The organism is Mesorhizobium sp. ES1-4 (assembly GCF_020164745.1).
Lineage (GTDB): Bacteria > Pseudomonadota > Alphaproteobacteria > Rhizobiales > Rhizobiaceae > Mesorhizobium.
This window is the reverse complement of the sequence record NZ_JAIUGV010000003.1, coordinates 227016-284686: the sequence shown is the minus strand read 5'-3', so window position 1 is coordinate 284686 and position 57671 is coordinate 227016. Positions and strand designations below refer to the sequence as shown.

Below are 57671 nucleotides of genomic sequence, written 5' to 3'. Positions count from 1 at the left end.
GTCTCGTGAGAGATCAGGTAGCCGATTCGTGATCGTTTCCGGTAAGTGGTCGCGAAGCCAGTCGGAGCGTTCATTCGGTGTCGAGGTGACTAGCGCGCCGAAACCGGCCTTGAATTTTGGTGGCATGGCTCACCTGCGAGACGTGTGGGTCCAGAAATCGAGCCAGAAACTATCAGCCGGCGTCACACTTTCTACTGGGAGGAATCACAGGATGGATGGGCCAGAAAACCATTCGGGCCGATCTTCACGCCAGCGTATCGACCCCAGTCTGCTGCGCGGAAAATGAGTACTCGCTGGCAGGCTCGCGGAGTTTCCGAAGCTATATCGGGGATGAACCTTCTTGTGTTCGTTCGCTAATCGCTCAGGACGATACGCAGGAGGTCGACGGTGCTCCTAGCCCCGGTCTTCCTAATTAGATTTTCGCGGTGAAACTCGACGGTTCGGGGGGCGATGTTCAGGGCGCGGGCGATCTCCTTGCTTGAGTGCCCTTTGGCGATCTGGGCCAACACGATCCGTTCTCTTGCCGTCAGCGCATCATGGCCCGGAAAGGGATTCGGCAGAGTATCCGGCGCCCCGTTGGGCTTCCCGCCCTGCTGCTTTGATTGCCTGAGTTCAGGGGGCTCAAGAAACTCCCAATCATTGTTTTGCCTGATGATCGTGCCTTGATGGGCGCGCGCAACCTCGAGAAGGTCCACGATCCCGCTTGCTGCCATGGAGTAAGTGCACAAGACGAGCATTTTTTGGCCGGCTACCGACCGGTCCAGGTCACGCTCGTATTCGCAAAACTTCTCCCAATGGTCGGTGCCGAGCCAGAATGCGTTCCCGCTGATCCGTATTCCGTCATAGCCTTTCGCCAATGCCTTCCGGAGCCTTTCGTTCCAGCTTCCGATAATCCGTTTCAGCTCAAACTCACCTTTGGGCGTGTACCATTCGGCAGCCCGAACTACTTCGATCTGACCGGCGGACAAGCGCTTGTCGATATCGGGAATCGATGCTCGCAACGCGTCTGCGGCGCCTTCTGCAGTGATCGGATCGGAGATCGCCCATAGGCAGAACTCGTTGTTCTCCAAGCCCGCTTGAAAGTACGGGATGTTGGCATCCAACAGGTCTTGCGCGGTTTCGTAGAAAACGCACATGTGCATGCCCCAGGAAGTCTCGCCCAGAACGCTTATCCCTGACTTGCGCTGCGAGCCCGCCTCTTCGCCGCTATGCCATTCTGAAGAAAGGGAGTGCCTCTGCGTCATCGGAAAATCACCTGCGGTAAAGGCTTTGCAACTCCATAGCAGCAGATGGGGGGAAGCATGAGGCGCTGGTGGCGATGCGAGAACCCAAGATGGGTACGCCTTGCCTATCACTCAAATAGATTATATCGATGCCACTAAGCGGTTGAGTAGATTAATAGAGGCGCTTCTTTGGAAATTCGGCAGTTGCAGCATTTCGTCGCCGTGGCCGAGGAAAAGCACTTCACTCGAGCGGCGCAGCGCGTGAACATCGTGCAGTCGGCCCTTTCAAATTCGATCCGGTTGCTCGAGGAAGAACTCGACGCAAAGTTGTTTGTCCGCAGCACGCGTCAAGTCAGGCTGACTGACGCTGGACGGACGTTGCTTGCCAAGGCGAGGAGTGCGCTGGATTCCATCCGGGATGCGCGCGAGGCGGTGGCAGCTGTCCGCAATCTCGAACGAGGAACATTGAGCATCGGCACCGTCCAAAGTCTTCCGGCGTTTCTCGATCTGCCCTCGCTCATTGAAAAATTCCACACCTTGCATCCCGGCGTTGAGGTCAAACTGCGTCAAGGCAGCTCTTCGGAACTCATCGAAAGAATCAGAAACGGTCGTCTCGATCTGGCGTTTTTCCCGCTCAGCGAGTCACCAGCCGACATCAAGACTGATATGATTGCCTGCGAGCCCCTCGTCCTTGCATGTGCTGCAGCGCACCCCCTCGCGGGGGCGCAAGGGGTCTCTTTGGCCGCTCTGAAAGATGAGCCCTTTGTCGACTTCGAACCGGCTTGGGGGACACGAAGGCTGGTTGACCAGGCATTCTTCGGCGCCGGCATTGGCCGACACATTGCCTTCGAGGTCAGCGATCTTGAAACGCTCGTTGAGTTGGTAAGGCGAGGCATGGGCGTGGCTCTTCTGCCCGAAGCTGTCGCGGAAGCTCGCCGCGCCTCGCTGGGAATTGCTTGTCTCGCCGGCCCGGAGATTTGCTGGGAACTCGTGGTAGCCTATCAGACAGTCGAAGGCGACGATCAGCGACCCCCAGATCGAGCTGCGCGAGCCTTTCTGAATTTATTGGATATGCCATAGGATCGAAGGAAGATGTCGCATTTACCATCCGGCGGCACGCTGTCCGGCTGTCCTGCCCTGGAGACTGTCATCAGCATATCGAGGTGGAGCGACCGATGAGCTACTTGCGGGAATTCGGACGCCTTGGCGGACACGCCAAGCGCGGGGAGGCCGACGTTGGGAGAAGGCGAGCGATCACGCCCAGGCCTGGATCGTTCTTGCCGAGGCGTAAGCATGGCGGCTGACGACCCATTCGACCTGGCCCGCTTTCGTACCGCACAGGACCCGGTTTTCGAAGCAGCGGTGGCAGAGCTGCGCGCTGGCCACAAGCGTTCCCACTGGATGTGGTTCGTTTTCCCGCAGCTGCGCGGACTTGGGCACTCGCCGACCGCCCAGCTCTATGGTATCTCCTCCCAGGATGAGGCGCGGGCGTACCTCGCGGATGCCGTCCTTGGCCAACGCCTGCGTCATGCGACAGCGGCGGCTCTCAGTGTAAGCGGCCGCTCAGCACACGAGATCTTCGGCTCTCCAGACGATTTGAAGTTCCGCTCATCAATGACGCTATTTGGCGAAACCGCCGACCTTGACGGCTCCATCTTCCACCAGGCGCTAGACCGGTTCTTTGGAGGTGAGCGTGACCAGCACACGCTGGACCTGCTCTGAACAGCGCGACGCATGCGCCGCCCCCGGCAGGCAGCGTCATTGCCGTCCAAGAGATCTTGGGGCTGAAATTTTCGATGCCTGCCAGAAGCGTCTGATTTGCCAACAAGCGGAGCTCTGGCAGCTCTGCGCCTGACGTCAGTAGTTACCGTGGACTTCTCCATTCGCCGAAAGCGGACATTACCGGGAATACGCTTAGTTTGCGCAAGAAGCGGAGCATTGCATTTAAGAACCCGGCGGCGGGCATGTCGGTGCTGGAGTCACTCCCTCTGCATGCTGCCTCAACGCCAGAAGCGCTTCGTGTTGACAAAGGTGTCGTGCGCTTCCGCGGCCTCCTTGAGAAGCTTGGACTTGTCGTCGGCGCTGAAGAGGTCCTTCGCACCAGCCACGTCCGAAAGCTCCAGCGCTGCCAGCATATCGGGAGCCGTGGCGATATCGTTGAGGTTGCCGAGTTGATCCTGCAGGCCCTTCATCGCGTCGATGAACCGTCGATGGCGTTTGGCTTCCGCCTTGCTGTTGTAAAGCGGCTCGAAGAACTCCGCCGCGTAGCGCAGTTTCTTTGCGGCGATCCGCACCTTATGGCGGGTCTCGTCATCGGCATCGATCAGATTTTCGCCGCCCTTCTTTACCTTTTTCCAAAATTCATCGAACACGTCCGAGGCGAAATCCTTCGACGACCGCTGCAACATTTCGTCCGATTGGGTTCGCCAGTCTCTGATAGAAATCCACTCAATGAAATCCATCATCAGGGAACGCGCACGCACCGAGGAAAGCGATGCTTCGAGCGCCGTATAGGCGTCGTCGCGCGCATCTTGAAGATGGCTTGAAAGGGCCTCGCTCGAAGCGCGGTCGATCATCACGTCGATATTGCGCGCATCGCCAAATTCCGAGGTAAGCCATTTGAATTCTTCTCGCAGGTGATCGAAACGGCTGTCGTTGAACAGCGACTTGCAGATCGAAAATAGGGAGCGCAGCCGTCGCAGCGACACACGAGCCTGATGCAGGGCGTCCGAATCGCGAGACCAGCCCAGCGCCGTTTCGTTGAGACGAAACTGTTTGAGACAGGCTGCTGCGATGCGCGCGAACGCCGTTGCCGCGCTCATCTCGGACGTGAGCGGTGTCGAAGCTGCCTTCACAGCACCGGGTGCCGGGCCAAGCAGACGATAGCCTCGTTCAGCTTTGCTCAGCACCCCGAGATGCGCCGGCGCGATCAGGTCGACTTTCCGGGCGAGCGCAAACAGCGCTGTCGGCGAGCCCGCCTTCTTTTCCAACTCGATCTCGCAGAACGGCGCCTCGCGATCGGCTGCAACGACCTTGCCAAGATCCAAAGCGACTTCGACCGTGGCGCCGCTGTCCGTCACATTCCAACGATGCCGTTTGACATGAACCTCGAACAGGGGCGCGAGTTTGGGGCCAGCCCCTGCGAGCAGGTCTCGGATCTCCGGATCGTCAAGCATCGGTATATCGCCGGCGACTGGTTGCTCCCATTCCTCGCGTGCGAACGATCCGGCCGCGGCGTCATCGCTGGCTTTGACGGTTTGTATCCGTTCATTTCCCGATTGCCGAATGCGAAGCGACAGGCCGCGCTTGGACAGGTCCCATCGCGGGGTGTCGAAATAGATCGATCTTTGTTGGAGAATGGTAGGCGAGGCTCCGAACGGATTTTTCTTGAGGAGCGATCCCGCACCCGACCGCGAAAGCTCGAGCTTCAGTTCCGTTTCCTGCATAATGTCCTCGGCGCAGCCTCGCTTCGCATGGTGCGTCATAAACCTGTCACAAACAACTGGATCAACTGCGCCCGGATTCAAGCCGGCGAACGACAATGCGCCAACCGGAACCACACTTCTCAGTCTTCGTTCATCCGATGATGCAAGAGAAAGACACACGGAGATGGCTACCAAAGAAAAGAAGAATAAAGAGAGCCGCGTGGTGAAAGGGCAAGAGTTGGAGGTGGAGCACCTGACGGAAATTGCCGACGTCTCGCCGAAGCAAGCGCGCGCTTTATTGCGCAAGCATGGTGCTGACTGGACCAAGCTCAAAGACGAAGCCGAAGATTTGAAGGAGGAGTGAGACTCCGGGCGCGATTTCTTTCAGCCCGACACCGAATGTCCCGTTGCGACCCGGGCGACGCTTCATGCAATTCCCAGCCACGGTCTGCTTCGGGATATTGAGACCATCCTCGGGTGGAGTTGAGCAGCCGCTGTTACGATTATTCCTCCGAAAGAGGCCAGTCCGCTGTCGGCCCGATCAAGACATTCCTACACCGGGCAAAACGCGCGATCCCCTGACCGCGTGCGGTCGATCTGGAGCCAATCAGTCCCCGCCCGCCCCAGCACCCGCGCATAAACCTCGGCCACAATCCCGCGCCGAAATACCAGCACGCACACCATGAAGATCAGCCCGGTGGCGATGGTCATCGGGAAACTGATGTGGCCAGCGTGTTTTCCAGGCCGCCGACGACGAGGCTGGCACCCAAGCCGACGCCGGCGGTCGATGGGTGCTGGCGCTGGTGCGGCGGCTGGCGATGGAGCGGGGTGTTATGGGTGAGGGTGGCGAGCGACGGTGAGCCTTTGTGCGTCCGCTCTGCCCGACGATACGGAGCAGCGACCTTAAGAGCGTTGATAACGACTTTTGGGCCAACGCCGGAGCTTGGCTTTTGAAAATTACAAATGGCGGCTTTGCGCTCATCTCTGTCGCAGGGGCCAGCTTGGCCACACCCCAAAAAGCAGACATCGTCTGCGGCGGTCACAAGCAACTGCCGCGTGGATCGAATGTGATGCGTCTATCTCCGGTTCTTTGTCAGGTCTACACAACTTTCCTCGACTGCGGGCATTGCGATCTGGCGTAGTAATTTATCAGTAATATTGGCTTGTTATCGATGACGATCTTTCGACAGCGAATAATATTAGAATACGGTACATTACAATGGTCTTAATTACCGAAGTCTCCAATTATAGTACACCCAAAAAATGGTCGGTGAGGCTGGCACTTTACGTAGGCATCTATGTCCTCGTCGCATTCTACCTGGATCCGCAATCTTTCGGGGTCCTTGGTCAAGTTTACGCCGAAAAATTCGTCATCGCCATTCCGATATTGTTAGTTGGGGGCGTCGGCACCGGAGCGCTCATTTTCGGCCGTCAGGCTCCGACGCGATACGCCGTTCAACTACTTCGAACGCGCTGGCGGGGTTGCGTGCCCGTAATCCTGTTCTTCCTCGTCGGCATGACTGCGTTTTCCACCCACAAGAGCATGATTCCGAGGATCGTTCCGTTCTATGCCGACCCATGGCTTGCTGATCTGGACGAATGGATACATGGAGCGGCGCCATGGGAATTGGCGCATCGTCTCGACCACGACCTATGGGCGTTCTCTGTCTTCAAAAGTTACGAGGTGCTTTGGTACGCACAATGGTTTGGGACGATCCTCTTTGTCGGCATGTGGTCGGACCGGATCGCACGCATTCGCTATCTTTGGGCGGCGGCTTTGACCATCTCGATCGTTGGTACCTTGCTCGCACTCCTCTTGTCGTCCGCTGGTCCCATCTATTATGATTACTTCGTTGGCGGCGACCGCTTCGACGATCTGAAGGGCGCCATGTCTGCTCTGGAGTCCAGCAGTGTCGTCCGGGAGTATGCTGATTATCTCTTGACCCTGCACACGACAGGGAATGCAGGTTTTGGGGGCGGCATCTCGGCCATGCCCAGCCTGCATGTTGGCCTTGCCACGCTGAACGCCTATTTCCTTTCCTCTCTCAACCGCTGGCTTGGCGTTCTTGGCTGGATCTTCGCTGCCTTGATCATGTACGGGTCGGTGTACACCGGATGGCACTACGCGGTGGACGGCTACCTCTCTATCGTCGTGGTATCGCTGATCTGGTGGGGGACAGGACGTCTGGTGCGCGAGCAGGGCCACTGGGCGCCCCATCGACGGAACACTGCCGAGCTTGAACCGTCGCTCCCCTGCGCTCTTGAAGAATGACTGCATCAATCTGAACGCTTCGACGGGGTGCCTCAAGGAGCAATGTTCGTTTCCAGATTTGGCATCCCTTCGAATATCGCGATGTGATTTATAAACTTCGGACAAGGTGCATGCTTCATGGCTTCTTCTGAAAGCGCCCGTTACATTTTGCAAAAAAGTCGACTTTCGGCATGGATCGCTTACCTGAGGCGCGGAGACCTGGCTCTCTACGCTTTGATCTCTGCGTTCGTCTGTACAACCTTTCTCGTCGCAACAATTAGGGGCGATTCAATCCTTCCCAACATCCTTGAATATGCCGACCGGGTCGTGCGGGCCTGTCTGTTACTAAGCTCCGTCCTTGTGCTCTGGATCTGTTCAAGCGCGCTCGTTCAGGGTCGTCGCGGGTCACCAGTCAGCCTCGTGGCGGCTGACCTGCGAAGACTGATTATGTCGAGCATGTTGGCACGGTATCTCTACGCTTGCGCCATATTGGCCCTCTTCATGGCGGCCTTCCTCTACAACAAGATGATGATTCCGGTTGTGGCCCCCTTCCAATGGGACGAAACCTTCTCCCGCTGGGACGCAAGTCTTTTGGGTGGACACCAGGCATGGCAAGTCATCCAGCCGCTCGTTGGCGTACCCTGGATCACCCTGCTGCTCGACCTCGCCTATTCCCTATGGGTACCGATGGTCTTCCTGTTCTGGGGAGGGCTGTTCGCCAGTTCGCGCGTCCCGGAGCCGATACGTGTGCGCTATTGGGGGGCGACAGTCATTTCCTGGCTTCTGATAGGCGTGGTGATGGCAGCCATGTTCTCGTCCGCCGGGCCCTGTTACTTTTCGGAAATCGTCCCGGGCAAGCCCTCGCCATATCTTGATCTCATGCACTATCTTGATGAGGTCGCAGCCGCCTATCCGTTGTCATCATCCTTGACCAAGGAGCTTCTTTGGCAGGTGTATATTGGAAATGTAGACCTGTTCGGTGGTATTTCGGCCATGCCCAGCATGCACAACGCGCAGGCTGCTTTGTTTGCGGCGGTCGCGTACTCCATTAGTCGCAGGCTCGGTCATGTCATGCTGACCTATGCTGTATTGATCTTTCTCGGCTCAATTCATCTTGGGTGGCACTATGCTGTGGATGGCATTGTCGGTGTTGTCGCGGCGCTCGCCGTCTGGCTGGCTTGCGGAAGGCTTGGCCAGGAGCGAAGGACGGCACTCTCTTGAATGCTGTCCCAACACGAGAGCTATGGCAAAAGCAGTGATATCAAGAGAGGGCTGTCGCGCCGAGTGGCGGCAGCGGCCTTGGCGGCGCTTGGTGCTATCCGATCAACCGCGTCCGTCGATCTGGACCTGATCACCCCTTCCTCGCCCGCATGAAGCTCCCCACAATCCGCGCCGAGATACCAGCACGCAGACCAAAGATCAGCCCAGTGGCGATGGTCACCGGGAAACCTGATGTGGCCAGCGTGTTTCCAAGGCCGACGTGCTGGGCAGCGGGTCCACAGGGTCAAGGAGGAGCTAACGGTGGCTGTCGCTCCGATCTGTCGGCGTCGATCAGTTCGCATCGTTCAGCCAGCCGGGATTGGCAATAAGGACGTGACACGAAATGCCGGCAGGTCGCGGATCGAGCTGGACGCTGCCGAATTCCACAGGCAAGACGTCCAGGATCAGCCTTAGGCCGAAGCCCCGGTCAAGCTTTGAGGGAACGGGTGGCCCCCCGCTCTCGCGCCAGTACAGTTCTAGCCCGTTTGTTGTGATCTCCCACTGTATGGCGACCGTTCCAGAGGCTTTCAAAAGCGCACCGAACTTGGCTGCGTTCGAGCAGAGTTCATTGAAGACGAGTGCAAGGGGCACATTCAGCCGTGCTGGCAGCCTTATGTCGGGGCCTTGGAGTTCGAACCTGGTCGGGGACCAAAAGGGTTCGACAACGCCGACAATCAGGTCTGTCAGTCGAAACGGGTCCCCCTGCTGCGCAACAGTCAGATCGGTGGCCTTTGCCAAGGCAGCAAGTCTTCCGAGGAAGCTCTTCAGCGCGTCTGGATCGGCGGCACCACGGCCGAATGATTGAGTGGCCAGTGCCTGTATTACGCTGAGCGAATTCTTCACACGGTGATGGACCTCGCGCAGCAGCAAGTGCTTCTGTTCTTCAGCGCGCTTGCGCTCGTCGATATCCATCACGACGCCGATGATGTGCGTTGGCTCTCCGGTAGGAGCGATCTTTATCTCCGCCCGGAGCAGCCGCCAGCGCAATGATCCATCGGGAAACCTGCAACGGAATTCCGCTTCAAAGTGCGGATCGGCCGTGCTGGCCGCCTTACAGCGGATTTCCATGATCCTGTCTAGGTCGCCCGGACCCAAGAGCATCCGAAGTTCCGCGACGGTGGGACATGCATCGGCGGGCAAACCGAACATGCGATTGAGCTCGGGGCTGACCGTGAGACGATCCGTCGGGACATCGAGCTCCCATACGGCCAGTCTGGCGGCATCAATGGCCAGCCGCTGTCTCAGTTCAGCTTCTCGCAAAGCGTTTTCCGCCAGCTTGCGACCGGTGATATCCTGGATGGTGCCGAGGAAGCGCACCGGCTTCACGGTGTCGCCGACCCGTTGAAAAACCGCCTCCCCATGAGCCAGGACCCAGCGAACCTCGCGTGTATCCGCGCGCACGATCCTGTACTCGTAAGGGTCGTTGTTCCTGATGCTGGGATCCAACGCCATGCCGGCCAGTTTCCACGTGCGAGGTAAATCATCCGGGTGCGTGACGGCGCGAACCTTCTCGAGGGTGATCGGCTCGTCAGGAGAAAAGCCGGAGATCTTCCGAGCCCGAGGCGAGTAGTTCATCTCGTTCGTCTCGAGGTCCCAGTCCCAAATGCCTATGGGGGCGGCACGAAGCGCCAGCCTGAGCTTTAGATTGTCATCCCGAAACTTATCACTCGGACGACGCACGTTTCCTCCAAACGGGATACGAGTGCTGTGATGGAGGTCTTCTCACCAAACTCATTCGTTTGTCCCGCCGGCGCCATGGAGAGCCATCTGCAGCGCCCTGGCCAGCTTGTCCTCGGAATAGGGTTTGTCGATGATCGGAGCCCCTCTTGCGAACTCAGCCGCCCCTTGGCCGTAGCCGGTGGCGCACACCATCGGGATGCGACGAAGCCTTAAAGCTTCGGCGACGCGATGGCTCAACTCCCCGCGTATGTTCAGGTCCAGGACGGCCGCGTCGATGTCATTTGCGGATATCAGTTCCAATGCGGCGTTGATGGACGTGGCGGGACCGATGACCGTGATGCCCAGTTCGGTCAGAAAATCCTCCGCCATCATGGCAATCACGGATTCGTCCTCGACCAGGAGCACCCGCGTTCCAGACAGTGACGTCATTGTGCGAGCATCCCATCTGGCAGCGGCGCGTCGATCCTGCAAATCAACCCCTGAGGCTGGAACTCCAAGGCGACCTTTGCCTGCAGATCTGCTGCGAGGCCGCCAGTAATTAGACGCGAGCCAAACCCCCGCCGCGACGGAGACGAGACCGGCGGGCCGCCCAATTCGCTCCAGATGAGATTCAACCGCGGCTGTGGCAGGTCGGTGCGAGACCACTCGACCGAAACTCTGCCCGCCTCGTTGGAAAGGGCCCCATACTTCACGGCGTTTGTCAGCAGCTCATGGAAGGCAAGCGCTACGGAAAGCGCCTGGTTCGGATGCAAGAGAACCGCGGGTCCGCTCGCTGAGACCCGATTGGAAAACGTGCCTCTGATCTGAAGGCTGTCGGCAACGAGCTGGTCCAGGGATGCATGCTCCCAACTCGTTTGGGTCAGAATGTTGTGCGCGGCCGAAAGGGCCATGAGCCGGCCCTCAAAGGCGGCATGAGCTTCGGTGGCGGGGGTTCCCCTGAATGTCTGATGTGCAATGCCCTGGACCACCGCCAATGTATTCTTCACACGATGGTTGAGCTCAGCCATCAGCAGTTCCCGTTGTGCTTCGGATCGCTTCCGCTCGCTGATGTCCACGACCGAGGCGAGAACCATCAGCCCTTCGCTTGTCTCGATTGGGCTGAGCCCAATCTCGACGGGCACCTCGCTTCCGTCCTTGCGGCGTGCATTGAGGTCCCTGCCCGCGCCCATTGGGCGCGCCAGGGGACGACTGCCATAGGTGCCGCGAAGCACCGGGTGCGAGCTGCGAAAGCGGTCGGGGACCAGCATTTCAATGCCTTGGCCGATCATTTCCGCCCGCTGATAGCCAAAGACCGTTTCGGCGTGCAAGTTGACGAGAATGATACGGCCGCTCTCGTCCGTCATGACCATGCCGCTTGGGGCCGCCTCTACGGCTGATCGAAATCGCTCCTCGCTGTGGCGGAGCGCTGCTTCCACCTGTTCGCTTTCGGTCATGTCGACATTCACGCCAATCAGCCCGCGAAATTGTCCCTTGGCGGAAAAATGAGGGCGAGCGACCGTAAGAAGCGTGCGGTATTCACCCCTGCAGTTCTTGTAGCGTCCTTGAACCGAGACGGTGGATTGCGTCGCCAACGCATCCGTCATTCGGGCTCCGATATCTACAGCGTCGTCGGGGTGGATGGTCGGATACCAGCTGAAGTTCGGGATGTCCTCGCTCTCGATGCCCCAGAACTCCCGGAGCATTCCGTTCAGATTCGTGCACTTCCCCGAGGCGTCGCACGTCCAGATCATGACTGGAACGTCTTCCGACATCAGCCGGAATTGCTGTTCGGAGGCTCGCAACTCGTCTTCTGCAAGTTTTCGGGCTTCTTCCGCACGGGTGCGTTCGAGATAGAAGCCAATCTGTCGGGCAATCGTGGTGGCAAGGTCTATCTCGCGGATGCTGCAGGTGTGCTTCTGTTCGTAGTAGGTCATGAACTTGCCGACCACTTCGCCTTGCGCCACCAATGGGATGAACGCCAAGCCGACGATGCCTTCGCTGGCGATCCGGTCTTTTACGGCTGCGGGTTCATCGGTGTCCGCGATGTCCGATACGAATATTGGCTCGGCGTTGCGTTCCCCGACTTTCCAGGGCGAATGCCCAGCAAGGGCTTGCCGGTAGCCGTCGGATAGGCCCCGCCAGGCCACAAAGCGCATTACCCCTTCTTCGTCAAAGAGCAGCATGGAGGCCCGCCGGCACCCGAGACCATCGCGTATGGCATCAAGGCCGGCGTCAAATGCTTCGTGATTGGATTTTGCCCGATAGAGACGGTCCGTCAGCACGTACAAAGCGCTGAGTTCATCCGCCCGGTCCGTGAGCCTCTCGCTGCCCCCGTTTATCTTCACCGCACCCCTCCCTTGGCGAATGGTGAATTAGCACAACGCGATGTAACGCCGACGGGCCATCTTTGTTCCAGCCCCTTGGGATGCGCCGCTTCGGTCTGGAAGGTCCCGGCGATGGTGAGGCTGCGGCGTGTCCGCCGCCTTTCACCCCGTCCCCGCGCGCCCGATCACCCGCGCGTAAACCTCGCCCACAATCCCGCGCCGAAACACCAGCACGCAGACCATGAAGATCAGCCCGGTGGCGATGGTCACCGGGAAGCCGGATGTCGCCAGCGTGTTTTCCAGGCCGACGACGAGGCTGGCGCCGATGATCGGGCCGACCATGGTGCCGATGCCGCCCAGAAGCGTCATCAGGATCACCTCGCCCGACATCTGCCAAGTGACGTCGGTGAGGGTGGCGAACTGGAAGACGATCGCCTTGAGCGAGCCGGCGAGCCCGGCCAGCGCCGCCGACATGACGAAGGCGCCGAGCTTGTAGCTGGCTACGGAATAGCCCAGCGAAATGGCGCGGCTCTCGTTTTCGCGGATCGAGCGCAGGATCATGCCGAAGGGCGAATTGACGATGCGCCAGATGGCGAAGACGCCGACCAGGACCGCGACAAGCACGAAATAATACATGTTCATCGGGGCGTTGAGGTCGAGGATGCCGAACAGCATGCCGCGCGGCACGCCCTGGATGCCGTCCTCGCCCTGCGTGAACGGCGCTTGCACGCAGAAGAAGAAGAACATCTGCGACAGCGCCAGCGTGATCATGGCGAAATAGATGCCTTGCCGGCGAATGGCGAAGAAACCCATGACGAGGCCGAGCAATGCCGCGCCCGCCATGCCGAGCAGGACGCCGGCTTCCGGCGGCCAGCCCCACACCTTGACGGCGTGGGCGGTGAAATAGGCCGCCCCGCCGAAGAAGGTGGCGTGGCCGAAGGACAAGAGGCCGGTATAGCCGAGCAGGAGGTTGAAGGCGCAGGCAAACAGCGCGAAACACAGCATCTTCATCAGGAAGATCGGGTAGACGAAGAAGGGTGCGGCCAGCAGCGCCAGGATGCCGAGCCCGACCAGCGCCCATTCAAGCCTTGCCGAGGGTTTGGCCGACGTCTCGCGAAGGCTGAGATCGGCCATGCCAGTTCCTTCCGACATGTCAGGCATCCCTTCCGAACAGGCCGGCCGGCCGCACCAGGAGCACGATCGCCATGATGACGAAGACCACGAGGTTGGAGGCCTCGGGGTAGAAGACCTTGGTCAGGCCTTCGGCCAGGCCGAGCATGTAGCCGGTGACGATGGCGCCGAGGATCGACCCCATGCCGCCGATCACGACCACCGCGAAGACGACGATGATGAGATCCGACCCCATCAGCGGGCTGACCTGATAGACGGGCGCCGCCAGGATGCCGGCAAGCCCGGCCAGGGCGGAGCCGAGGCCGTAGGTGAGGGTCAACAGCAACGGCACGTTGACGCCGAAGGCCTGGACGAGACGGGGATTCTCGGTTGCCGCGCGCAGGTAGGACCCGAGCCTGGTCTTCTCGATCAGCGCCCAGGTTCCGAAGCAGACGATCAGCGAGGCGACCACGACCCAGCCGCGATAGTTGGGCAGGAACATGAAGCCGAGATTGGTGCCGCCGGCCAGCAGCGGCGGCACGGCGTAGGGGTTTCCCGAGACGCCGTAATAGTAGCGGAATATGCCTTCCAGCACAAGCGCGAGGCCGAAGGTGAAGAGCAGGCCGTAGAGCGGGTCGGTGTCGTAGAGCCTGGACAGCGCCAGGCGCTCGACGACGACGCCGAACAGGCCGACGATCAGCGGCGCCAGGACCAGCGCCGGCCAATAGCCGATGCCGAGATGCGTGAGCAGGAGATAGCCGACGAAGGCGCCCAGCATGTACTGGGCGCCATGGGCGAAATTGATGACGCGCAGCAGGCCGAAGATGACGGCCAGGCCCAGGCTCAGCATGGCGTAGAAGGAACCGTTGATCAGGCCGACCAGCAACTGGCCGAGCAATGCCTGGACGGGGATGCCGAAGATCATCGTCATGGCGTCATCATACACCCAGAATTTCGTGGAGCAGCGTCATGCGGTCCGCCAGTTCGCCGGTGGGGAACCCGGCCACGACCTTGCCGTGCTCCATCAGGTAGAAACGGTCGGCGACACGGCTGGCGAAGCGGAAATTCTGCTCAACCAGCAGGATCGTCATGCCGCGCTTCTTCAGCGTCACCAGCAGCTCGCCTATGCGCTGCACGATCACCGGGGCGAGGCCTTCGGTCGGTTCGTCGAGAAGCAGCATCTTGACGCCGGTCCGCAGCATGCGCGCGATCGCCAGCATCTGCTGTTCGCCGCCCGAGAGCCGCGTGCCCGGGCTGTTGCGCCGCTCCTTCAGATTGGGAAAGAGATCGAAGATTTCCTCGACGCTCATGCCGCCCCGGGCGACGACCGGCGGCAGCACCAGGTTCTCGTCGACGGTCAGCGTCGCGAAGATGCCGCGCTCCTCCGGCACGAAGCCGATGCCCTGGTGGGCTGTGCGGTGCAGCGGCAGCCGCATCAGGTCGGCGCCATCGAAAACGACTTCGCCCGTCCGCCGGCGGATCAGGCCCATGATGGCGCGCAGCGTCGTCGTCTTGCCGACGCCGTTGCGGCCAAGCAATGTCACGGTCTCGCCGGCAAACACCTCGAGGTCGACGCCGTGCAGCGCATGGCTCTCGCCATACCAGGCGTTGAGACCGCGGACGGCAAGCAGGGGCGCGGCGCTAGTCATCGGCGGTGCCCATATAGGCAACCTTGACGCGCTCGTCGCGGCTGACGGTGGCGTAGTCGCCGGCCGCAAGCACCTCGCCGCGCTGCATCACCGTTATCCAGTCGCACAGATCGGCCACGACGGTCAGATTGTGCTCGACCATCAATATGGCGCGGTCGCTCGCCACGGAGCGGATGATGGCGGAAACCGTGGCCACGTCCTCATGGCCCATGCCGGCCATCGGCTCGTCCAGCAGCAGCACTTTCGGATCCAGCGCCAGTGTCGTGGCGATCTCGAGCACGCGTTTCCTGCCGTAGGAAAGATCGCCGGCCGGCCTGTTGGCGGCATCGTCGAGGCCGACGGAGCGCAGCAGCTCCATTGCGCGCGGCGTCAGCCGATCGAGCGCCGCCAGCGAGCGCCAGAACTGGATGCCGAGCCCGGCCGGCCGCTGCAGCGCGACGCGCACATTGTCGAGCACGCTGAGGTGCGGAAAAGTCGCCGATATCTGGAACGAGCGCACCAGCCCCATCCGCGCCACCCTGGCCGGCGGCGTGCGGGTGATGTCGTGGCCGAGCAGCTCGATCCTGCCGCTGGTCGGCGCCAGGAATTTCGTCAGGAGGTTGAAAACGGTCGTCTTGCCGGCGCCGTTGGGTCCGATCAGGGCATGGATGTTGCCATGACGGACATCGAGGTCGACGTTCCTGACGGCGACGAAGCCGGCAAAGTCGCGCCTCAGGCCGCGGGCGGAAAGCACCACCCGCGGTTCACTTCTGTCGAGGTCGGGCGGCGCCATGGCCGCGACGGTCACTGGGCCGCCGTCGGGCAGCCGCTTTCCTTCTCGCTCAGGAATGCTTCGTTGCCGGGAATGGTGGCAAGGTATTTGTAATAGTCCCAATCCTTGGTGCTCTCGCTGGGCGCCTTGACCTGGTAGAGATACATGTCGTGCACCATGTTGCCGTCGGCCTGGACCTTGCCGTTGGCGGTAAAGACGTCGTTCACCGGCATCGAATGCAATTGCTTGGCGACGGCTTCGGTCTCGTCGGTGCCGGCCTTGTCGATGGCCTTCAGGTATTGCGTCACCGCCGAATAGGTCGCCGCCTGGATCATGTTCGGCATGCGGTTGGTGCGCTTGAAGAAGCGCTGCCCGAACTCGCGGCTCTTGTCGTCACGGTCCCAGTAGAAGCCCTCGGTCAGCACGACGCCTTGCGCCGCCTGCAGGCCGAGCCCATGCACCTCGGACAGCGTGAACAGCAGCGCCGCCAGGCGCTGGCCGCCTTGCACGATGCCGAATTCGGCCGCCTGCTTGATGGAGTTGGAGGTGTCGAGGCCGGCATTGGCCAGTCCGATGACCTTGGCGCCCGACGATTGCGCCTGCAGCAGGAAGGACGAATAGTCGGTCGAGCCCAGGGGATAACGCACCTCCCCCAGCACCTTGCCGCCATGGCTCTCGACGAATTTGGCGGTCTGCTCCTTCAATGAATAGCCGAAGGCATAGTCGACGGTGAGGAAGAACCAGCTGTCGCCGCCCTGCTGCACCAGCGAGCCGCCGGTTCCCACCGCCTGCGAATGGGTGTCATAGGCCCAGTGGAAGCCGTAGGGCGAGCACTGCTTTCCGGTCAGGTCGGTGGTCGCGGCACCGGTGACGATGTCGATCTTCTTCTTTTCCTTGGAAATGCCCTGCACGGCGAGTGCGACCGAAGAGGTCGTCAGCTCCATGATGGCGTCGACCTGTTCGGTGTCGTACCACTGGCGTGCGATGTTGGAGGCGATATCGGGCTTGTTCTGATGGTCGGCGCTGATGACCTCGACCGGCGCTCCCTGCACCTTGCCGCCGAAATCCTCGACCGCCATCTTGGCCGCCTCGACCGACCATTTGCCGCCGAAATCGGCGTAGACGCCGGATTGGTCGTTGAGGATGCCGATCTTGACTTTGCCGTCGGAAATCCCGGCCGCCGAGGCAGGAATCGCGGTGGCCGCGAGAAGCGCGGCGGAAACGAAATAGCATAGCTTCATGAGTTTACTTCCTCCCGTTCCGATGAATCCGGCCGCTCCCTACGATCGGTCATCATTTTCAAGCATCAGGGAACATGAGGAAAATGAGGCGGAACGGCAAGGGCCGATCACGGATTTATGCCCGAAGGCTCGTAGCGGCCTGCCGCGATACCGGCAGCAAGCCGGTTGGCCGGCCTCGACTGCGGCAGAGACACGAACATGTGAACCGCGACGCCGGCACGGCTATGGCGGCACGACCATGCCGGCGAGCGCCATGGTGGGTCGGCGGCGCCTGGCAGGGTCGGCAGGCCCCTTCAGCCTTCGGCGGCGACGAGATGGCCGTTGCCGACATCGCTCAGCGCCAGTTTCAGCGGCGCCTCGCCGATCCGGCGGGTGGCGCTGGGGATTTCCTGGTCGAGGCGGGCGAAACGGCTTCTGCGCCGCGCGGGATCCGGCACCGGCACGGCTTCGATCAGCCGTTTGGTATAGGGGTGGCGCGGGCTGGAGAAGACCTGGTCGCGTGTGCCCATCTCGACGATCTGGCCGAGATACATGACGGCGACACGATCGGAGATGTTCTCGACCACGGCCATGTCGTGCGAGATGAAGAGATAGGCCACGCCGAATTCGCGCTGCAATTCCTGCAGCAGATCGAGCACGCGCGCCTGCACCGAGACGTCGAGCGCGGACACGCTTTCATCGGCGATGATCAGTTTCGGCCGGAGCGCCAAGGCACGCGCGATGCAGACGCGCTGGCGCTGGCCGCCGGAAAACTCATGCGGATAGAGTTCCATCTGGCCGGCCGACAGGCCGACACGGTCGAACAAGGCGGCCACCCGCTCGCGGCGCTCTTCCTTAGAGGCGATGCCGTGGATGACCAGCGGTTCGGCCACGAGATCGCCGACGCGCATGCGCGGGTCGAGCGAGGCGTAGGGGTCCTGGAAAATCATCTGCACGTCGCGGCGCACCGCCTTGCGCTCGTCGCGGCCGAGGCCGGACAGGTTGCGGCCACCGACGACGATGTCGCCGCTGTACGGCACCAGCCCGGCCAGCGCCTTGGCGGTGGTCGACTTGCCGCAGCCGGATTCGCCGACCAACGCCAGCGTCTCGTTGGGCGCGATGGAAAAGCTGACACCCTCGACGGCGTGGACTCTGGCGTTGACCCGGCCGAATACGCCGCCGCGCAGGTCGAAGCGGACGTGTAGGTCGTTGACCACGGCGACCGGGACCGAATGCTCGGCGGAAGGCCCCCTCATCCGGCCCTGCGGGCCACCTTCTCCCCGTGGGGGAGAAGAGGAAGTTGATGCCACGGCCGAGGGGGCCAGCGCCGAGTCAGGATCCCGTCGCTTGCCTATGCGCGGCACGGCGGCGAGCAGTTCGCGCGTGTAGTCGGCTTGCGGTCGGGCGAAAATGTCCGATGTCGCGCCTTCCTCGACCATGCTTCCATGCCGCATGATGATGACGCGGTCGGCCATTTCGGCGACCACGCCCATGTCATGGGTGATCAGGATGACGCTGGTGCCATGCTTTTGCTGCAGATCGCGCAGCAGCTCCAGCACCTCGCCCTGCACCGTGACATCGAGCGCCGTCGTCGGCTCGTCGGCGATCAGAACGTCCGGTTCGAGCGCCAGCGCCATGGCGATCATCACCCGCTGGCGCATGCCGCCGGAGAGCTCGTGCGGGAACTGCCTTAGCCGGCTTTCGGCCCCCGGAATGCGCACCGCCGTCAGCGCCTCAACGGCGCGCTGGCGGGCCTCGGCCCGCGACAGGCCGGTATGCGCCTCGATGGATTCGGTCAGCTGCCGGCCGATCGAGAGCACCGGGTTGAGCGAAGTCATCGGCTCCTGGAAGATCATGGCGATGCGGTTGCCGCGAATATGGCGCATGCGGCGTTCGTCCAGGGTGGTCAGCTCGGTGCCGCCCAGATGGATAGCGCCGGACGATATGCGCGCCGCGGGCTGCGGCAGCAATCGCATGATCGCCAATGCGGTCATTGATTTGCCGGAGCCGGACTCGCCGGCAATGCAAAGCGTTTCGCCGCGCCCGAGCGTCAGGGATAGGTTCGAGACGACCTCGCGCTCGCTCTCCTCGCCGCGCACGCAGACGCAGAGATCGGCGATGGCAAGGACTGTTTCGCTGGCTGAGGTCATGCCACGCGTGACCTTGGGAGGGATTTACTCCCGGCAGGGCAGAGGGGGGTGCCTTGGCGCAAACGCAAAATCATTCAAACACGCAGCGTGGAAAATAGAACGAAACCACCCAGTTCGGCATGTCGACGATCTCGCTGATCCTGAGATCGCCGCAGACCGAGGCCAGCATGTAGGCTTCGACCGGGTCGATCTTGTAGCGGCCGGCGAGCAGGTCGACCATCTGGGCGACGGCCTCCCTGGCGCCCGTCATCAGGTCGGGGCCGATACCGGTCGTCACCTCGTAACCCTTGGCGTCGAGATGGCGCGTCACCGGGCCTGACGTGGTGAAGCGCGGCGTTTTCAGCCTGGCGTCCTTGACCAGGTCAAGCTTGAGCACGACATCCATAGGGCTTTCGATTGCGGTGCCACAGACCTCGCCGTCGCCTTGCGCGGCGTGGGTGTCGCCGACTGAAAACAGCGCACCCGAGACCTCGACCGGCAGGTAGAGCGTGGTGCCGGCGGCGAGATCGCGGATGTCGAGATTGCCGCCGACGCGGCGCGGCGGCACCACCGAATGGTGTCCCATCTCGGCCGGTGCGTTGCCGATGGTGCCGGCAAACGGCTTCAGCGGCACGCGGGCGTTTTTGCCGAACAATGCCGGTTCCAGCGACGACGCATCGTACTTCCAGATGTTGAGCGCCGGCTCCTTGAAGTCGTCGGCGAGCAGGCCGAAACCTGGAATGTTGGCCGTCCAGCCGAAGCCGGACGGTTTGAACATCTCGATCGTCACCTTCAGCGCATCGCCCGGCTCTGCGCCCTCGACGAAGATCGGCCCGGTGACCGGATTGATCCGGGCGAAGTCGAGCTTGGCGATGTCGGCGACGGTGCTGTCGGGCTGCAACTGGCCGCCCGAGGAATCGAGGCATTGGAACTCGATGGTCGAGCCGGGCGCCACCCGCTCGGCCGGGACGAACGAATTGTCCCAGCCGAAATGGTGATGGCGCCCGTGGATCGTGTAGTCGCAGTTATTGCACATCTTTTACATACACATTGTCGTAGTTGATCGGGATATGGACCGGGTCGACATAGAGGTTGTCGGCGCCGCCCATGCGCGCAGATTTCATGGTGAAGCGCTGCTCGTTGAAGACCGGCGCCCAGGGTGCGTCTTCCATCACCTTGTCGTAGATGGCGCTCCACATCTTGTCGCGCTCGGCGGCCTTGGCCGGATCGACCACCGAGTCGGCCTCGGCCGCCTTGGCGTCGAGATCCTTGTTGCAGTACCAGGACCAGTTCCAGCCGCCGGGAACCGCACCGGCGCAGCCCAGGATCGGCCCGTAAAAGTTCGAAGGATCGGGGAAGTCGGCGATCCAGGCCATGCCGCCCGACCAGATCATCGGCGCGCCGGCCTTGTCGCCGCCGGCGGCAATGACGTTGGCCTGGGCGAGCGACTGGATGCTGGCCTTGATTCCGATCGCCGCCAGATCCTGCTGGATCGCCTGGGCGATGCGCGGGTTGGGGTCGGTGTTCATGACGAACAATTGCGTCTCGAACCCATCGGGATGGCCGGCCTCGGCCAGCAGCGCCTTGGCCTTGGCGACGTCGTACGGATAGCCCTTGTAGTCCTTGTCGTAGCCGGGCATCGACGGCGGCAGCGGCTGATTGGCCGGCACGGCGCGGCCGTTGATGATCTGAATGATGCGCGCCTTGTTGAGCGCCATGTTGACGGCCTGGCGCACCTTCACATTGTCGAAGGGCGCCATGGTGGTGTTCATGGTGACATAGCCGGTGTGCAACTGGCCACCTTCGACGACGCGCGCCTTCTGCTCGGGATCGGCCATCACTTCCTGGAATTTTGCCGGCGGAATGCCGTCGCCAGGCACGTCGATCTCGCCCTTCTGCAGGCGCAGCAGCGCCACGATCGGCTCCTGGCCGATCTCGAAGGTGATCTTGTCGAGATGCGGCAGGCCCTTGTGCCAGTAGTCGGGGTTGCGCTCGAAGACGATGCGCTGGCCAAGCGTCCACTCGGCCAGCTTGAAGGCGCCGGTGCCGACCGGGTGCTTGCCGAAATCGGCGCCGTATTTTTCCACCTCTTCCTTCGGCACGACATGCGAGAAGTTGATGGCCATGACATGCAGGAAGGTGGCGTCGGGGCGCGTCAGCTCGAACTTGACCGTGTAGGGGTCGACGACGGTGACGCCCGACAGAACTTCGGCCTTGCCGGCGGCGACGTCGTCATAGCCCTTGATCGAACCGAAGAAGCCGGAGCCGGGGCTCTGCGTCTTCGGATTGGTGACGCGGTCGAGCGAGTACTTCACGTCGTCGGCGGTCATCTCGCGGCCATTGTGGAATTTCACCCCGTGGCGCAGCTTGAAGGTGAAGGTCTTGCCGTCGGGCGAAATCTCGTAGCTCTCGGCGAGGTCGGGCTTGAGGTTGGTGGTGCCGGGCTCGTAATCCATCAGCCCGTCGAACAGGCTCTTGATCATCGACCAGTTCTGCCAGTCGTAGCCGATCGCCGGGTCGAGGGTCGCGACATCGTCCTTGTAGGTGATGGTGATGGCGCCGCCCTGCTTGGCGTTCGGGTCGATCGTGTCCTCGGCCCGGGCGCTCGTCATGCCGAGCATCAGCGCCAGCGCCGATGCGGCTACGGTCGATGCGAGAAACTTCTTCATTGTCGTTCCCTTTCTCTGTTTGTTTTGTGGTTTCATCTCAGCTTGATGCGCGGGTCTATGAAGGGCGCGATGATGTCGGCGAGCAGGTTGCCGAGCACGATGGCGAAGGCCGACACCAGGGTGACGCCCATGATGATCGGAATGTCGACGCGCTGGATGGCTTGCCATGCCAGCTGACCGATCCCCGGCCAACCGAACACGCTTTCGACGACGACGATGCCACCCATGAAGATGCCGATATCGATGCCGATCATGGCGATGACCGGCAGGATGGCGTTGGGCAGAGCGTGACGGAAGAGGATGGCGCCACGGGCGAGACCCTTGGCGCGGGCGGTGCGGACATAATCCTGGCGCAGCACATCGATCATCGACGAGCGCATCATGCGTGCGTACCAGCCGGCGCCGAGGATGCCCATGGTGAGCGAGGGCAGCACGAGATGACGCCAGGTGCCGTAGCCACCGATCGGAAACCAGCTCAGCCGCACGGCAAAGACGTAGAGCAGCAACAGGCCGACGACGAATTGCGGCGCCGAAACGCCGACGAAGGACGCGACCATCAAGGTCTGGTCGGTCGCGGTGCCGCGCTTGACCGCGGCGATCAGGCCCATCGAGAGACCGATCAGCAGTTCGCACAGGATGGCGCCGGCCATCAGGAGCAGGCTCGCCGGCAGGCGCGAGACGATGAGCTCGGTCACCTCGGAGCGCTGGATGTAGGAGCGGCCGAGATCGCCGCTGACGAGCCTGGTCAGATAGTGCCAGTACTGGACGACGAAGGGCTGGTCTAGGCCGAGCTGCTGGCGGATGTTTTCCACCGTCTGCGGCGTGGCGCTGCGGCCGGCGATCTGGCGCACCGGATCGGCGGGCAGGAGATAAAGCAGCGCGAAGGTGATCAGCGAGACGCCGAGCAGGATGAGCAGCGACTGGATCAGGCGGCGGCCGAGATAGGCGATCATGCGCGGCCCCTTTGCGTAGGGTCGAGAATGTCGCGCAGCGCGTCGCCGACCAGATTGAAGGCGAGCGCCAGGGCCAGGATCGCGGCGCCGGGGAAGAACACCAGCCAGGGCGCGGCCTGAAAGTAGGTCTGGTTCTCGAAGATGATGTTGCCCCAGGATGCCGTCGGCGGCTGCACGCCTATGCCGAGGAAGGAGAGCGTGGCTTCGAGCAGCACCGTGGTCGAGATGCCGAGCGTGCCCCAGACGATGATGGTCGGCAGCAGATGCGGCAGGATGTGGCGAAACAGGATGCGCGGCGCGCTCGCCCCGATGGTGCGCTCGGCGTCGATGAACTCGCGCTCGGCGAGCGATGAGGTTTCGGTGTAGATGACGCGCGCGGTCTGCACCCAGTTCACCAGGGCAATGACCATGGCGACGATCCACAGGCTCGGCTGGAACACCGCCGCGAGACAGATTGCGAGCAGCAGCGCCGGAAAGGCCATCATCAGGTCGGTGAAGCGCATCAGCGCGCTGCCGATCCAGCCGCGGAAATAGCCTGCAGTGACGCCGACCAGCGTTCCGATCAGAAGCGCCACGCCATTGGCGACGATGCCGATGATAAGCGAGGTGCGAGCGCCGTAGAGAATGCGGGTCAGAAGATCCCGGCCGAGCAGGTCGGTGCCCAGCCAGAATTTCGCGCTCGGGGGCAGTGGCGAGCCCTCGATGGTCAGGCCGTCGAACATCTGCTCGTTGGGATCGTAGCCGGTCAGCCACGGCGCCATGATCGCGCCCGCGACGACGATGGCGACGATCACCAGGCCGAGCAGCGCCAGGCGGCGCCTGACCAGCCGGCGCCAGACACCGACGCGCGGCTTGGCCGGCATGCGCCCAGTTGCCGTGAGATCAGGCGCGATGGGACTGGTCATCGCCGCTCTCTTCCCCGGTCTTGGCTTCCCCCGTCTTGGTCTCCTCCGTCATCGCCACGATACGACGCGCGGCGTCCTCGACGCTGATCTGCCAGCTCATCGCCAGCGAGCGCAGCTGCGCATAGGCACGGCCGTCGTCGCTGCCTTTCGACAACGCCGAGACAGCCCGCACGATGGTCTGGCGTTCGGCGACACGCTGGCGCAGCGCGGAAATCTCGCCGGCTAAATGCTTTCGCGCCTCGAAACCCTGCCGCGCGATCAGCAACGCGCTGTAGACGCCGGCATTGCCGACCGGCTTCAGGATCTGGGCGTCGGCCTTGTGCGACAAAGCCCACTCGATGCGGCCCGGCGCCTCGGAACCGATCAACGCCACCAGCGGCATTGGCGCTTCGCCCGGCTTCCACGGGAATTGCTCGTCGAAACCAAGATCGACGTCGAAGAAGACGAAGTCCGCGGCCAGCGCCTCCGGCGCCAGTTCCGGCCAGCAGTCCACGGTGACAAGCCCGATGGCCGACAATTGCCTGGTGATCGCCTGCACCGTCGGGTGCGGACGATGCAGGACAAAGGCCCTGGCGCCGCCGAGATTGGGAATACGCGGGGTTCTGGTCACGACACCACCCGCAGGCGCGGCCGGCCGAATGTTTTTGCGGGGTCGTAGCGCGACAGATAGGGGTCCGGCGCGACTTCGTCCTCGCGGCTGACAACCTCGAAGTACCCGTCCGCGATCCGGCCGATGATCACCGGCAGCGTCGCATGCTGGGAATGGGCGTCGATGGCGACCGGGCCGAGCCGGGTGGAGAAGCGCCGCTCGGCGAACGCTTTTGAAAATTCGGCCGGGCCCGCGTCGGGGTCGTGAGACAGCACGTCCGCCATCACCTGCACCGAGGCATAGGCGGAGGCTTCGAAGGACGAGGCGAACGCTGCCGGCCGCGGTGCGAAATACGGTCCGACCGAAAGATGGCCCTTGCCGGTTTCGCCGATCGCCGGCAACTCGCCTTCGGTCAGGTTGCAGGAGATGACGGGGCAGTTTCCGGGGCTGAAGGCCGCGTCCTCGCCGGCCAGATCACGATAGGCCGCAAGGAAGGCGTAAGAAGATGTGCCGATCAGATTGTTGAGGATGAAATTCGGCCGTGTCGCCCGGATCTCGGCGATCAGCCGCGACACGTCGGTCTCGCCGATGCGCAGATAGCGCTCGCCCAGCACCTTGCCGCCGGCGTCGGCGATCAGGTCGCGCGCCACGCGGTTCATCTCCCAGCCCCAGATGTAGTTCGAGCCGAGCAGAAAGCCGTTTGCGCCGAAGCGCGGCACGACATGGGCCATCAGCGGCACCAGGTGCTGGTTGGGACAGGCGTGCATGTAGACGACATGCTCATTGGCCTCGAACCCTTCATAGGGGCAGGCGTACCAGAGCATGCCGCCGGCCTTCTCCAGGACCGGAATCGTCTCCTTGCGGCTCCAGGAGGTGACGCAACCGACGACGTGGCGGGCGCTGCTGGTCCTGAAAATGTCTTCGCACAGTGTCGCGTAGCGGTCGGCATTGCTTTGCGGGTCGCGCTCGACCGGCACCAGCTCGATGCCCGAGCTCCGGTCGGCATTGATGTCGGCGATGGCGCGCATGGCGCCGGTGCGGCACGCGTCGGAAATGAGCTGATAGCTCCCCGAGCGGGAATAGAGGATGCCGATCTCGATGCGCCGTTTCAAACAGAACCCCAGAAATGACAATGCCCCGCTGCCAGCGCCGGAAAGGGGCGAGGCATACGAGGCATTTTTGCCGCCCGGCGATCAGGGCCGGTATTTTGCCTTAGCGTATTCGGTCCGGCTGGCCAGTCAAGCCCTCAACGCCATCCGCGTCGAATCAGCGTAAGGATCAACGCCCCCGCAACTGCCTCCGCCGCCAGGCGGCGGCGCCTCACCTGTCCGTTCGCGGAAGAAGCGCGAGAAATAAGCCGGGTCGTCGAAGCCGATTTCGTATGCGATGTCTTCGACCGTGCGCACGGTGAAGAGCAGCAGCCAGGGGCCTCAGCTCTCGCCGTTGATCAGGCTCTCCAGCAGATCGGGCAGCTGCTCCAACCGCTCCTGGCCGAAGCGCTTTTTCCGGGCTAGGCGCGCAGCCTTGTCCCCTCCGGATCGAAGAACGGCATCGGCGCGACGACCGCGCGGGTCGGCTTGCCGTCGATGTCGATGCTGAGTTCGCTGCCGATCGCGGTGAAGGGCAACCGCAGATGCGCTGTCGCCAGCACCTTGCCCAGCGAATAGCCATGGTCGCTGTAGGTGACCACGCCGGCGTGCTCGCCATCGGCCAGAACCCTGGCATTTGTCGCGGCCGGCTTGTCGCCGTCGAGGATCAGGCCGGTCCAGCGTTCGTCGAGCCCCTTGTCGCGCACCTTGAGCAGCGCTTCGCGGCCGACGAAGTCGCCCTTGTCGAACTTGATCCAGCGGTCGAGGCCGACATGAAACGGCGTGCGGCTCTCGTCCATGTCGATGCCATGTGCCGGATAGGCCTTTTCCAGGCCAAGCGTGAACATCGCCAGCACGCCATAAGGCTTCAGGCGGAAATCGCTGCCGGCCTTCATCAGAGCGTCCCAGACCGAAACCGCCTCGTCGGCCGGCACGAACAGTTCGAAGCCGAGTTCGCCGGTCACGCCGGTGCGCGAGATCAGTACTTTCGTCTCGCCGACGCGCCCGGAGGTGAACGCCCAGCGCTTCAAGCCGTCGAGATCGGCGTCCGAAACCAGCGCCTTCAGGAGTTCGCGCGAGCGTGGGCCCTGGATGGTCGGGAAGGCGATGGCGGGGGTGATGTCGGTGACATAGGCTTTTCGCTCCTGCGCGTGATGCTGGAGCCAGGGCAGCATCTTCAGGCGGTTGACCGAGCCGGTCACCAGCATGAAATGCTCGGGCGCCAGCCGGAACACGGTGAGGTCATCCATGATGCCGCCGTCCTCGCGGCAGACCGTGGAGTAGCGCACATTGCCCGGCTTCATCGCCGCGGCATCGTTGACGATGACATGGTTGACCAGCGCCTCGGCTTGCGGACCCTTGATGTCCATCTTGCCCATGGTGCTGAGGTCCTGCACGCCGACATTGGCACGGGTGTTCAGGTGCTCGTCGGCGATGCCGGAATAGTATTTGGCGGAGATGAAATCGCCGCCGACACGACCCATGGTTGCGCCCAGCCCGACGATGCTGCTGTAGAAAGGGGATCGCCGCTCGGCCAAGACATTCTCCATCGCTTGACGATGGAAAATACGGGGTTTTGCATCGTCGGCGGAGACGGAAACGACATGCCTTGCGCCGATCACGGCGGACCGCACCGCGACCATGTACAGTCGATGATCAGCTGTCCCGCTTCCTGGCCGTCGCCGCTCCGTCGATGGTCAGCCCGTCCGCCGCGATCACGACGCCGAATCTCTCGGCCGCTTGCCGAGGCGTGTAGTACCCCAGCGCCACGTCTTTCAGCACCTGCTCCGCGTCGCGCTCGCGCGGGTCGCCATAGCCGCCGCCGCCCGGCGTGCCGACACGCACGCGGTCGCCGGCCTTCAGCGGGATGTCCTGCTCCTTGGAGAGGTGCGGCGGTATGTGTTCTCCGCCATCGCGGAAGACGGTCACGCTGTTGGGCTCGCCATCCTTGCCGCCAAGGGCGCCCTGCGGGCCGAAACGGCCATGATCCATGACGAAGGAAGCACGCGCGTCACCGCGCAGGATCTCGACCTCATAGGCGAGGCCGAAGCCGCCGCGATGCTTGCCGGCGCCGCCCGAGCCTTCGCGCAAGGCATAGTGGCGATAGAGCACCGGAAAGGCCTGCTCCATGATCTCGACCGGCGGCGATTTCGAAATGCCGATCGTCGAGCAGCCATTGGTCAGGCCGTCATGACCCGCATTGCCGCCATAACCGCCGCCGGAGATCTGGTACATGACGTAGTCGCGGCCGCGCGCGGGGTCATTGCCGCCGAGCGCGAAATTGCCGCTGGAGCCGGCCGGGGCCGCCGTCACCTTGTCGGGCAGCGCCTGCACCATGGCGGCGAACACCGCCTCGGCGATGCGCTGCGAGACTTCCGCCGCGCAACCGGAAACGGGCCGGGGATATTTCGCGTCGAGGAACGTGCCTTCCGGCCGTCTGACGATGAGCGGCTCGAAAGCGCCGGCGCTGATCGGCACGTCCGGGAATATGTGGCGCATGGCGAGATAGACCGAGGACAGGGTCGTCGCCAGTACGCTGTTCATCGGTCCGGCGCAGGGCTTCGACGAGCCGGCGAAATCGAAGGTCAGCGTGTCGCCCTTTTTCTCGACGGCGAGCGCGATGGTCAGCGGTTCGTTGACCACTCCGTCGGAATCGACAAAGGCCTCGGAACGGTATGTGCCATCCGGGATGGCCGCGATGTTGGCGCGCATCTGCTCGGCGGCGCGGCGGCGCAGTTCGGCGATCGCCTCGATAACCGTTTCATTTCCGTAACGATCAAGGATTCCATTGAGCCTGTCCTGGCCGATCAGCAGCGCGGCGGCCTGCGCCCTGATGTCTCCGATGCGTTGGTCGGCGACACGGATGTTGGAGCAGATGATGGCGTAGATCTCGGGATCGAGCGCGCCCTTCTTGAACAGTTTCACCGGTGGCAGCCGCAGGCCCTCCTGTTCGACCGCCGTCGCCGAAGCCGAGAAGCCGCCTGGCACCGAACCGCCAATATCGGGCCAATGGCCGGTGTTGGACAGCCAGCAGAAGATTTTTCCGGCGCGGTACACAGGCATGGCGAAACGCACATCCATCAGATGCGTGCCGCCTAGATAGGGGTCGTTGACGATGTAGATGTCGCCGGGTTCAGGCGGCAGGCAGCGGCCATCGGCGATCATCTCGATCACCGTCCTCGTCGAATACTGCATGACGCCGACGAAGACAGGCAGGCCCTGGCTGCCCTGCGCGATCAGCGAGCCGTCGACGGCGGAATAGATGCCGTCGGAGCGGTCGTTGGCCTCGGCGATCACTGGCGAGAAGGCGGCGCGCGAAAAGGTCAGGTCCATCTCGTCGCAAACCTGCTGCAAGGCGGCCTGAAGCACCGAAAGCGTGATGGCGTCGAGCTTTGCGCTATCAACTGACATGTCAGGCCTCGCCGATATCGATGATGATGTTGCCGTCGGCGTCCGAGCGGGCGCGATCGCCGGGCTCGAGCACCGTGGTGGCGTCCATCTGTTCCAGGATCGCCGGACCTTCGATGCTGGCCTCGAGCGGCAATTTCTCGCGCGCATAGACCGGCGTGTCGTGCCAGCGGCCCGCATACCAGACCGGCCTGATCTCGCGCCGCGCCTCGTCGAGCGTTTTGGCACGCCCGGCCGGGTCGATCAGGCGCGACAGGTCGATCGCCGGGCGCACGCCGGTGACCGACGTGTTGAGGTTGACGAGGTTGGCGCGGATTTCCGGCAGTTCCACCTTGAAGCGGGCGAAATAGGCTTTTTCGAACAGCGCCTGCAGTTCCAGACGGGTCACCGACGAGGACGGCAGCGGCACGTTGATGATGTGGGTCTGGCCGACGAACTGCATGTCGGCGGAATGCGTGACGCGGATCGTTTCCGGCTTCACTGCTTCCTTGCCGATCAGCGCCTCGCCTTCGTTTCGGTGCCGTTCCAATACGCTGTGAAGCTGGATTTCGTCGAGCACAGCCACGGGCTGGTTGATGGTGTTGACGAAGTCATGGCGCAAATCCGCGACGACGCAGCCGAGCGCATTGGTGATGCCGGGCCGCGCCGGCACCAGCACCTTGGGCAGGCCGAGTTCGCGGGCGAGCGCCGTCGCATGCAGCGGCCCGGCGCCGCCGAAGGCGAACAGCGCGAAGTCGCGCGGGTCATGGCCGCGCGACACCGAGACCATGCGGATGGCGCCGGCCATCTTCATATTGCCGAGCCTGAGCACCGCGCCCGCGGCCTCGACACCGGACAGGCCGGTCGCCTTGCCGATCCTGTCCTCGAAAATGCCGGTGACGCGCTCCGTGGTGACCGGATTGTCGACGGCGAGCAGCTTCTTCGGCGCCAGCCGGCCGAGCACCAGATTGGCGTCGGTGATCGTCGGTTCGGTTCCGCCACGTCCGTAGCAGATCGGGCCGGGATTGGCGCCGGCACTTTCCGGGCCGATCTGGATCAGCCCGGCCGCATCGACGCGAGCGATCGAACCGCCGCCGGCGCCGACCGTATGCACCGCCACCATCGGCACATGGATGGGCATGGCATACTCGATCTCGATCTCGTTCGAGACTGCCGGCTCGGCGTTGCGGATCAGCGCCACGTCGGTCGAGGTGCCGCCCATGTCGTAGGTGACGAGGTTTTCGAAGCCGGCGCGCTTGCCCGTATAGGCGGCGGCGATGACGCCGGAAGCCGGGCCCGACATCACCGTCTTGGCCGATTCGCGGGTGACGAAGCGCGCCGAGATCATGCCGCCATTGCCGTTCATGATCAGGAAGTCGCGGGCATAGCCCTTGTCGGCCAATTCCGTGCGCAGACGCTCGACGTAACGCTCGAGGATCGGCTGCACCGAGGCGTTGACCGAGGCCGTGACGCCACGCTCGAATTCGCGAGCCTCCGACAGCAGCGCATGGCCCGTCGTGATGTAGCCGTTTGGCCAAAGCTCGGCGGCGATCTCGGCGGCGCGCCGCTCATGCGAGGGGTTGGCGTAGGAATGCAGGAAATGGATGACGAGGGATTCGCAGCCGGCCGCGATGAGCGCCTGCACCGCCGCGCGCATCTCGCCCTCGTCGAGCCGCGTGCGGATGGCGCCCGATGCCTCGACGCGTTCGGACACTTCGAGGCGTAGATTGCGCGGGATGACCGGGACGAATGTGCCCGTCATGCCATAGGGCTGCGGCCGGGTGCGCCGGCCAAGCTCGATCACGTCGCGAAAACCGCGCGTGGTGATCATGCCGGTCTTGGCCAAACGGCGCTCCAGCACCGCATTGGTGGTGGTCGTCGTTCCATGCACGATGAGGTCGATGCCGTCGACCGGAAAACCGGTGGCGCCAAGTGCCGAAACCACGCCGAAAGCCTGGTTGTCGATCGTGGTCGGTGTCTTGGCCAGATACACCTTGCCACCGTCCCTGCCGTCGATCAGCAGCAGGTCGGTGAAGGTTCCGCCGACATCGATGCCGGCAACGACGCTGCCCAGGGAATCCGGCGGCTGCACCGAAAAATTCTCTTTCATTGTCGAAACCCGAAATGCTGGGACTACGGATATGCCGCAGTTTGGAAAGGTGTTTTACGCCGCCATCTTGACGCAAATATCGTTTGTATACTAATAAATTCCGGACACAAGAGCTTACCGCTTTGGAGTGTGCGAGCAGCACGCCGGGACCTGAACGGTCCGTGCGTGCAGGAAAAGGTTTGGCGCCCGCGTCCCCGGTTGGGCCAGAAAGTTGGTTTTGATGAACACCACCACCGCGTTCAACACCGCCGGCGCCCGCCCGCTGCAATTCCCGATTCCGGCCAATGTCTATGCCGAGACCGTCGTTTCTGTGAAGCATTACACCGACCGGCTGTTCTCGTTCCGCATCACCAGGCCGCAGTCGCTGCGCTTCCGCTCCGGCGAGTTCGTGATGATCGGCCTGCCCAACGCCGATAAGCCGGTGTACCGCGCCTATTCCGTCGCCAGCCCGGCCTGGGACGAAGAGCTGGAATTCTTTTCGATCAAGGTGCCGGATGGCCCGCTGACCTCGGAGCTGCAGAAGATCCAGGTCGGCGACACCGTCATCATGCGCCAGAAGTCGACCGGCACGCTGGTCATCGATGCGCTGACCCCGGCCAAGCGCCTGTTCATGATCTCGACCGGCACCGGCATCGCGCCCTTCGCCAGCCTGCTGCGCGACCCCGACACCTACGAGAAATTCGACCAGCTGATCCTCACCCACACCTGCCGCGACAATGCCGAGCTGATCTATGGCCAGGACCTGGTGGCGGCGCTGGAAAGCGACCCGCTGATCGGCGAACTGACCGCCGGCCGCGTCACCCTCTACAATTCGACGACGCGCGAAGAGTCGGCCTGTATGGGCCGCATCACCGCCCTGATCGGCTCCGGCAAGTTCTACAGCGATCTCGGCATCGAAAAACTCGATCCCGAGACCGACCGCATCATGATCTGCGGCTCGATGCACATGCTGAAGGACGTCAAGGAGCTGGCCGAAAGCCTCGGCTTCCAGGAAGGCTCGCTCAGCCATCCCTCAACCTTCGTCGTCGAACGCGCCTTCGTCGGCTGAGCACCGAGCCTCCCTTGATAAGCGAGTTTTGACCTTCCGGTCAAAAATCAGCTGCTTTCGCGGCCCTTTTCGGCTATCCGTTGCTTAGGGACTCGTGAAGCGTGGCTTCGCGGGCTATCTTCGTGCGTATCGCCCAAAACGACACGTACCAAGACAAGGGCGTACGTCGCTGAATGAAAGGGCAGGAGATGAGCAGCACAATCCGCGAAGCCGATCTCGGCGCGTCCAAGGTCACGCCGTTGCCGGCACGCGCCGCCGCCAACACGCCGGCGCTGCTGGACCATCACATCGCGCGCAATCCCGGCCTGAAACTCGACCTCGGTTTTCTGGAATCGGTGCGCAGCGTCAACCGCTCGGCGCTTGAGCGCCGCGTCGCCAGCCTGACCAAGCGGCGCTCGATCAAGGCCGACAACCAGGCCGCCTGGCTGCTGCGGGCGATCGCCTGCATGGATCTGACGACGCTGAACTCCAACGACACCGAGGAGCGTGTGCGCCGGCTCTGCGCCAAGGCGATCAACCCGCTGCGCCGCGACATCGTGGAGGGTCTCGGCATTTCGGGCGAGACCATTCGGCCGGCCGCTGTCTGCGTCTACCATCCCTTCGTCGCGACCGCCGTCGACGCGGTGCGGGGGACCGGCATCCATGTCGCCGCCGTCTCCACCGCTTTCCCGCATGGCCTGGCGCCGCTGTCGACCCGTCTGCAGGAGATCGAGGCCTCGGTAAAGGACGGCGCCGACGAGATCGACGTCGTCATTCCGCGCGGCCTGGTGTTCGGCGCCAAGTGGCGCGAGCTCTACAATGAGATCGTCTCGATGCGTGCAGCCTGCGGTGACGCGCATCTGAAGGTCATTTTGGGCACCGGCGACCTCGCCACGCTGCGCAATGTCATGCTGGCTTCGATGGTGGCGATGATGGCGGGCGCCGATTTCATCAAGACCTCGACCGGCAAGGAAAGCGTCAACGCCACGCTGCCCGTCGGCCTCGCCATGGTGCGCGCCATCAGGGCCTATTTCGAGGAAACCGGCTATCTCATCGGCTTCAAGCCGGCCGGCGGTATCTCCACCGCAAAGGTCTCACTCGACTGGCTGGTGCTGATGAAGGAAGAGCTCGGCCGGCCATGGCTGGAGCCGGAACTGTTCCGTTTTGGCGCTTCGAGCCTGCTGACCGACATCGAGCGTCAGCTCGAGCATCACCTCACCGGGCATTATTCGGCCAATCATCGCCACGCGATGGCGTGAGGCGAGGGGCGCGCGACGGAACGCTTTCCCTGACAATCATCTGGAGTGCCCCATGAACATCCTTGAACGCTATCACGCCATGGAATACGGCCCGGCGCCGGAGGCTCGCAACGAGGCGGACGCCTGGCTCGCGACGCGCGATTTCGGCAAGGCGTTGTTCATCGGCGGCGACTGGAGGGCCGCTTCCGGCGGCAGGACTTTCGACACCAGCGAACCGTCCTCCGGCAAGCTGCTGGCCAAGGTGTCGGACGCCAACGCCACCGACATCGACGCAGCGGTTGCCGCGGCCACCAAGGCGCTGCCGAAATGGAGCGCCAGTTCGGGCTACCAGCGCGCCAAGGTGCTCTATGCCATCGGCCGCGCCATGCAGCGCCACCAGCGGCTGTTCGCGGTGCTTGAGACAATCGACAATGGCAAGCCGATTCGGGAGAGCCGCGACATCGATGTGCCGCTCGCGATCCGCCATTTCATGCATCATGCCGGCTGGGCGCAGGCACTGGACAGGGATTTTCCCGGCCAAAAGGGCGTCGGCGTCGTCGGCCAGATCATCCCGTGGAATTTTCCGCTCTTGATGCTGGCCTGGAAGATCGCGCCGGCACTCGCCGCCGGATGCACCGTCGTGCTGAAGCCGGCCGAGTTCACGCCGCTCACCGCTATTCTGTTCGCCGAGATCTGCGAACGCGCAGGCGTGCCGAAGGGCGTCGTCAACATCGTCCAGGGCGGACCGGAGGCTGGCGCGGCCATCGTCAACCATCCCGGCATCCAGAAGATCGCCTTCACCGGCTCTTCCGAGGTCGGCAAGATCATCCGCAAGGCCACCGCCGGCTCGGGCAAGAAACTGTCGCTGGAGCTTGGCGGCAAATCGGCCTTCATCGTCTTCGAGGACGCCGATCTCGACAGCGCCGTCGAAGGGCTGGTCGACGGCATCTGGTTCAACCAGGGCCAGGTCTGCTGCGCCGGTTCGCGCCTGCTGGTGCAGGAAGGTATTGCCGATGCGTTGATCGCCAAGGTCAAGACGCGGATGAGCCGGCTGCGTGTCGGCAGCCCCCTCGACAAGAACACCGATATCGGGCCGCTGGTCGACCTGACCCAGCTCGACCGCGTCAAGGGCCTGATCGCCGAAGGTGCCCGGCAGGGCGCTATCTGCTGGCAGCCGGATGCGGCGCTGCCGTCTACCGGCTATTACCACCTGCCGACGCTGGCTACCGGTGTTTCGCCGGCTAATATCCTGGCGCAGGAAGAAGTTTTCGGGCCGGTGCTCGCCACCATGACCTTCCGCAACACCGAGGAGGCGATCGAGCTCGCCAACAACACCCGCTATGGCCTGGCGGCCTCGGTGTGGAGCGAGAATGTCAACCTTGCCCTCCATGTCGCGCCGCAATTGAAGGCTGGCGTCGTCTGGGTCAACGGCACCAACATGTTCGACGCCGCCTGCGGCTTCGGCGGCTATCGCGAGAGCGGGTTTGGCCGGGAGGGCGGGCGCGAGGGCATGTTCGAATATCTCGCGGCAAAACTGCCGCTCGGCCCCGTTATCAAACCGGCAACATCGTCGGTACAGCCCGTCGAGCAGGCCGATGGCGTGGGAATCGACCGCACGGCAAAGCTGTTCATCGGCGGCAAGCAGGTGCGCCCGGACGGCAATTATTCGCTGGCCATCGCGACCGCCAAGGGCAAGCTCGCCGGCGAGGTCGGGCTCGGCAATCGCAAGGATATCCGCGATGCGGTTTCCGCTGCCCGCGCCTGCAAGGCCTGGCCGGAAGCGACCGCCTATAACAGATCCCAGGTGCTCTATTATCTGGCCGAGAACCTTTCCGGTCGCGCGGATGAATTCGCTGCCCGGCTTGTCCAACTGACCGGCGTGCCCGCGAAGGCCGCGCGCGAGGAGGTCGACCAGTCGATCGAGCGTCTCTTCCTCTATGCCGGTCTTGCCGACAAGTTCGAGGGCCGCGTGCACCAGCCGCCGGCTCGCGCCGTCACGCTGGCGCTGCATGAGCCGGTCGGGGTGTTGGGCATCGTCGCCCCCGACGATCAGCCGCTGCTCGGTTTCATCTCGCTCATCGCTCCGGCGCTCGCCATGGGCAACACCGTGGTCGCCGTGCCTTCCGAGCGATATCCGCTGCTCGCCACCGATCTCTACCAGGTCATCGAATATTCCGACGTGCCGTCCGGCGCCATCAACATCGTCACCGGCCGCAGCGCCGAGCTTGCCGGCGTGCTGGCCAGGCATGACGATGTCGACGGACTCTGGCTGTTCACTGACGCCGACACCTGCGCCAAGGCGGAAGCCGAGTCCATCGGCAACCTGAAGCGCGTCTGGAGCGGCGGTGGCCGCAGCCTCGACTGGGGTTCGGAAGAAGCCGCCGGCGATGGCTTCCTGCGCCGCGCCATCGAGGTGAAGAACGTCTGGGTGCCTTACGGCGACTGACCGAGATTTCCATGCTGCCGCAATGGTGATCGTGTTCGGACTTGACGCTCGGGCGCATGTTCTTTACCGAGAAAAAACATCTTTATCAGTGAACTGGCGTAGGCCGCACAATCGCGCCTGACTGGCACATGACGCTTTCGTCGGCCGCCGATAAAGGCAAATCTACGCGAAGCAGGCGAGGAAAAAGGCATGGCGGATCTGGCAGGCAAGGTCGTTGTCATCACGGCGGCGGCGCAAGGCATCGGCAAGGCAAGCGCGCTGGCTTTCGCCAAGGCTGGCGCCACAGTCCATGCCACCGACATCAACGAGCCGCTGCTGGCGGAACTCGCCAAGACCGCGGGCATCAAGACCCGCAAGGTCGACGTGCTCAATGACGAGGCGGTCGACGCCGCCTTTGCCGAGATCGGCGCCGTCGACGTGCTGTTCAACTGCGCCGGCTTCGTCCATTCAGGCTCTATCCTGGAGATGAAGGACACCGACCTCGATTTCGCCTTCAATCTCAACGTGCGCGCCATGATCCGCACCATCCGGGCGGTGCTGCCCGGCATGCTGGAGCGCGGGGACGGATCGATCATCAACATGGCCTCGCTGGCCAGTTCGACCAAGGGCGTGCCGAACCGCTTCGCCTATGGCGTCACCAAGGCAGCGGTCATCGGCCTGACCAAGGCGGTCGCCGCCGATTATGTCGGCAAGGGCATACGCTGCAACGCCATCTGCCCCGGCACCGTCGAAAGCCCGTCGCTGCAGGACCGCATGCATGCGCAGGGCGACTACGACGCCGCCCGCGCCGCCTTCATCGCCCGCCAGCCGATGGGCCGGCTCGGCACGCCGGAAGAAATTGCCGATCTCGCGGTTTATCTAGCCGGCGCCACCTATACGTCCGGGCAGGCCTATAATATCGACGGTGGCTGGTCGATCTGAACCAATCTGACTGAGGAGAGAACTGATGAAACTGCTGCGCTATGGCGAGGTGGGTCGCGAACGTCCCGGCCTGCTCGATGCGGATGGAACGATCCGCGATCTCTCCGCCCATGTTTCGGACATTGCCGGCACGGTGCTCCATCCGGCCTCGCTGGACATGCTTTCGAAGCTCGATGTGAAGTCCCTGCCGGCGGTTTCCGGCAATCCGCGCCTTGGCGCCTGCGTTGCGGGCACCGGCAAGTTCATCTGCATCGGTCTCAATTATTCCGACCATGCAGCCGAGACCGGAGCCACCGTGCCATCGGAACCGATCATCTTCATGAAGGCAAGCTCGGCCATCGTCGGCCCTGACGATGACGTGCTGATCCCGCGCGGCTCCGAGAAGACCGACTGGGAGGTCGAACTCGGCGTGGTCATCGGCAAGACCGCCAAATATGTCAGCGAGGCCGATGCGCTCGACCACGTCGCCGGCTACTGCGTCTCCCACGACGTGTCCGAACGCGCTTTCCAGGCCGAGCGCCAGGGCCAGTGGACCAAGGGCAAGAGCTGCGACACGTTCGGCCCCACCGGCCCGTGGCTCGTGACCAAGGATGAGGTGGCCGATCCGCAGAACCTCAAAATGTGGCTGACCGTCAACGGCAAGACGATGCAGAACGGCTCGACCAAGACCATGGTCTATGGCGTCGCCTATCTCGTCTCCTACCTCAGTCAGTTCATGTCGCTGCACCCCGGCGACATTATTTCGACCGGCACCCCGCCCGGCGTCGGGCTCGGCATGAAGCCGCCGGTGTTCTTGAAGGCGGGCGACGTTGTTGAGCTTGGCATCGAGGGGCTTGGGCAGCAGAAGCAGACGTTCAAGGCTGACGTGTAGGCGCGAGATTGGGCGTCAGCACCGCCCCTCATTTACCTGCCGGGCCACGACTTCGGCCCGGAGATCAGCGCCTGACCGCCATGCGCGTCCTTGCCTTCACCGGCGTCGCGCACGCCGATGGTCCCGGATTGAAAGCGCGGCTTGCGTCGACCGAACCTGACTTTATAGTCGCTGACATGCTGCGATTGCCCGATCTGATTGCAGGCCTGGGAGCGAGAGTTAGAGCATCTTGACGAAACAGTTTGTCTGCGCGGTCGATGTCGGCACCGGGAGCGCCCGCGCGGGCATTCTCGACGCCAGTGGCGCCTTACTCGGCCGTGCCGAGCGGCCGATTGCCATGAATCAGCCGAAGCCGGATCATGCCGAGCATGATTCACGCGATATCTGGTCCGCTGTCTGCGCCGCCGTGCGTGCCGCGCGGGAAAAGGCCAGCGTCGCCGCCGAGGATATTGCCGGCATCTCGTTCGACGCCACCTGTTCACTGGTCGTGCGTGACAGGCATGGCGGCCAGCTCAGTGTGTCGACCACCGGCGACAAGCGCTGGGACACCATTGTCTGGCTCGATCATCGCGCCATTTCCGAGGCCGACGAATGCACGGCGAGCGGGCACGAAGTGCTCAACTATATCGGCGGCGTCATGTCGCCCGAAATGGCGACGCCGAAACTGATGTGGCTGAAGCGCAATCTGCGCGACACCTGGAATGAAGCCGGCTATCTATTCGATCTGACCGATTACCTGACCTGGCAGGCGACCGGCTCGCTGGCGCGCTCGCAATGCACGCTGACGGCCAAATGGACCTACCTGGCGCACCGGGAACCCGCATGGCAACGCGATTTCTTCGAAATTGTCGGGCTTGAAGATCTTTTTGACCACGGCAATCTGCCGGAGCGGGCCAGTCCGGTCGGCGCCCATATAGGTTTGTTGACGGCGCAGGCAGCGGCGGAACTCGGCCTGACTGAAAACTGCCGCGTCGGCGCTGGCGTCATCGATGCCTATGCCGGGGCGCTTGGCGTGCTCGGCGGTTTTGCCGGCGACGAAGAGGATATCGGCCGCCATCTGGCGCTGATCGCCGGTACGTCGAGTTGCGTCATGGCGATGTCGCCCAACCCGCAGCCTTTCGCCGGTGTCTGGGGCCCTTATTACGGCGCCGCGCTGCCGAAGCTGTGGCTGTCGGAAGGCGGCCAGTCGGCGACCGGGGCGCTGCTCGACCACATCATCCGCTGGCACGGCGCCGGCGGCGAGCCGAATGCCGCCATGCATGCCAGGATCGCCGGGCGCGTCGCCGAACTGCGCGCCGCCGAGGGCGAGAGCCTTGCCGGCCGGTTGCATGTGCTGCCTGATTTCCACGGGAACCGCTCGCCGCTCGCCGACCCTCATGCCGTGGGGGTGGTCAGCGGGCTGACGCTGGATGCCTCTTTCGACAGCCTGTGCAAGCTCTACTGGCGCACCGCCGTCGGCATAGCGCTCGGCGTGCGCCATGTGCTGGAGGCGTTGAACGAGAACGGCTATCTGATCGACACGCTGCACGTCACCGGCGGCCACACCAAGAACCCGCTCTTGATGGAGCTCTACGCCGACGCCACCGGCTGCACGGTGGTCGAGCCGCTCGCCGACGAAGCGGTGCTGCTCGGGACCGGCATGGTGGCGGCGACCGCCGCCGGGCTTTTCCCCGATCTCAACGCTGCCTGCCTTGCCATGCGGCAGGGCGGCAAGACACGCGCCGCCAATCCGGCCGCCGGCGCCCGTTTCGACCGCGACTACCGGATTTTCCTGGAAATGCACCGGCAGCGGCAGGTGCTCGACGCGATCCACTGAAAGCCCAAGTGCAGCGTCGCACGCTATTGCTTGCGCAGGGACGCGCCTGACATCGCATCGAACAGGTGGATCGCGTCCTCATCGAACGTATAGCGCACAGCGGCGTGCAGCACCGGGCATTCGCGCGCCGGAACCAGTGCGCTGATCTCCTTGCCGCCGGAGCCGAATGTCACCAGAGCGTCATTGCCGTGGAATTCGATGAGATCGGCGGTGCCTTGCAATATGCCGGTGGCCCCGGCCCCGGCCGTCTTCAAGTCGGGCGGACGAATGCCGAGCACCGCGCGCGATACGCCGCGCAGGCCGAAGCGGGAGCCGTCGATGGAGAACACCGTGCCGGCGCCGGTCAGGCTCCAGCGGTCATCCTTGCGTCCCACGGCCACGTCGACGAAATTCATGTTCGGCGTGCCGATGAATCCGGCGACGAACAGATTGGCCGGGTGCTCATAGATCACGGCCGGCGAGCCGATCTGCTCGATGATGCCGTCCTTGAGCAGCACGATGCGGTCGGCGAGCGTCATCGCCTCCAGCTGGTCATGGGTGACATAGACGGTAGTGGTCTTCAGCGACTGGTGCAGCCGCGCGATCTCGATGCGCATATGGTTGCGCAGTTTGGCGTCGAGATTGGACAATGGCTCGTCGAACAGGAACACCTTGGGCGTCTTGATCATGGCCCGGGCGATCGCCACGCGCTGCTGCTGGCCGCCGGAGAGCGCGGCCGGCTTGCGGCCGAGATAGGGTTCCAGCCCCAGCGTCCTGGACACCGCTTCAACCCGCTTGCGGATCTCGGGTGCCGGCACCTTCTGGCGCCGCAGGCCGAAGGCGATGTTGTCGAAGATCGTCATGTGCGGGTAGAGTGCGTAGTTCTGGAACACCATGGCGATACCGCGGTCGCCCGGGTCGAGGTCGTTGACCACCTTGCCGCCGATCGAGACCTCGCCGCCGCTGATGTCCTCCAACCCCGCCAGCATCCTGAGCAAGGTCGACTTGCCGCAGCCGGACGGGCCGAGGAACACGACGAATTCGTGCTCCTCGATGGAGAGATTGAGATCGCGAATCACCGTGGTGGCGCCATACGCCTTGTCGACATGGGAGCAAACGATCGCGGACATGGTCAGCCCCTTTCACCGGTAAGCAGGATCTGCAACTTGACGTCCCGCGGGTTGCCTTCGGCCGCCCGTTCGAATGCCTGGATGCTGTCGGCGAAATCATAGGTCCCGGTGATCAGCGGCTTGAGGTCGACCTTGCCGGAGGCGATCAGCTGCAGGGCGCGGTCGAAGATATTGGCATAGCGGAACACGGTTTCGATGCGGACTTCCTTCGAGATGGCTGCCGGCACGTTGACGGCCACCGGCTCCACCGGCAGCCCGACAAGCACGACCGCGCCGCCTGGCCGCACGACGTCGAACAGATCGGCGAAAGCCTTGGGGCTGCCGCTCGCCTCGAAGACGATGTCGGCGCCCCAATTGTCGGTCGCGGCCGCGACCGCATCGACCAGTGATTGCTGGCCGACATCGACCGGCACGATGCCGGCATATTGCGCGGCGATCTTCAGCTTGGGCGCGGAAAAATCTGAAATCAGCACTTTCGAACACCCGCCGGCAAGGGCTGCAAGCGCGATCATGATGCCAATCGGGCCGCAGCCGACGACGACGGCGACATCGCCCGGAACGATCCGGGCACGGCTGGCCGCCTGCATACCGATGGCGAAGGGCTCGACCATCGCGCCCTCGGCGAAGGAAACATTGTCCGGCAGCCGGTAGGTGAAGGCGGCCGGGTGCACGGCATAGGGGGCAAGAATGCCATGCACCGGCGGTGTCGCCCAGAAAGTGACGTCGGGGTCGACATTGTAGATGCCGAGCTTTGTCGCCCGCGACGACAGGTTCGGCACGCCCGGCTCCATGCAGACGCGGTCGCCGACCTTCAGGCTCGTGACATTGGCGCCAACCTCGACGATCATGCCCGCAGCCTCGTGGCCGAGCACCATCGGCGCCCGCACGACATAGCTGCCGATGGCGCCGTGCGTGTAGTAGTGAACGTCGCTGCCGCAGACTCCGACCGTGTGGATGGCGATCCTGACATCGTCGGGTCCTACATCGAGCGGCAACGCGATCTCGCGCAGCGACAGTTCGCCTTTTTTCTCAAGCACCAGTGCTCGCATCGCGGTAAGCCTCACTTCAATTCTTCTTTTGCCGGAAAACGGAATTCAGGAAGCCGCTGAGCACGCCGAGAAACAGCAGCGGCGGCAGCGACAGGAGCACGACCGAGGCGTTGAGGATGCCCCACGGCACGTTCATGCCTTGCTGGGAGAGTTCGGAGGCGACGATGGGCAAGGTCTTGGCGTTGGAACTCGATAGCATCAGCGCGATCAGGAACTCGTTCCAGACCAGCACGAAGCTGAAGGCGACGGCGCCGATCAGCGAGCGCGCCGCGACCGGCAGCGCGATCTTCCAAAACACGGCGTAGGCGCCATAGCCGTCGACGAAGGCGGCTTCCTCTATCTCCTTCGGCACGCCCTGGAAGGCGGGAATGGCAAGCCACATGATCACCGAGATGGTGAGCAGCGAGTAGGTGACGATCAGCGCCGGCAAAGTGTCGTAGAGGCCGAGCTGCAGCCAGATCACCATCAGCGGGATGGCCACGGCGACCGGCGGCAGGAAACGCAGCGACAACACGAAGAACTGAATGTCGCCGGCCCAGCGGTTGGGATAGCGCGCCACCGCGTAAGCCGCGGGCAGGCCAAGCACGACGCCGATCAGCACGGCTGTGCCGCAAGCGATGACCGAATTGTAGAGGCCGGTGATGACGCTGTCGCGGCCAAGGATGTAGCTGATGTTGGCAAGCGTCGGCGTGAACATCACGCGCGGCACACGGGTGATGATATCGACGCTGTTCTTCAGCGAATTGAGCGCCGTCCATACCAGCGGGAACACGGCGATGAAGCCGGCGAAGGCCAGGACGGCCTTGGCGACGATGCGGCCGGGTCTCATGCCTGCACCCGTTTCCATAACATGGTGAAGGTAATGACGGTGGCGATCATCATCAGCACGGCCATCGCCGAGGCGTAGGAGACCTTGCCGGATTCGATGAAGCCTTGCGAGAAGGCGTACATGTCGAGCGTTTCGGTCGCCACGCCCGGACCGCCGCGGGTCATCACATAGATCAGGTCGAAAGAGCGCAGCGACTCTATCATCTTGACGAACATCAGGCTGATCAGCGGCGCCTTGAGCATCGGCAAGGTCACATAGGCGTGGATCTGCCAGCGCTTGGCGTGGTCGAGCAGTGCCGCCTCGATAGGCTGCGGCGGCAAGGTCTCCAAGAGCTTCAGCACGATGACGGCGAAGAACAGGCCCCACTGCCAGACATCGACCGAAGCGACCGCGAACAGCGCCGTCGAGGGTTTGGAAAGCGGGTCGAAGATCAGCCCGCCGGTCAGCAACCGGTAGGGATAGGTGGCGATACCATAGAGCGGGTGATAGGCGAACTTCCACACGAAGGCGGCCGAAACGCGCGGCAGCAGCACCGGAACAATGAACAACAGGCAGTAGAGGTTGCGCAGGCGCGGCGCGGCGACCTCGAACATCAGCACGCCGAGCCCGATCGCGACGACCATCGTGGCGACGACGGTGACGACCTCCCACTTCACCGACACCCACACGGCGTTGACGAAGCGGCGGTCCGAGAACAGATCGACAAAATTCGAGAACCAGACCCAGGAATAGGCCGTTGAACTCAGCTCGCGGTTCTGCAAGGCGATCACGATCGCATAGAGCGTCGGTACCATCGACAGGATCAGCAGAATGACCAGCGTCGGCGCGACAAAGGCGACCGGTAGGGATGAACGTCGAGGCATTGTCTCAGGCCTTGCTGTGGTTCTGATGTCGGGGCATGACGGAACCCGTCGCGTGCTGGGGAAAGGCAAGCCCCTCCTGCGACGCACAGGTCCCGGCATTCCCAGGAACGCCGTGGACCGTGCGCCGCAAGAGGGAGGGCCTATTTCTTCACCAGCTCATTGGCATAGGCCTCGAGCTCGTTGAGGCTGCCCTTTACGTCGGTGCGTGTGCCGGCAATCAGTTCCTCGAGGATGATGCCCCAGCGGTCGCCGAGATCAGGCCAGCGCGGATCCTGCCAGAAGTTTACCGCCGTAACCTTGCCGGTCGCGGCAAGCGCCTGGCCGAGATCGGCCCCGTAGATATCGGCGAATTCCTTGCTGGACAGGATGCTCGTGCGGTTCAGCTCGCCGAACTGGTGGGCGTCGAGCCGGCGCTTCTCGTTTTCCTTCGATGTTGCCCAGGCGATGAACAGGCCGGCGCATTTCTTCGAAGCGTCGTCGGCATTGGCTTTCGCCGCGATGGCGAGGCCATGCCCGTAGCCGCCGCCGGGAAGCGGCGAGGGCGGCGGCAGAAAGCCGATCTTGCCGACCACTTGCGAGGTCTTCGGGTCGACCGCCATGCCCGAAAGCGGCGTCGATTCGACCAGGATGGCGACCTGGCCAGACAGGAAGGCGCCGGTCGATTCATCCCAGCTGCCGGTCTGCGTTCCCGGTGCGGAATCCTTGAACAGCTTGAGATAGGTCTCGGTTGCCTTGACCGCGGCGTCCGAGTTGAAGGCCGGCTTGTCGCCGTCGAACCACTGGCCGCCATAGGCCCTGAAGAACGGCATCCAGCGCCAGACATTGGCGCCCGAACCGCGCGCGCCGCGCAGCGCTATGCCATACATGCCCTTGTCGGGATTGGTCAGCTTCGGCACGTCGGCGATCAGCTCGTCCAGCGTCTTGGGCGGCTGGATGCCGGCGGCCTCCAGCACGTCCTTGCGGTAGACCATCAGGTCGCCGCCGCCGGTCAGCGGCGCGAACCAGACCTTGCCTTCATAGGTGGCGACCTTCTGGCGGCCGGGATCGAAGTCGGCATAGTCATAGTCCGCCGGATAGTAATCGGTCAGCGGCACGATCCACTTCGACGAGGCGAAAAGCGCCACATTCGCTTCATCGACATAGTAGACGTTGTAGTTGCCGACCGTGGAGGCGTCGGCGCGCGACTTGGCCCGCCGGTCGTTCTCGTTCAGATAGTCGATCTTGAAGCTTGCGCCGGAGAGCTTCTCGAACTCGGCCTTCGAGTCCTCGAGAAGCGTCAGGCCGTCGCGTGGCTGCGCCAGCACCTTGACCGGCGCCGAGCAGACCGGCGCCTGCGCCAGGGCAATGGTTGAAACGGTTGCGGAAAGCACGAAAGCTGCGCCAAGGCTGGCAGCGAGCCGAACTGGTTTCATGATCTTTTCTCCTCCAGGAATACGTCGCGGGAGGCGCAAATCTTCGGGTTACGCGATCCTCACCATCGCCCGAACGACATGCCACCCACCGCCAAAATGCGCAGTTGCGACGGGCCAAGCTAGAAGCCCCGTTGCAGCAGACCTGTACTTTTATGCATTGTGCAGCGCGAAAACCGGCATCCCCATGGGGAGCCTGTCACACGAGTATCGATCCGGTGCAAAACGGTGTTTCAGGGTGGGCTATGCGCGCATCGCCAGACGCTGCCGCGACAGCTTGCGATAGGATGACGGCGTCATCTTGTGCTTGCGCAGGAAGGCGCGGTTGAAGTTGGAGATGTTCATGTAGCCGACCTGGAAACAGATGTCGGTGATCGGGACATCGGTGTCGGCCAGGAGCTTGCACGCCTGCCACAGCCTGAGCTTGGCAAGATGGTCGCTGAAGGAATTGCCGGTGTTCTTCTGGAAGAAGCGCGAGAAGGTGCTTTCGCTCATGCCGGCCAGTTCAGCCACATCGGACAGCTTCAGGTCTTCGGCGAAATGCTGGAACAGATAGGTCAGCGTGCGCTGGATGATGTCGAGCGAGGCGGCGTCGAGAACCGGCTGGAAATCCGGCGATGACAACAGCTCGTACTCTTCGGTCCGGGCCAGGAGATCCACCAGTTCGAGGAACAGGCAGAACCGGGCCAATCCCTGCACCGTGCCCATCCGCTCCATGAGTGCTGCTCCATCGAGAGCCGCCCGGCCATGGAAGACGATGCCGCGCAGCGAGCGTTCCAGGAACGGCTCCAGTTCGCGCAGTTCGGGCAGCATGTCAGCCGATCCACGCAGCCGCTCGGGATCGAATTGCAGCACGATGTCGCGGCCCTCGATCAACTCGCCGGGCTGCACCGCGGTGACCCAGTCATGCGGCAGGCCGCCACCGACGATGGTGAGGTAGCCCGGCCCGAATTCGCCGATATGGTCGCCGACCAGGACCACGCCGGAAGATTTCCGCAACAGGTGGATTTCGTATTCCGGGTGGAAGTTCCAGACGTTGCGCTCCCAAGGATAGTCGTCGAGGCGCCACAGGAAACTGTCACTGGCCTGGGTGACGATATGCTCGAAGGAAGGCGCCGTGCGCGGGATCGCGGCCGGGTTCTTTCTGCGTCTGAACGCCATCCTGCGTCCCCCAACTCGCCGGTTGCCGAGCTCCGATCCGTAGCAGTCCCTGGCCGGCAAGGGAACGAGGCGGAAGCTCCCGCGCAATGCGCTGGCTCAATCTGTTCCGTCGCCTCCTCCCTTGCCATCATGTCGCACTTGGTTCAATAGACGACGCAAACGGTGCCATGTTGTGCCGTTGCAATGCGGCTTCCGGCTCTCTGCCGACGCGCCGCGACCTTGAAAGAGCAGGACAATGTCTGCGATCGAAGCCGGTGCTCGCGCGCCGGAAAGTCTTTGGCGTCAGGAAATCAGGGCGACACTGGCGCTGGCCTGGCCGATGGTGCTGACCAATCTCGGCCAGACGGCGATGACGGCCACGGACGTCATGATGATGGGACGTCTCGGCGCGAACACGCTGGCCAGCGGCGCGCTGGGTGCCAACCTCTATTTCATGCCGCTGATCTTCGGCCTCGGCCTGATGCTGGCGACCTCGCCTATGATGGCCACCGAGCTTGGCCGCCGCCGTCATTCGGTGCGTGATCTGCGCCGCACCGTGCGCCAGGGCTTTTGGCTGGCGATCCTGATCTCGATTCCGATCTGGCTCGTGCTGTGGCATGGCGAGGCCATCCTGCTGGCCATGGGCCAGGAACCCGCGCTGGCGCATCAGGCCGGCATCTATCTGCGCTGGCTGGAATGGGCGGTGCTGCCGTTCTACTTCTACATCGTGCTGCGTTCGTTCATCTCGGCGCTGGAGCGGCCGGGCTGGGCACTGATCATCGTTTTCGTCGCCGTCGCCTGCAACGCCTTCTTCAACTGGCTGTTCATGTTCGGCAATCTCGGGGTTCCGGCCATGGGCATCGCCGGCTCGGGCCTTGCCACCTCGCTGTCCAGCACGCTGATGTTCGTCGGCATGGCTGTCGTGGTGATGCTGGAGAAGAAATTCCGGCGCTACCATCTGTTCGGCCGCTTCTGGCGGTCCGACTGGCCGCGCTTCAAGGGCCTGCTGCGGCTCGGCCTGCCGATTGCCGGCATCCTGGCCTTCGAGGTGACGATCTTCAATGCGGCAGCGCTGCTGATGGGCCTGATCGACGCCGATTCGCTGGCCGCACACGCCATCGCCATCCAGATCGCCTCGATCTCCTTCATGGTGCCGCTCGGCCTCAATCAGGCGGTGACGGTGCGCGTCGGGCTCGCGCATGGCGCCGGCAACCCCGAAGGCGTGTCGCGCGCCGGTTGGACCGCCTTTGTCATCGGCGTTTCGTTCATGGCGCTGATGGGGCTGGTGATGGTGCTTTGGCCGCATCTCCTGATCGGCGCCTTCATCGACCTCGGCAATCCCGCCAATGCCAGGGTGATCGCGCTTGCCGTGTCGTTCCTTCTGTTTGCCGCCCTGTTCCAGGTCTTCGATGGCGCGCAGGCGGTTGCTGCCGGCATGCTGCGCGGCTTGCACGACACCAAGGTGCCGATGATCTATGCCGCCATCGGCTATTGGGGCGTGGGCCTGCCGCTCGGCGTGCTGCTCGCCTTCCATTTCGGCTTCCACGGCGTCGGCATCTGGATGGGCCTGTCGTCGGGGCTGGCCGTGGTGGCGGCTCTGCTGCTGGCGCGATGGCTGCGCCGCGACCGCATCGCGCCATCGCTGGCCTTCGGGCATTAGAGCGGATCGCCCCAAGCGCGGGCGGCCGTCGTGTCGATCGGACGATGTTCGCCAACCATCGGCGTCTGCCTCCTTGGGTATGGACGCATTCGCTCATGCGCAATATGGATGGGATGTGGCCTGCCGTGGCGCTCGCATTTTTCGCCGCATCGCCTAGGCAGGTGACGAAGACGATCGTTCAATGACGCTGCGCCGGACAGGTTGGCATTCACGTCGCGCAGCAAAAGTGTCGACATCAGGGGAATTGATCATGAGCGACAACAAGCCGGCCGTAGACGTTACCAAGGATTGGCAAGCGACGCAGGGCCAGAAATCCGCCGCTACGCGCCTACGCATTTTCGCTGCGCTAGCGTGGATCATCGCCATTGGCGGCGAGATCGCCGGGATTGCCTTGTTTTACCAGCACAAATTCGACCACGGAAATCTGCCGTTGCTGATCGGCCTTCTGGTCGGAATCGCGATTTTCGCAATCGCCGGCAACTTGTTTTGGAAGGCGGCCAACAGGCACGATCCGGCCCGCGCATCCGACACGGCCAGGTTCTTCTTCCAAAACCAGCTCGGCGCGATCGTCACGCTGATCGCCTTCCTCCCGCTGGTTCTGCTGATCCTGACCGACAAGAACATGGACCCGCGGACCAAGAAGGTCGCCGGCGGTATCGGCGCTGCGCTGGCCGTGCTCGCGACGGTAGTGGGGGTCAGCTTCAAGCCCCCATCGGTCGAGCAGTACACGCAGGACATGAACGCGTGCGCCACCCAGATCAAGTCGGGCCAACCCACCACCGCCTGTTCGCCCGACGTAGCCGCCCAGGCGCAGGCGATTGCCACGGATTCCGCCGCGGTGGCTGCGGCGACGAAGGACGCGGCGAATCCCGCAGGGCGGGACATCGTGTACTGGATCGCACCGGAAAACGGCGCCAAGAAGTCCTCGGAGCCGCATGTCTTCCACCTCTGCGCAGGCGTGAGTCCGCTGAAAGACAAGACCGTGAATAGCGGCTCCGTGACCGAAGCCTACGCCCAGAATGCCATCCGCATCACCAAGCAGATCGATATGGAACAGAAGCAGTGCGGGTTCAACGCAACAACCAGTGCCAATTGAACCCCGCCCGCGCTCGTTGCTTCAGCGCGCCGGCGTTCGTTGCTCCAGTCTGCGGGCATATTGCGTCAGCGGAAAGCACAGGACGAAGAAGATCAGCGCCACCAGCCCGTAGACCTTGAATGGCTCGAAGGTGGCGTTGTTGATGGCATTCGAAGTCCGCACCAGTTCCTCGAAGCCGATGATCGAGGTCAGCGCGGTCGACTTGATCAGCTGCACCAGGAAGCCGACCGTCGGCGCGCGGGTGATCGCGAACGCCTGCGGCAGGATGATTAGCCTGAGTTCCTGCAGGTAGTGCAGGCCAAGGCTGGCGCCGGCGTCCCATTGGCCCAATGGCAGCGCATCGACGCCCGAACGCCAGATCTCGGCCAGGTAGGCGCTGGCGAAGAAGGTCAGGCCCAGCACCGCCGCCGTCCACGGCTCGATGCGCAGGCCGAGCATCGGCAGGCCGAAGAACATCAGGAACAGCTGCATCAGCAGCGGCGTTCCCTGGAACAAGGCGATGTAGCCGGAGGCAATACGCCGGCTCCATTTATTCTTGGCGATCCGGAAGAACAGCACCGCCATCCCGACCAGCGCGCCGCCGATGAAGGCGGCGAGCGACAGCAGCACCGTCCAGCGGGCCGCGAGCAGAAGGTTGCGCACGATGTCCCACAGCGTGAACTCGATCATGACACGCCAGCCCCGAGCGCGCGGCGCCCGCCTGACACCAGCAACCGACGCAAGGCCATCGACATCAGGAGATAGACCAGCGTCACCACAAAATAGGTCTCGAACGAGCGAAAAGTGCGCGCCTGCAGCATGTCGGCCTCATAGGTCAGCTCGCGCACCGCGATCTGCGACACCACGGCGGACTCCAGCATCATGATGACGATCTGGCTGGTCAACGCCGGATAGATGATCTTGAGCGCCTGCGGCAACACGATCTTGATGAACACTTGCCGTGGCCGCAATCCGAGCGCCAGGGCCGCTTCTGTCTGCCCCTGCGGCACGGCGTCGAGCCCGGCGCCGACGATCTCGATCGTGTAGGCCGCCATGTTGAGCGTCATCGCCAGCATGGCGGCCAGGATCGGGTCGAGCCTGATGCCGAGGCTCGGCAGGCCGAAGAAGATGAAGAACAGCTGCACCAGGAACGGCGTGTTGCGCATCACCTCGACATACAAGGCAATGGCCCGTCGCAGCAGCGCGGGGCCGCTGCGCCGCCCCGCCGCGCCGAGGATGCTGAGCAGCGTGCCCGCCAGCGTGGTCACGGCGATCAAGAGGATCGTCGTGGCCGCGCCGTGCGCGATGTCGCCCACGGCACCTGGAAGCCAGCCGAAGGCCACGGCAGCTCAATCCTTGAGGTTGTCGGGGTTGAGCGGCGTCTTCAGCCAGGCCTTCGAGCTTTCGTCGAGCTTGCCGTCGGCCAGCATCTTGGCGACGGCATCGTTGACAGCCTTCTTGAGGGCATCTTCATTCTTGTTGAGGCCGATATGCGAAGGCGAGGTCAGAAGCTGGAACTTCTGCTCCGGCTTCAGCGCGTCCTGCTTGGCCAGAACCTGGGCGCCGACATCGTTGCCGACGACCATCAGCTGGGTCTGGCCGGAAATGAAGGCCTGGATCACCGAATTGTAGTTGTCGAAACGCTTTATGTCGGCCGAAGCGGGCGCTGCCTCGGTAAGCGAGGTGTCTTCCAGCGTGCCGCGATTGACGGCGATCGACTTGCCGGCAAGGTCTTCCTTGCCTTTTACCGTCATCGCCGCCGGGCCGATCACCGCGATGTAATAGGGCGCGTAGGCGGCGGCGAAGTCGATGACCTGCTCGCGCTCCTTCGAATAGCCGACACTCATCAGGATGTCGACGCGGTGGTCGTTGAGATAAGGAATGCGGTTCTGGCCGGTGACGGCCACGGTGTTGAGCTTCACCTTCAGCGTGTCGGCGATGTACTGCGCGACGTCGATGTCATAGCCCTTGAGGCTCATGTCGGCGCTGGCCGAGGAGAAGGGCGGGAAGTCGGCGAAGACGCCGACATTGATGGTGCCGGCCTTGGTGATATCGGCCAGCGCGTCGGCCTTGGCCGCCTGTGTGGCGAAGCCGAGACCTGCCGCGCCCAGTACAAGGACGGCGGCGATGGAGGATGTGAGTGTCGAGCGGATTGTCATTGTCATTCCCCTTCTGGAAGCTTTTTGATTTTTCTGGGCCGGCCGCCGGCTCCAGCGCGGCGGCCGCCTTTGTGTCTGGCCGTCAGGCTCCCTTGCCGGCCACGGCCGGGCTGAACACCATCAGGCTCAGGATTTCGAACAGCACCTGGGCGCCGGCATGCGCGGTGTTGGTGGTCGCGTCATATTGCGGCGCCACCTCGACGACGTCGCCGCCGACGATGTTGAGGCCCTTGAGGCCGCGCAGCAGCTCAAGCACTTCGCGCGTCGTCAGCCCGCCGACTTCCGGCGTGCCGGTGCCCGGCGCGAAGGCCGGGTCGACGCTGTCGATGTCGAAGGACACGTAGGTCGGGCCGTCACCAACTATTCTGCGGGCCTTCTCGATGATGGCGGGGATGCCGAGCCCGGTCACCTCCTCGGCATGCACCACGGTCATGCCGGATTCGTAGGTGAACTCCCACAGATATTCGGCCGCGCCGCGGATGCCGATCTGAATGGTGCGCGTCGGATCGAGCACGCCATCGAGCACGGCGTTGCGGAACGGGCCGCCATGGTGAAACTTGGTCAGGTCGAACAGGCCGCTTGTGTCGCAGTGGGCGTCGATGTGGATCAGGCCGACCGGCGCCTTCTTGCCGACTGCCTTCAGGATCGGGTGGGTGATCGAATGATCGCCACCGACCGACAGCGGTATGACGCCGGCGTCGACGATCTGGTTGATGCGGCGCTCGATGTCCTCATGGCTGGTCTCCAGCCGGTAACGGCTCTGGAAAGGAACGTCGCCGATGTCGGCGACCCTGAGCTCATGCGTTGGCGCGCATTCCAGCACATGGTTGTAGGGACCGATGCGTTCGATGGCCCGCAATGCGCGCGGCCCGAAGCGCGAGCCAGGCCGGTTGGTGACGCCGAGGTCCATCGGCACGCCAATGATCGCCACCTGCAGGTCGCCGAAGTCCGGATTTTCCGCCGCGATTTCGCGGTAGGGCGCGGTCAGGAAAGTCGGGATGCCGGAATAGGGCGCCAGCCGCGTGCCGCTCTTGGAAAAGATCTTGTCGGCGACCTTACGAAATTTCGGGTCGAACATCTCGCCGCCATGGCTCTCGCCATATTTGCGGCGCAATGCGTCGAGCTTGCCGCGATCGTATCCCATATCCGTTCCTCCTCAACTGATGCAGCGTTGCCGTCGGTGGCCTCGGGCGAACCGACCGTCATCCGGCCGGGCCGCTGTCCCGCCGGCTGTCTGCAAATCTTACGTCTTGATGTTGTTCCAAGCCAAAGTGTCCGGCAGCCGCTTTGAAAATGCAATTGATATTGTTAGGGTGGTTCATGTGAGAAAATCTCACAATGAAGTCGAGCATTCATGGTCAAGCGCTTGCCACCTCTCAACCCGCTGCGCGCCTTCGAGGCAACGGCGCGGCATGCCTCTCTGACCAAGGCGGCGAGCGAGCTGAATGTCACGCATGGCGCCGTCAGCCATCAGGTCAAGGCGCTGGAGCAATCGCTTGGCGTCAAGCTGTTCGAACGCGTCGGCCAGCGGGTCAAGCTGACCCCGCACGGCGCCGAACTTTTGCCGGCGGTGTCGACGGCCTTCGACGGCATCGCCGCCGCCACGCAGCGGTTGACGCGGCCGGCAAGCAGTGGCGCCCTGTCGGTGTCATGCGTGCCGGCATTGCTGCTTTTGTGGATGACGCCGAGGCTCGGCAGCTTCACCGCGCAATATCCCGACATCCAGCTGACGCTCATTCCATCCAACGACCCCAGAGATATCCGGGCGCCGCATATCGATGTCTGCGTGCATTACGGCGATGGCAGCTGGGCCGATTGCTGGATGCGCAAATGGTCGGGCCTGGAGCTGTTCCCGGTGGTCAGTCCGACGCTGATCAACAACCGCCCGATCCGCAACGTTCGCGACCTTGCCGATCATGTCCTGCTGCATGGGGACGATGGCCGCGAGTGGCACACCTGGCTGGCCGCCGCAGACGCGCTGGACCTGGAGCGAGGCCGGCGCCATCACCTGGGCGATGCGCGCATGACGGCGGAGGCCGCCGTCCATGGCCATGGCGTGGCGCTGGGCGACTCGGTGACGGCAAGCGCACTGCTGGCCAGGGGCATGCTGGTGGCACCGTTCAGCCTGTCGGTGCCGGCGATCGACGATTTCTATGTCGTCTGCCGCAACGAAATGCGATCGGCGCCAATCGTGCAGGTGTTCATGGACTGGCTGTTCGCCGAGAAGGCGCAGGACGACGGCCGCGCCGATGCCCCGGTCGCGGGGCGCCTCGTCACCCGCCGCAAACGCCCCGCGCTCAAGGTCATGGGCGGCAAACCCCAATAGCCGCACGCAGGGCTCTCTTTTTGTCGGGCCAGCCTGAAAGCGGGCAGCGTTTTGGTCAATTCGATGCTATGAGGCCTGTCGCTATTGTGGTGGCAGGGCAGCGAAGGCGGTAACGAGACATGGCCAAGACCGATATTGCGCGGCGCGTCTACAACCACACCTGGAAACTCGACCCGATCGTGCGCAGCCTGCTCGACACGGACTTCTACAAGCTTTTGATGCTGCAGATGATCTGGGGCATGTATCCCAAGGTCGATGCCACTTTTTCCCTCATCAACCGCACCACCTCGGTGCGGCTCGCCGACGAGATCGATGAAGGCGAACTGCGCGAGCAGCTCGACCATGCCCGCACGCTGCGCTTCTCCAAGAAGGAGATGATCTGGCTGGGCGGCAACAATTTCTACGGCCGCAAGCAGATTTTCGAGCCGGAATTCCTCGCCTGGCTGGAAGGCTTCCGGCTGCCCGACTATGAGCTCTCCAGGCATGACGGCCAGTACGAACTGACCTTCGCCGGCCCATGGATGTACACCACCCTATGGGAGATCCCGGCGCTCGCCATCATCAACGAGCTCCGATCCCGTGCGGCCATGCGGGCTTACGGGCCCTTCACCCTCGACGTGCTCTATGCCCGTGCCAAGGCCAAGATGTGGGCCAAGACCGAAAGGCTGAAGGCCCTTCCCGGCATCCGCATCTCGGATTTCGGCACCCGCCGGCGGCATTCCTTCCTGTGGCAGCGCTGGTGCGTGGAGGCGCTGAAGGAAGGCATCGGCGAGGCCTTTACCGGCACCTCGAATGTGTTGCTGGCCATGGACAACGACCTCGAGGCGCTCGGCACCAACGCGCATGAGCTGCCTATGGTGTTCGCGGCACTCGCCAATTCGGAAAAAGAGCTGAAGCAGGCGCCCTACAAGGTGCTGCAGGACTGGCAGCGCTACTATGGCGGCAATTTGCTGATCGTGCTGCCCGATGCCTTCGGCACCGCTTCCTTCCTGCGCGACGCGCCGGACTGGGTCGCCGACTGGACCGGCTTCCGTCCCGACAGCGCGCCCCCCATCGAGGGCGGCGAAAAAATCCTGTCCTGGTGGCGTGAAAAGGGCAAGGACCCCAAGCAGAAGCTGCTGATCTTCTCCGACGGGCTCGAGGTCGAAACCATCGAGGAGGCCTACCGTCACTTCAAGGGCAAGGTACGCATGTCCTTCGGCTGGGGCACCAACCTGACCAATGATTTCGAAGGCTGCGCGCCGACGCGAACCAAAAGCCTCGACGCCATATCGCTGGTCTGCAAGGTCACCGAGGCCAATGGCCGGCCGGCGGTCAAGCTCTCCGACAATCCGGCCAAGGCGACGGGCGATGCCAAGGAGATCGAGCGCTATCTGAGGATATTCGGGCAGAAGGACCGCGTGGAGCAACTGGTCAAGGTGTGAGGGGTGGGCGGACGCTTGGACAGTTCGAGTTCCGCCGTGGAACGCCGGCCTCTGTCGTCAGCCTTTTTGCCTGCCGCCTTCTGCATCTTACCCGCTCCCGCCTTCGCGCACGCCTCCGACCGTGGCCACGTCCTGCTCCTCCCCACCGGCTATTATCTCATCGGCGGCGCATTCGCCGTAGCCGCCAGTTTCCTTATCCTGGCATTGCTCCCACCCGCTTCCCTGGACCGTTTCTGGCGCCGGCGCTTGCCGTTGTTCGCCTTCAGCGACAGTGTCCGCACGGCTGTCAGCCTGCTATCATTTGCCGGCTTTGCCATTCTCCTCGCCGCCGGCTTCCTCGGCAGCCGCGACCCCCTCTCCAACCCGTTGCCGCTGGTGATCTGGACGCTGCTGTGGGCCGGCCTGGCGCTGCTGCAAGGCGTGTTCGGCGATCTCTGGTCGTGGCTCAACCCCTGGTACGGCCCGTGGCGGGTGCTGTCGCGCCTGAGCGGCAGAAGCGATGAAGCGGCCTGGCAACTTCCGCAATGGCTAGGCTGCTGGCCGGCCGTCGTCCTGCTCTTCGCCTTTGCCTGGTTCGAACTCATCGATCCGGCCCCCGACGATCCGGCGCGGCTCGCATGGGCCGCTGGCCTTTACTGGCTGCTCACCTTGCTGGCCATGTTGGTGTTCGGCCACGACAAGTGGAGCCGCAGCGGTGAGTTTCTCGGCATCTTCTTCGCGATGGTCGCACGCTTTGCGCCGGTCGCCCGTGATCGCCATGGTCGGCTCGGCTTGTGCTGGCCGGGGGCCAAGCTGCTGGCGGCCGAACCCTTGCCGGCCAGCGGCATCGCATTCCTGCTGCTCGCTTTGTCCTCGGTCTCCTTCGACGGCCTGTCGAAGACCTTCTTCTGGCTCGGCCTGTTCGGCATCAATCCGCTGGAATTTCCAGGCCGTACGGCGGTGATCGGCAGCGGCAGCTTTGGCCTTGTCCTGACATTCGCGCTGCTCGCGATGATGTTCCTGCTTGCGGTCATCCTCGGCCAGCGCCTTGCCGGCAGCGACCGGCCTCTCGCCCAGGCGGCGGGCCTGTTGGTGTGGTCGATCGTGCCGATCGCGCTCGCCTACCATGTCGCGCACTATCTGACGGCGCTGCTGGTCGACGGCCAGTATGCCTTGGCCTCCTTGTCCGATCCGTTCTCGCTGGGCTGGAACCTGTTCGGCACCGCCGACATGCAGGTCGAGGCCGGCATCGTCGCCGGCGCCGGCTCCGCATGGTGGCTGTGGAATGTCCAGGCCGGCGCCATCATCCTTGGCCATGTCCTTGCGGTTCTCGTCGCCCACGGCTTTGCCTGGCGCCTGCATCCCCAGCCCGCCCGCGCCGCGCTCAGCCAGTTCCCGCTCACTGTCTTGATGATCGCCTACACCATTTTCGGTCTTTGGCTGCTTGCCACGCCGACAGTCGGATGAGACAAGCGATTACGGTGCGGCCATGCCCCCACGGAAAGCCTGCTTGCCAGGCCAGGCCTTTGGTGATTTAGTTTGTACACATGCAATTTTGCATCCTCTTGCCGAGGATGTTCGAGCCGCCTTATCGTTGGTCAAAACGCAAAAACAGGGGAACGAACGTGACTGACAAGAACGGATTTTTCGACCTCTCCAAAACCGGCTTCACCCGTCGCGCCGCGCTCAAGGGTCTGGCCGCCGGCGCCGGTCTCGCCATGGCGCCTGGCTTCGTCCGCTATTCCCAGGCGCAAAGCTCCGCGCCGATCAAGATCGGTTTCCAGTCGCACCGCACCGGCATCGGCGCCGCCTACGGCCGTTGGTACGAGAAGACCACCGCCGCCGCGATCAAGGCGATCAACGCCGCCGGCGGCATCAATGGCCGGCAGGTCGAGGTCATCATCGAGGATGACGGCACCGATCCCGGCCGCGGCGCCGAAGTGGTCGGCAAGTTCGCCACCCAGCACAAGACCGACATCGTCTTCGGCACGCTGTTCTCGCATGTCGTCATCGGCTCGGCGCCCGCCGCCGGCGAAAACAAGATGCCCTATTTCGTCGTCAGCGAAGGCCACCACGTCGCCTCGACCAAGCTCAACCGCTACGTCTTCCAGCCCGGCATCACCGACGTGAAGAGCCAGATCCAGTCGATGGCGCCGTGGATCGCGGCCAATGCCGGCAAGAAGGTGACGCAGATCTTCCCCGATTTCGCTTTCGGCTACGACCATCGCGACTACCTGCCGCCGGCGCTGAAGGCACAGGGCGCCGACGTCATCGCCCAGATAGCCATTCCGCCGACGGAATCGTCCTTCACCAAATACTTCCCGCAGATCCCGGCCGAGACCGAGGTGATCTATCACGTCATGGTCGGCCCGGCCGTGCTCACCTTCGTCAAGGAACTCGGCGAATTCTACGGTTCGAACCGGCCGCAGCTCTTCGGCTTCATCGATTCGCTGGAAGCCGTCGACATCAACAGCCCCGGGCTCGAATTCCTCGACGGCAGCCATTTCTGGGAAGGCTCGCCACGCTACGCGCAGCCCGATGACACCGAGGCGCAGAAAGCCTATCGCGCCGCCGTCGGCATCGACGACAATGGCGCCGCCGTCGGCGACCCCAAGGACGTCTCCACCGCCGCGCACATGTTCGGCTGCTGGGAAACGCTCTACGTCGTCAAGAAGGCGATGGAGGATGCCGGCTACAAGGGACCGGAAGACCGCGCCAAGCTGGTCGAGGCGACCGAAGCGCTGAAAGAATTCGCCGAAGGCCCGGAGCATCCGCAGGGACCAAAGACCTTCAACGGCAAGATCCATCAGTGCTTCGGCATCCAGAATATCTCCAAGGTCGAGGGCGGCAAGCTGAAGGTCGTCCACAAGACCAAGATCGAGGACGGGCTTTACGAGCCGGAAGGGGATTACACGACGCAGGCGCTGTGAGTTCGGTTCCTTAATCACAGTGCACTTCGGTCCCCACCTCCTCCTTGCCACCCTCGAAGGGCTCGTCACGTCAGCCGTGCTGGCGCTGACGGCGCTGGGCTTGTCGCTGGTGTTCGGCGTCATGCGTGTCGTCAACGTGGCCCATGGCGAGTTCTTCATGCTGGGCGCCGTGCTTGCCTGGGCGATCACATCGGCGATCGGCGGGCACCCGGCGCTTGGCTTCCTGGCGGCGCTGGTGATCGCGCCGTTGATCGTCGGCGCCATCGCGCTGGTCGCCGAACGGCTGGTGCTGCGCCGGCTCGATTACAATCCGGAAGCCACCATCGTCGCCACAATCGGCATGCTCTATATCATCCAGCAACTGGCGCTGACTTTCTATGGTCCCGAAGCGCGACCCGTGGAGCCCCCGTTCAGCTACCGCATCGTTCTGCCGTGGTTCGGCTACTCCGGCTACAAGCTGTCGATCATCGCCGCATCCGCACTGCTGCTGATCGCGACATGGCTGGTGCTGACGCGCACCAGGATCGGCCTGATCATGCGCGCCACGCAGTATGACAGCGAGACGACGCAAGCCTTCGGTATTCCGGTCGGCCGCGTCTATGGCGGCGTCTTTGCGCTCGGCGCCATGCTGGCCGCCATCGCCGCGGTGCTGATCGTGCCGATCAGCCAGGCGCACTACCTGATGGGGCAGGATCCGC

49 protein-coding genes and 2 pseudogenes (2 of these 51 cut by a window edge) are annotated in these 57671 nt (G+C 63.3%); 18 read left to right on the top strand and 33 right to left on the bottom strand.

Annotated features, from left to right (window positions below; translation table 11 throughout):
• Together LB556_RS07320 and LB556_RS07315 are read right to left on the bottom strand one after the other, a co-directional pair.
• Positions 1–126, bottom strand: the 5' portion of a protein-coding gene (locus LB556_RS07320) for a putative bifunctional diguanylate cyclase/phosphodiesterase (protein WP_224565558.1). It extends 1617 nt beyond the left edge of the window; 126 of the gene's 1743 nt are visible here — the first part of the coding sequence; it begins with the start codon at positions 124–126; the stop codon falls past the left edge of the window.
• A 227-nt stretch (positions 127–353) separates the two neighbouring features.
• Positions 354–1244 (bottom strand): MEDS domain-containing protein, encoded by an 891-nt coding sequence (locus LB556_RS07315; protein WP_224565556.1) that lies wholly within the window; start codon positions 1242–1244, stop codon positions 354–356.
• Between the two features lie 183 nt (positions 1245–1427).
• On the opposite strand from LB556_RS07315, the gene LB556_RS07310 reads away from it, so the two are divergent.
• Together LB556_RS07310 and LB556_RS07305 are read left to right on the top strand one after the other, a co-directional pair.
• Positions 1428–2303, top strand: coding sequence for a LysR substrate-binding domain-containing protein (locus tag LB556_RS07310; protein ID WP_263485128.1), 876 nt, complete (start codon positions 1428–1430; stop codon positions 2301–2303).
• A 213-nt stretch (positions 2304–2516) separates the two neighbouring features.
• A complete protein-coding gene (locus LB556_RS07305) occupies positions 2517–2945 on the top strand; it encodes a DUF1810 domain-containing protein (RefSeq protein WP_224565552.1) in 429 nt (142 codons plus the stop codon).
• Positions 2946–3223: 278 nt separating this feature from the next.
• Here the strand turns inward: LB556_RS07305 and LB556_RS07300 are convergent, their stop codons facing one another.
• A complete protein-coding gene (locus tag LB556_RS07300; RefSeq protein WP_318011262.1) occupies positions 3224–4708 on the bottom strand; it encodes an inorganic triphosphatase in 1485 nt (494 codons plus the stop codon).
• A 124-nt stretch (positions 4709–4832) separates the two neighbouring features.
• On the opposite strand from LB556_RS07300, the gene LB556_RS07295 reads away from it, so the two are divergent.
• On the top strand, positions 4833–5012 hold the full coding sequence (locus tag LB556_RS07295) for a hypothetical protein (RefSeq protein ID WP_140641868.1): 180 nt from the start codon (positions 4833–4835) through the stop codon (positions 5010–5012).
• A gap of 188 nt (positions 5013–5200) precedes the next feature.
• On the opposite strand, the pseudogene LB556_RS07290 reads toward LB556_RS07295, so the two are convergent.
• A pseudogene (locus tag LB556_RS07290) lies at positions 5201–5415 on the bottom strand (hypothetical protein); the annotation flags it as partial.
• A gap of 503 nt (positions 5416–5918) precedes the next feature.
• Between LB556_RS07290 and LB556_RS07285 the strand changes: the two are divergent.
• Both LB556_RS07285 and LB556_RS07280 read left to right on the top strand, forming a co-directional pair.
• Entirely contained in the window at positions 5919–6920 is a 1002-nt protein-coding gene (locus LB556_RS07285; RefSeq protein ID WP_224565550.1) for a phosphatase PAP2 family protein, read from the top strand.
• Between the two features lie 117 nt (positions 6921–7037).
• A complete protein-coding gene (locus tag LB556_RS07280; protein WP_224565548.1) occupies positions 7038–8120 on the top strand; it encodes a phosphatase PAP2 family protein in 1083 nt (360 codons plus the stop codon).
• A gap of 330 nt (positions 8121–8450) precedes the next feature.
• Here LB556_RS07280 and LB556_RS07275 read toward each other — a convergent pair whose 3' ends face one another.
• From LB556_RS07275 to LB556_RS07185, 19 genes and pseudogenes are all read right to left on the bottom strand, one after another.
• Positions 8451–9839: a sensor histidine kinase gene (locus tag LB556_RS07275; RefSeq protein ID WP_224565546.1), complete on the bottom strand. Its 1389-nt coding sequence runs from the start codon at positions 9837–9839 to the stop codon at positions 8451–8453.
• 51 nt (positions 9840–9890) lie between these two features.
• Positions 9891–10244 (bottom strand): response regulator, encoded by a 354-nt coding sequence (locus LB556_RS07270; protein WP_224565544.1) that lies wholly within the window; start codon positions 10242–10244, stop codon positions 9891–9893.
• A gap of 20 nt (positions 10245–10264) precedes the next feature.
• Positions 10265–12163, bottom strand: a complete 1899-nt coding sequence (locus LB556_RS07265; protein ID WP_224565542.1) for a PAS domain S-box protein — start codon at positions 12161–12163, stop codon at positions 10265–10267.
• 141 nt (positions 12164–12304) lie between these two features.
• Positions 12305–13276, bottom strand: a complete 972-nt coding sequence (locus tag LB556_RS07260; protein WP_224565959.1) for a branched-chain amino acid ABC transporter permease — start codon at positions 13274–13276, stop codon at positions 12305–12307.
• Positions 13277–13295: 19 nt separating this feature from the next.
• Complete coding sequence (locus tag LB556_RS07255) at positions 13296–14183, bottom strand: branched-chain amino acid ABC transporter permease (RefSeq protein ID WP_224565540.1); 888 nt, start codon at positions 14181–14183, stop codon at positions 13296–13298.
• 7 nt (positions 14184–14190) lie between these two features.
• On the bottom strand, positions 14191–14901 hold the full coding sequence (locus tag LB556_RS07250; RefSeq protein ID WP_224565538.1) for an ABC transporter ATP-binding protein: 711 nt from the start codon (positions 14899–14901) through the stop codon (positions 14191–14193).
• Entirely contained in the window at positions 14894–15673 is a 780-nt protein-coding gene (locus LB556_RS07245; protein WP_224565957.1) for an ABC transporter ATP-binding protein, read from the bottom strand. The genes LB556_RS07250 and LB556_RS07245 overlap by 8 nt, the downstream gene beginning before the upstream one ends.
• A gap of 11 nt (positions 15674–15684) precedes the next feature.
• Positions 15685–16893: an ABC transporter substrate-binding protein gene (locus LB556_RS07240; RefSeq protein WP_224565536.1), complete on the bottom strand. Its 1209-nt coding sequence runs from the start codon at positions 16891–16893 to the stop codon at positions 15685–15687.
• Positions 16894–17186: 293 nt separating this feature from the next.
• Positions 17187–19022, bottom strand: a complete 1836-nt coding sequence (locus LB556_RS07235; protein ID WP_224565534.1) for an ABC transporter ATP-binding protein — start codon at positions 19020–19022, stop codon at positions 17187–17189.
• Positions 19023–19092: 70 nt separating this feature from the next.
• On the bottom strand, positions 19093–20037 hold the full coding sequence (locus LB556_RS07230; protein WP_224565532.1) for an acetamidase/formamidase family protein: 945 nt from the start codon (positions 20035–20037) through the stop codon (positions 19093–19095).
• On the bottom strand, positions 20027–21670 hold the full coding sequence (locus LB556_RS07225; RefSeq protein ID WP_224565530.1) for an ABC transporter substrate-binding protein: 1644 nt from the start codon (positions 21668–21670) through the stop codon (positions 20027–20029). The genes LB556_RS07230 and LB556_RS07225 overlap by 11 nt, the downstream gene beginning before the upstream one ends.
• Before the next feature lie 32 nt (positions 21671–21702).
• Complete coding sequence (locus LB556_RS07220; protein ID WP_224565528.1) at positions 21703–22623, bottom strand: ABC transporter permease; 921 nt, start codon at positions 22621–22623, stop codon at positions 21703–21705.
• Positions 22620–23528 carry an ABC transporter permease gene (locus tag LB556_RS07215; RefSeq protein ID WP_411908571.1) on the bottom strand — a complete coding sequence of 303 codons (909 nt, stop codon included), beginning with the start codon at positions 23526–23528 and terminating at the stop codon, positions 22620–22622. Before LB556_RS07215 ends, LB556_RS07220 begins: the two co-directional genes overlap by 4 nt.
• Complete coding sequence (locus tag LB556_RS07210; RefSeq protein WP_224565526.1) at positions 23506–24138, bottom strand: ANTAR domain-containing response regulator; 633 nt, start codon at positions 24136–24138, stop codon at positions 23506–23508. Before LB556_RS07210 ends, LB556_RS07215 begins: the two co-directional genes overlap by 23 nt.
• Positions 24135–25229, bottom strand: coding sequence for a transporter substrate-binding protein (locus LB556_RS07205; protein ID WP_224565524.1), 1095 nt, complete (start codon positions 25227–25229; stop codon positions 24135–24137). Before LB556_RS07205 ends, LB556_RS07210 begins: the two co-directional genes overlap by 4 nt.
• A gap of 166 nt (positions 25230–25395) precedes the next feature.
• Positions 25396–25538, bottom strand: a pseudogene (locus LB556_RS07200) (helix-turn-helix domain-containing protein); the annotation flags it as partial.
• 89 nt (positions 25539–25627) lie between these two features.
• Positions 25628–26743, bottom strand: coding sequence for an aminomethyltransferase family protein (locus tag LB556_RS07195; RefSeq protein ID WP_224565522.1), 1116 nt, complete (start codon positions 26741–26743; stop codon positions 25628–25630).
• A 118-nt stretch (positions 26744–26861) separates the two neighbouring features.
• Complete coding sequence (locus LB556_RS07190) at positions 26862–28616, bottom strand: hydantoinase B/oxoprolinase family protein (protein ID WP_224565520.1); 1755 nt, start codon at positions 28614–28616, stop codon at positions 26862–26864.
• Between the two features lies 1 nt (position 28617).
• Positions 28618–30702 (bottom strand): hydantoinase/oxoprolinase family protein, encoded by a 2085-nt coding sequence (locus tag LB556_RS07185; protein WP_224565518.1) that lies wholly within the window; start codon positions 30700–30702, stop codon positions 28618–28620.
• A 220-nt stretch (positions 30703–30922) separates the two neighbouring features.
• Between LB556_RS07185 and LB556_RS07180 the strand changes: the two genes are divergently transcribed.
• The 6 genes from LB556_RS07180 (at position 30923) to LB556_RS07155 (ending at position 39021) form a co-directional block, all read left to right on the top strand.
• Positions 30923–31750, top strand: a complete 828-nt coding sequence (locus tag LB556_RS07180) for a ferredoxin--NADP reductase (RefSeq protein ID WP_224565516.1) — start codon at positions 30923–30925, stop codon at positions 31748–31750.
• A gap of 188 nt (positions 31751–31938) precedes the next feature.
• The gene (gene deoC / locus LB556_RS07175) at positions 31939–32988 is read left to right on the top strand and encodes a deoxyribose-phosphate aldolase (RefSeq protein WP_224565514.1); all 1050 of its coding nucleotides are present in this window, start codon (positions 31939–31941) and stop codon (positions 32986–32988) included.
• 52 nt (positions 32989–33040) lie between these two features.
• The gene (locus LB556_RS07170) at positions 33041–35413 is read left to right on the top strand and encodes an aldehyde dehydrogenase family protein (protein WP_224565512.1); all 2373 of its coding nucleotides are present in this window, start codon (positions 33041–33043) and stop codon (positions 35411–35413) included.
• Positions 35414–35602: 189 nt separating this feature from the next.
• A complete protein-coding gene (locus tag LB556_RS07165) occupies positions 35603–36334 on the top strand; it encodes an SDR family oxidoreductase (RefSeq protein WP_224565510.1) in 732 nt (243 codons plus the stop codon).
• Between the two features lie 25 nt (positions 36335–36359).
• Positions 36360–37205, top strand: a complete 846-nt coding sequence (locus tag LB556_RS07160; RefSeq protein WP_224565508.1) for a fumarylacetoacetate hydrolase family protein — start codon at positions 36360–36362, stop codon at positions 37203–37205.
• Between the two features lie 229 nt (positions 37206–37434).
• The gene (locus LB556_RS07155) at positions 37435–39021 is read left to right on the top strand and encodes an FGGY-family carbohydrate kinase (RefSeq protein WP_224565506.1); all 1587 of its coding nucleotides are present in this window, start codon (positions 37435–37437) and stop codon (positions 39019–39021) included.
• Between the two features lie 23 nt (positions 39022–39044).
• On the opposite strand, the gene LB556_RS07150 is transcribed toward LB556_RS07155, so the two are convergent.
• The 6 genes from LB556_RS07150 to LB556_RS07125 all read right to left on the bottom strand — a co-directional run bounded on the left by LB556_RS07150 (position 39045) and on the right by LB556_RS07125 (position 45441).
• The gene (locus tag LB556_RS07150) at positions 39045–40130 is read right to left on the bottom strand and encodes an ABC transporter ATP-binding protein (RefSeq protein ID WP_224565504.1); all 1086 of its coding nucleotides are present in this window, start codon (positions 40128–40130) and stop codon (positions 39045–39047) included.
• A 2-nt stretch (positions 40131–40132) separates the two neighbouring features.
• Positions 40133–41179 carry an NAD(P)-dependent alcohol dehydrogenase gene (locus LB556_RS07145; protein WP_224565953.1) on the bottom strand — a complete coding sequence of 349 codons (1047 nt, stop codon included), beginning with the start codon at positions 41177–41179 and terminating at the stop codon, positions 40133–40135.
• A 16-nt stretch (positions 41180–41195) separates the two neighbouring features.
• Complete coding sequence (locus LB556_RS07140; RefSeq protein WP_224565502.1) at positions 41196–42008, bottom strand: carbohydrate ABC transporter permease; 813 nt, start codon at positions 42006–42008, stop codon at positions 41196–41198.
• The gene (locus LB556_RS07135) at positions 42005–42871 is read right to left on the bottom strand and encodes a carbohydrate ABC transporter permease (RefSeq protein WP_224565500.1); all 867 of its coding nucleotides are present in this window, start codon (positions 42869–42871) and stop codon (positions 42005–42007) included. Before LB556_RS07135 ends, LB556_RS07140 begins: the two co-directional genes overlap by 4 nt.
• 140 nt (positions 42872–43011) lie before the next feature.
• Positions 43012–44283, bottom strand: a complete 1272-nt coding sequence (locus LB556_RS07130) for an ABC transporter substrate-binding protein (protein WP_224565498.1) — start codon at positions 44281–44283, stop codon at positions 43012–43014.
• 240 nt (positions 44284–44523) lie between these two features.
• Positions 44524–45441, bottom strand: a complete 918-nt coding sequence (locus LB556_RS07125; RefSeq protein WP_224565496.1) for an AraC family transcriptional regulator — start codon at positions 45439–45441, stop codon at positions 44524–44526.
• 235 nt (positions 45442–45676) lie between these two features.
• Here LB556_RS07125 and LB556_RS07120 point away from each other — a divergent pair, with 235 nt between their 5' ends.
• Both LB556_RS07120 and LB556_RS07115 read left to right on the top strand, forming a co-directional pair.
• Complete coding sequence (locus tag LB556_RS07120; protein WP_224565494.1) at positions 45677–47080, top strand: MATE family efflux transporter; 1404 nt, start codon at positions 45677–45679, stop codon at positions 47078–47080.
• Positions 47081–47330: 250 nt separating this feature from the next.
• Positions 47331–48176, top strand: coding sequence for a hypothetical protein (locus LB556_RS07115; RefSeq protein ID WP_224565492.1), 846 nt, complete (start codon positions 47331–47333; stop codon positions 48174–48176).
• 21 nt (positions 48177–48197) lie between these two features.
• On the opposite strand, the gene LB556_RS07110 is transcribed toward LB556_RS07115, so the two are convergent.
• The 4 genes from LB556_RS07110 to speB form a co-directional block, all read right to left on the bottom strand.
• Entirely contained in the window at positions 48198–48845 is a 648-nt protein-coding gene (locus tag LB556_RS07110) for an amino acid ABC transporter permease (RefSeq protein WP_224565490.1), read from the bottom strand.
• Complete coding sequence (locus LB556_RS07105; protein ID WP_224565488.1) at positions 48842–49498, bottom strand: amino acid ABC transporter permease; 657 nt, start codon at positions 49496–49498, stop codon at positions 48842–48844. Before LB556_RS07105 ends, LB556_RS07110 begins: the two co-directional genes overlap by 4 nt.
• A 6-nt stretch (positions 49499–49504) precedes the next feature.
• A complete protein-coding gene (locus LB556_RS07100; protein WP_224565486.1) occupies positions 49505–50314 on the bottom strand; it encodes a transporter substrate-binding domain-containing protein in 810 nt (269 codons plus the stop codon).
• Positions 50315–50396: 82 nt separating this feature from the next.
• Entirely contained in the window at positions 50397–51458 is a 1062-nt protein-coding gene (gene speB / locus LB556_RS07095; RefSeq protein WP_224565485.1) for an agmatinase, read from the bottom strand.
• A 210-nt stretch (positions 51459–51668) separates the two neighbouring features.
• Here speB and gcvA point away from each other — a divergent pair, with 210 nt between their 5' ends.
• The 5 genes from gcvA to LB556_RS07070 all read left to right on the top strand — a co-directional run.
• Positions 51669–52640 (top strand): transcriptional regulator GcvA, encoded by a 972-nt coding sequence (gcvA, locus tag LB556_RS07090; protein ID WP_224565483.1) that lies wholly within the window; start codon positions 51669–51671, stop codon positions 52638–52640.
• 119 nt (positions 52641–52759) lie between these two features.
• Positions 52760–54064, top strand: coding sequence for a nicotinate phosphoribosyltransferase (gene pncB / locus LB556_RS07085; RefSeq protein ID WP_224565481.1), 1305 nt, complete (start codon positions 52760–52762; stop codon positions 54062–54064).
• A gap of 36 nt (positions 54065–54100) precedes the next feature.
• A complete protein-coding gene (locus tag LB556_RS07080) occupies positions 54101–55510 on the top strand; it encodes a hypothetical protein (protein WP_224565479.1) in 1410 nt (469 codons plus the stop codon).
• A 158-nt stretch (positions 55511–55668) separates the two neighbouring features.
• Positions 55669–56973, top strand: a complete 1305-nt coding sequence (locus LB556_RS07075) for an ABC transporter substrate-binding protein (RefSeq protein WP_224565477.1) — start codon at positions 55669–55671, stop codon at positions 56971–56973.
• Between the two features lie 19 nt (positions 56974–56992).
• Positions 56993–57671, top strand: the 5' portion of a protein-coding gene (locus LB556_RS07070; RefSeq protein WP_224565475.1) for a branched-chain amino acid ABC transporter permease. It continues 203 nt past the right edge of the window; only the first 679 of its 882 coding nucleotides appear in the window; the start codon lies at positions 56993–56995; the stop codon falls past the right edge of the window.

Excerpts from the sequence above, each read along its gene's own strand:
- LB556_RS07315 (WP_224565556.1), bottom strand. The coding sequence starts at position 1,244 with ATGACGCAGAGGCACTCCCTTTCTTCAGAATGGCATAGCGGCGAAGAG.
- LB556_RS07305 (WP_224565552.1), top strand. The coding sequence starts at position 2,517 with ATGGCGGCTGACGACCCATTCGACCTGGCCCGCTTTCGTACCGCACAG.
- LB556_RS07300 (WP_318011262.1), bottom strand. The coding sequence starts at position 4,708 with ATGACGCACCATGCGAAGCGAGGCTGCGCCGAGGACATTATGCAGGAA.
- LB556_RS07295 (WP_140641868.1), top strand. The coding sequence starts at position 4,833 with ATGGCTACCAAAGAAAAGAAGAATAAAGAGAGCCGCGTGGTGAAAGGG.
- LB556_RS07280 (WP_224565548.1), top strand. The coding sequence starts at position 7,038 with ATGGCTTCTTCTGAAAGCGCCCGTTACATTTTGCAAAAAAGTCGACTT.
- LB556_RS07260 (WP_224565959.1), bottom strand. The coding sequence starts at position 13,276 with ATGGCCGATCTCAGCCTTCGCGAGACGTCGGCCAAACCCTCGGCAAGG.
- LB556_RS07255 (WP_224565540.1), bottom strand. The coding sequence starts at position 14,183 with ATGACGATGATCTTCGGCATCCCCGTCCAGGCATTGCTCGGCCAGTTG.
- LB556_RS07250 (WP_224565538.1), bottom strand. The coding sequence starts at position 14,901 with ATGACTAGCGCCGCGCCCCTGCTTGCCGTCCGCGGTCTCAACGCCTGG.
- LB556_RS07245 (WP_224565957.1), bottom strand. The coding sequence starts at position 15,673 with ATGGCGCCGCCCGACCTCGACAGAAGTGAACCGCGGGTGGTGCTTTCC.
- LB556_RS07240 (WP_224565536.1), bottom strand. The coding sequence starts at position 16,893 with ATGAAGCTATGCTATTTCGTTTCCGCCGCGCTTCTCGCGGCCACCGCG.
- LB556_RS07235 (WP_224565534.1), bottom strand. The coding sequence starts at position 19,022 with ATGACCTCAGCCAGCGAAACAGTCCTTGCCATCGCCGATCTCTGCGTC.
- LB556_RS07230 (WP_224565532.1), bottom strand. The coding sequence starts at position 20,037 with ATGTGCAATAACTGCGACTACACGATCCACGGGCGCCATCACCATTTC.
- LB556_RS07225 (WP_224565530.1), bottom strand. The coding sequence starts at position 21,670 with ATGAAGAAGTTTCTCGCATCGACCGTAGCCGCATCGGCGCTGGCGCTG.
- LB556_RS07220 (WP_224565528.1), bottom strand. The coding sequence starts at position 22,623 with ATGATCGCCTATCTCGGCCGCCGCCTGATCCAGTCGCTGCTCATCCTG.
- LB556_RS07215 (WP_411908571.1), bottom strand. The coding sequence starts at position 23,528 with ATGACCAGTCCCATCGCGCCTGATCTCACGGCAACTGGGCGCATGCCG.
- LB556_RS07190 (WP_224565520.1), bottom strand. The coding sequence starts at position 28,616 with ATGTCAGTTGATAGCGCAAAGCTCGACGCCATCACGCTTTCGGTGCTT.
- LB556_RS07185 (WP_224565518.1), bottom strand. The coding sequence starts at position 30,702 with ATGAAAGAGAATTTTTCGGTGCAGCCGCCGGATTCCCTGGGCAGCGTC.
- LB556_RS07180 (WP_224565516.1), top strand. The coding sequence starts at position 30,923 with ATGAACACCACCACCGCGTTCAACACCGCCGGCGCCCGCCCGCTGCAA.
- deoC (WP_224565514.1), top strand. The coding sequence starts at position 31,939 with ATGAGCAGCACAATCCGCGAAGCCGATCTCGGCGCGTCCAAGGTCACG.
- LB556_RS07170 (WP_224565512.1), top strand. The coding sequence starts at position 33,041 with ATGAACATCCTTGAACGCTATCACGCCATGGAATACGGCCCGGCGCCG.
- LB556_RS07165 (WP_224565510.1), top strand. The coding sequence starts at position 35,603 with ATGGCGGATCTGGCAGGCAAGGTCGTTGTCATCACGGCGGCGGCGCAA.
- LB556_RS07160 (WP_224565508.1), top strand. The coding sequence starts at position 36,360 with ATGAAACTGCTGCGCTATGGCGAGGTGGGTCGCGAACGTCCCGGCCTG.
- LB556_RS07150 (WP_224565504.1), bottom strand. The coding sequence starts at position 40,130 with ATGTCCGCGATCGTTTGCTCCCATGTCGACAAGGCGTATGGCGCCACC.
- LB556_RS07145 (WP_224565953.1), bottom strand. The coding sequence starts at position 41,179 with ATGCGAGCACTGGTGCTTGAGAAAAAAGGCGAACTGTCGCTGCGCGAG.
- LB556_RS07140 (WP_224565502.1), bottom strand. The coding sequence starts at position 42,008 with ATGAGACCCGGCCGCATCGTCGCCAAGGCCGTCCTGGCCTTCGCCGGC.
- LB556_RS07135 (WP_224565500.1), bottom strand. The coding sequence starts at position 42,871 with ATGCCTCGACGTTCATCCCTACCGGTCGCCTTTGTCGCGCCGACGCTG.
- LB556_RS07130 (WP_224565498.1), bottom strand. The coding sequence starts at position 44,283 with ATGAAACCAGTTCGGCTCGCTGCCAGCCTTGGCGCAGCTTTCGTGCTT.
- LB556_RS07125 (WP_224565496.1), bottom strand. The coding sequence starts at position 45,441 with ATGGCGTTCAGACGCAGAAAGAACCCGGCCGCGATCCCGCGCACGGCG.
- LB556_RS07120 (WP_224565494.1), top strand. The coding sequence starts at position 45,677 with ATGTCTGCGATCGAAGCCGGTGCTCGCGCGCCGGAAAGTCTTTGGCGT.
- LB556_RS07115 (WP_224565492.1), top strand. The coding sequence starts at position 47,331 with ATGAGCGACAACAAGCCGGCCGTAGACGTTACCAAGGATTGGCAAGCG.
- LB556_RS07110 (WP_224565490.1), bottom strand. The coding sequence starts at position 48,845 with ATGATCGAGTTCACGCTGTGGGACATCGTGCGCAACCTTCTGCTCGCG.
- LB556_RS07100 (WP_224565486.1), bottom strand. The coding sequence starts at position 50,314 with ATGACAATCCGCTCGACACTCACATCCTCCATCGCCGCCGTCCTTGTA.
- speB (WP_224565485.1), bottom strand. The coding sequence starts at position 51,458 with ATGGGATACGATCGCGGCAAGCTCGACGCATTGCGCCGCAAATATGGC.
- gcvA (WP_224565483.1), top strand. The coding sequence starts at position 51,669 with ATGGTCAAGCGCTTGCCACCTCTCAACCCGCTGCGCGCCTTCGAGGCA.
- pncB (WP_224565481.1), top strand. The coding sequence starts at position 52,760 with ATGGCCAAGACCGATATTGCGCGGCGCGTCTACAACCACACCTGGAAA.